At 72.3% G+C, this 55,881-nt stretch carries 50 protein-coding genes (1 of these 50 cut by a window edge); 25 read left to right on the forward strand and 25 right to left on the reverse strand.

Annotated features, from left to right (window positions below; translation table 11 throughout):
- Window positions 1–4: 4 nt before the first annotated feature.
- The 4 genes from fdnG to fdhE all read left to right on the forward strand — a co-directional run bounded on the left by fdnG (window position 5) and on the right by fdhE (window position 6,058).
- Window positions 5–3,085, forward strand: coding sequence for a formate dehydrogenase-N subunit alpha (gene fdnG / locus ACTJK8_RS10750; protein WP_083743678.1), 3,081 nt, complete (start codon window positions 5–7; stop codon window positions 3,083–3,085).
- Between the two features lie 15 nt (window positions 3,086–3,100).
- Entirely contained in the window at window positions 3,101–4,036 is a 936-nt protein-coding gene (gene fdxH / locus ACTJK8_RS10755; protein WP_043073284.1) for a formate dehydrogenase subunit beta, read from the forward strand.
- A gap of 300 nt (window positions 4,037–4,336) precedes the next feature.
- Window positions 4,337–5,059: a formate dehydrogenase subunit gamma gene (locus ACTJK8_RS10760; RefSeq protein WP_012318092.1), complete on the forward strand. Its 723-nt coding sequence runs from the start codon at window positions 4,337–4,339 to the stop codon at window positions 5,057–5,059.
- 3 nt (window positions 5,060–5,062) lie between these two features.
- Entirely contained in the window at window positions 5,063–6,058 is a 996-nt protein-coding gene (gene fdhE / locus ACTJK8_RS10765; RefSeq protein ID WP_012318091.1) for a formate dehydrogenase accessory protein FdhE, read from the forward strand.
- A gap of 18 nt (window positions 6,059–6,076) precedes the next feature.
- On the opposite strand, the gene ACTJK8_RS10770 is transcribed toward fdhE, so the two are convergent.
- On the reverse strand, window positions 6,077–6,862 hold the full coding sequence (locus ACTJK8_RS10770; protein WP_127991404.1) for an NAD(P)H-dependent oxidoreductase: 786 nt from the start codon (window positions 6,860–6,862) through the stop codon (window positions 6,077–6,079).
- A gap of 92 nt (window positions 6,863–6,954) precedes the next feature.
- On the opposite strand from ACTJK8_RS10770, the gene ACTJK8_RS10775 reads away from it, so the two are divergent.
- Window positions 6,955–7,905 (forward strand): LysR family transcriptional regulator, encoded by a 951-nt coding sequence (locus ACTJK8_RS10775; protein ID WP_029359918.1) that lies wholly within the window; start codon window positions 6,955–6,957, stop codon window positions 7,903–7,905.
- On the opposite strand, the gene ACTJK8_RS10780 is transcribed toward ACTJK8_RS10775, so the two are convergent.
- From ACTJK8_RS10780 to ACTJK8_RS10800, 5 genes are all read right to left on the reverse strand, one after another.
- Window positions 7,896–8,240: a hypothetical protein gene (locus ACTJK8_RS10780; RefSeq protein ID WP_063109972.1), complete on the reverse strand. Its 345-nt coding sequence runs from the start codon at window positions 8,238–8,240 to the stop codon at window positions 7,896–7,898. The genes ACTJK8_RS10775 and ACTJK8_RS10780 overlap by 10 nt on opposite strands.
- A gap of 200 nt (window positions 8,241–8,440) precedes the next feature.
- Window positions 8,441–8,926, reverse strand: a complete 486-nt coding sequence (locus ACTJK8_RS10785) for an SRPBCC family protein (RefSeq protein ID WP_012318087.1) — start codon at window positions 8,924–8,926, stop codon at window positions 8,441–8,443.
- Window positions 8,927–9,051: 125 nt separating this feature from the next.
- Window positions 9,052–9,699: a glutathione S-transferase N-terminal domain-containing protein gene (locus ACTJK8_RS10790; RefSeq protein WP_182178878.1), complete on the reverse strand. Its 648-nt coding sequence runs from the start codon at window positions 9,697–9,699 to the stop codon at window positions 9,052–9,054.
- Between the two features lie 8 nt (window positions 9,700–9,707).
- Window positions 9,708–10,346, reverse strand: a complete 639-nt coding sequence (locus tag ACTJK8_RS10795; protein WP_024830796.1) for a L,D-transpeptidase — start codon at window positions 10,344–10,346, stop codon at window positions 9,708–9,710.
- Window positions 10,347–10,480: 134 nt separating this feature from the next.
- Window positions 10,481–11,467, reverse strand: a complete 987-nt coding sequence (locus tag ACTJK8_RS10800; RefSeq protein ID WP_116656516.1) for an NAD(P)H-dependent flavin oxidoreductase — start codon at window positions 11,465–11,467, stop codon at window positions 10,481–10,483.
- A gap of 124 nt (window positions 11,468–11,591) precedes the next feature.
- On the opposite strand from ACTJK8_RS10800, the gene ACTJK8_RS10805 reads away from it, so the two are divergent.
- Window positions 11,592–12,494: a LysR family transcriptional regulator gene (locus ACTJK8_RS10805; RefSeq protein ID WP_024830797.1), complete on the forward strand. Its 903-nt coding sequence runs from the start codon at window positions 11,592–11,594 to the stop codon at window positions 12,492–12,494.
- A 99-nt stretch (window positions 12,495–12,593) separates the two neighbouring features.
- Complete coding sequence (locus ACTJK8_RS10810; protein WP_440761914.1) at window positions 12,594–13,886, forward strand: ArgE/DapE family deacylase; 1,293 nt, start codon at window positions 12,594–12,596, stop codon at window positions 13,884–13,886.
- 113 nt (window positions 13,887–13,999) lie between these two features.
- Here the strand turns inward: ACTJK8_RS10810 and ACTJK8_RS10815 are convergent, their stop codons facing one another.
- Both ACTJK8_RS10815 and ACTJK8_RS10820 read right to left on the reverse strand, forming a co-directional pair.
- The gene (locus ACTJK8_RS10815; protein ID WP_440761915.1) at window positions 14,000–15,061 is read right to left on the reverse strand and encodes an SDR family oxidoreductase; all 1,062 of its coding nucleotides are present in this window, start codon (window positions 15,059–15,061) and stop codon (window positions 14,000–14,002) included.
- A 194-nt stretch (window positions 15,062–15,255) separates the two neighbouring features.
- Window positions 15,256–16,590: an aspartate aminotransferase family protein gene (locus ACTJK8_RS10820; RefSeq protein ID WP_053620888.1), complete on the reverse strand. Its 1,335-nt coding sequence runs from the start codon at window positions 16,588–16,590 to the stop codon at window positions 15,256–15,258.
- A gap of 167 nt (window positions 16,591–16,757) precedes the next feature.
- Between ACTJK8_RS10820 and ACTJK8_RS10825 the strand changes: the two genes are divergently transcribed.
- The 4 genes from ACTJK8_RS10825 to ACTJK8_RS10840 all read left to right on the forward strand — a co-directional run bounded on the left by ACTJK8_RS10825 (window position 16,758) and on the right by ACTJK8_RS10840 (window position 19,588).
- A complete protein-coding gene (locus tag ACTJK8_RS10825; protein ID WP_012318079.1) occupies window positions 16,758–17,318 on the forward strand; it encodes a cupin domain-containing protein in 561 nt (186 codons plus the stop codon).
- 13 nt (window positions 17,319–17,331) lie between these two features.
- Entirely contained in the window at window positions 17,332–17,967 is a 636-nt protein-coding gene (locus ACTJK8_RS10830; RefSeq protein WP_440761916.1) for an esterase/lipase family protein, read from the forward strand.
- A 35-nt stretch (window positions 17,968–18,002) separates the two neighbouring features.
- Window positions 18,003–19,322, forward strand: a complete 1,320-nt coding sequence (locus tag ACTJK8_RS10835) for an MFS transporter (RefSeq protein WP_440761917.1) — start codon at window positions 18,003–18,005, stop codon at window positions 19,320–19,322.
- A 68-nt stretch (window positions 19,323–19,390) separates the two neighbouring features.
- Entirely contained in the window at window positions 19,391–19,588 is a 198-nt protein-coding gene (locus tag ACTJK8_RS10840; protein ID WP_012318076.1) for a hypothetical protein, read from the forward strand.
- A gap of 101 nt (window positions 19,589–19,689) precedes the next feature.
- Here the strand turns inward: ACTJK8_RS10840 and ACTJK8_RS10845 are convergent, their stop codons facing one another.
- From ACTJK8_RS10845 to ACTJK8_RS10855, 3 genes are all read right to left on the reverse strand, one after another.
- Complete coding sequence (locus ACTJK8_RS10845; RefSeq protein WP_059408708.1) at window positions 19,690–20,559, reverse strand: amidohydrolase family protein; 870 nt, start codon at window positions 20,557–20,559, stop codon at window positions 19,690–19,692.
- 2 nt (window positions 20,560–20,561) lie between these two features.
- Window positions 20,562–21,866, reverse strand: a complete 1,305-nt coding sequence (locus ACTJK8_RS10850; protein WP_440761918.1) for an MFS transporter — start codon at window positions 21,864–21,866, stop codon at window positions 20,562–20,564.
- Window positions 21,867–22,006: 140 nt separating this feature from the next.
- Window positions 22,007–22,534 (reverse strand): hypothetical protein, encoded by a 528-nt coding sequence (locus ACTJK8_RS10855; RefSeq protein WP_440761919.1) that lies wholly within the window; start codon window positions 22,532–22,534, stop codon window positions 22,007–22,009.
- Between the two features lie 230 nt (window positions 22,535–22,764).
- Here ACTJK8_RS10855 and ACTJK8_RS10860 point away from each other — a divergent pair, with 230 nt between their 5' ends.
- The gene (locus tag ACTJK8_RS10860) at window positions 22,765–23,514 is read left to right on the forward strand and encodes a phosphodiester glycosidase family protein (RefSeq protein ID WP_012318072.1); all 750 of its coding nucleotides are present in this window, start codon (window positions 22,765–22,767) and stop codon (window positions 23,512–23,514) included.
- 195 nt (window positions 23,515–23,709) lie between these two features.
- Here the strand turns inward: ACTJK8_RS10860 and ACTJK8_RS10865 are convergent, their stop codons facing one another.
- Entirely contained in the window at window positions 23,710–24,828 is a 1,119-nt protein-coding gene (locus ACTJK8_RS10865) for an NADH:flavin oxidoreductase/NADH oxidase (RefSeq protein ID WP_029359928.1), read from the reverse strand.
- Between the two features lie 187 nt (window positions 24,829–25,015).
- On the opposite strand from ACTJK8_RS10865, the gene ACTJK8_RS10870 reads away from it, so the two are divergent.
- On the forward strand, window positions 25,016–25,489 hold the full coding sequence (locus ACTJK8_RS10870; RefSeq protein WP_012318070.1) for a hypothetical protein: 474 nt from the start codon (window positions 25,016–25,018) through the stop codon (window positions 25,487–25,489).
- Between the two features lie 44 nt (window positions 25,490–25,533).
- On the opposite strand, the gene ACTJK8_RS10875 is transcribed toward ACTJK8_RS10870, so the two are convergent.
- Window positions 25,534–27,462: a propionyl-CoA synthetase gene (locus ACTJK8_RS10875; RefSeq protein WP_440761920.1), complete on the reverse strand. Its 1,929-nt coding sequence runs from the start codon at window positions 27,460–27,462 to the stop codon at window positions 25,534–25,536.
- A gap of 199 nt (window positions 27,463–27,661) precedes the next feature.
- A complete protein-coding gene (locus ACTJK8_RS10880) occupies window positions 27,662–27,844 on the reverse strand; it encodes a YdcH family protein (RefSeq protein WP_012318068.1) in 183 nt (60 codons plus the stop codon).
- 131 nt (window positions 27,845–27,975) lie between these two features.
- Between ACTJK8_RS10880 and ACTJK8_RS10885 the strand changes: the two genes are divergently transcribed.
- The 4 genes from ACTJK8_RS10885 (at window position 27,976) to ACTJK8_RS10900 (ending at window position 31,131) form a co-directional block, all read left to right on the forward strand.
- Entirely contained in the window at window positions 27,976–28,236 is a 261-nt protein-coding gene (locus ACTJK8_RS10885; RefSeq protein WP_012318067.1) for a YdcH family protein, read from the forward strand.
- Between the two features lie 78 nt (window positions 28,237–28,314).
- Window positions 28,315–28,815: a 5-(carboxyamino)imidazole ribonucleotide mutase gene (gene purE, locus ACTJK8_RS10890; RefSeq protein ID WP_440761921.1), complete on the forward strand. Its 501-nt coding sequence runs from the start codon at window positions 28,315–28,317 to the stop codon at window positions 28,813–28,815.
- A complete protein-coding gene (locus tag ACTJK8_RS10895; protein ID WP_024830809.1) occupies window positions 28,812–29,924 on the forward strand; it encodes a 5-(carboxyamino)imidazole ribonucleotide synthase in 1,113 nt (370 codons plus the stop codon). The genes purE and ACTJK8_RS10895 overlap by 4 nt, the downstream gene beginning before the upstream one ends.
- A 334-nt stretch (window positions 29,925–30,258) precedes the next feature.
- Window positions 30,259–31,131: a tetratricopeptide repeat protein gene (locus ACTJK8_RS10900; protein WP_012318064.1), complete on the forward strand. Its 873-nt coding sequence runs from the start codon at window positions 30,259–30,261 to the stop codon at window positions 31,129–31,131.
- A 69-nt stretch (window positions 31,132–31,200) separates the two neighbouring features.
- Here ACTJK8_RS10900 and ACTJK8_RS10905 read toward each other — a convergent pair whose 3' ends face one another.
- The 4 genes from ACTJK8_RS10905 to ACTJK8_RS10920 all read right to left on the reverse strand — a co-directional run bounded on the left by ACTJK8_RS10905 (window position 31,201) and on the right by ACTJK8_RS10920 (window position 37,016).
- Window positions 31,201–32,355: an acyl-CoA dehydrogenase family protein gene (locus ACTJK8_RS10905; protein WP_440761922.1), complete on the reverse strand. Its 1,155-nt coding sequence runs from the start codon at window positions 32,353–32,355 to the stop codon at window positions 31,201–31,203.
- Window positions 32,356–32,548: 193 nt separating this feature from the next.
- Window positions 32,549–33,745, reverse strand: a complete 1,197-nt coding sequence (locus ACTJK8_RS10910; RefSeq protein ID WP_440761923.1) for an acyl-CoA dehydrogenase family protein — start codon at window positions 33,743–33,745, stop codon at window positions 32,549–32,551.
- Window positions 33,746–33,747: 2 nt separating this feature from the next.
- Complete coding sequence (locus ACTJK8_RS10915) at window positions 33,748–34,932, reverse strand: acetyl-CoA C-acyltransferase (RefSeq protein WP_127991409.1); 1,185 nt, start codon at window positions 34,930–34,932, stop codon at window positions 33,748–33,750.
- Between the two features lie 14 nt (window positions 34,933–34,946).
- Window positions 34,947–37,016, reverse strand: a complete 2,070-nt coding sequence (locus ACTJK8_RS10920) for a 3-hydroxyacyl-CoA dehydrogenase NAD-binding domain-containing protein (RefSeq protein WP_127991410.1) — start codon at window positions 37,014–37,016, stop codon at window positions 34,947–34,949.
- A gap of 337 nt (window positions 37,017–37,353) precedes the next feature.
- Between ACTJK8_RS10920 and ACTJK8_RS10925 the strand changes: the two genes are divergently transcribed.
- From ACTJK8_RS10925 to ACTJK8_RS10935, 3 genes are read left to right on the forward strand one after another with little or no spacing between them, the layout of a single operon-like run.
- Window positions 37,354–38,382, forward strand: a complete 1,029-nt coding sequence (locus ACTJK8_RS10925; RefSeq protein ID WP_206614546.1) for an NAD(P)H-dependent flavin oxidoreductase — start codon at window positions 37,354–37,356, stop codon at window positions 38,380–38,382.
- Window positions 38,379–39,116 carry an enoyl-CoA hydratase-related protein gene (locus ACTJK8_RS10930; RefSeq protein ID WP_127991411.1) on the forward strand — a complete coding sequence of 246 codons (738 nt, stop codon included), beginning with the start codon at window positions 38,379–38,381 and terminating at the stop codon, window positions 39,114–39,116. The genes ACTJK8_RS10925 and ACTJK8_RS10930 overlap by 4 nt, the downstream gene beginning before the upstream one ends.
- An 8-nt stretch (window positions 39,117–39,124) precedes the next feature.
- Window positions 39,125–41,179, forward strand: coding sequence for a CoA transferase (locus ACTJK8_RS10935; RefSeq protein ID WP_440761932.1), 2,055 nt, complete (start codon window positions 39,125–39,127; stop codon window positions 41,177–41,179).
- Window positions 41,180–41,216: 37 nt separating this feature from the next.
- Here ACTJK8_RS10935 and ACTJK8_RS10940 read toward each other — a convergent pair whose 3' ends face one another.
- Window positions 41,217–41,594 carry a PH domain-containing protein gene (locus tag ACTJK8_RS10940; protein ID WP_012318055.1) on the reverse strand — a complete coding sequence of 126 codons (378 nt, stop codon included), beginning with the start codon at window positions 41,592–41,594 and terminating at the stop codon, window positions 41,217–41,219.
- 257 nt (window positions 41,595–41,851) lie between these two features.
- Window positions 41,852–42,307 (reverse strand): Rrf2 family transcriptional regulator, encoded by a 456-nt coding sequence (locus ACTJK8_RS10945; RefSeq protein ID WP_024830817.1) that lies wholly within the window; start codon window positions 42,305–42,307, stop codon window positions 41,852–41,854.
- Between the two features lie 87 nt (window positions 42,308–42,394).
- Here ACTJK8_RS10945 and ACTJK8_RS10950 point away from each other — a divergent pair, with 87 nt between their 5' ends.
- The gene (locus ACTJK8_RS10950) at window positions 42,395–43,174 is read left to right on the forward strand and encodes a class I SAM-dependent methyltransferase (protein WP_127992856.1); all 780 of its coding nucleotides are present in this window, start codon (window positions 42,395–42,397) and stop codon (window positions 43,172–43,174) included.
- Window positions 43,175–43,202: 28 nt separating this feature from the next.
- Here ACTJK8_RS10950 and ACTJK8_RS10955 read toward each other — a convergent pair whose 3' ends face one another.
- Both ACTJK8_RS10955 and ACTJK8_RS10960 read right to left on the reverse strand, forming a co-directional pair.
- Window positions 43,203–44,219, reverse strand: coding sequence for a GDP-mannose 4,6-dehydratase (locus tag ACTJK8_RS10955; protein WP_127991412.1), 1,017 nt, complete (start codon window positions 44,217–44,219; stop codon window positions 43,203–43,205).
- 26 nt (window positions 44,220–44,245) lie between these two features.
- Window positions 44,246–45,484: a complex I NDUFA9 subunit family protein gene (locus ACTJK8_RS10960; protein ID WP_440761924.1), complete on the reverse strand. Its 1,239-nt coding sequence runs from the start codon at window positions 45,482–45,484 to the stop codon at window positions 44,246–44,248.
- Window positions 45,485–45,754: 270 nt separating this feature from the next.
- Between ACTJK8_RS10960 and ACTJK8_RS10965 the strand changes: the two genes are divergently transcribed.
- Window positions 45,755–45,937: a hypothetical protein gene (locus tag ACTJK8_RS10965; protein WP_106427812.1), complete on the forward strand. Its 183-nt coding sequence runs from the start codon at window positions 45,755–45,757 to the stop codon at window positions 45,935–45,937.
- A gap of 9 nt (window positions 45,938–45,946) precedes the next feature.
- On the opposite strand, the gene ACTJK8_RS10970 is transcribed toward ACTJK8_RS10965, so the two are convergent.
- The 3 genes from ACTJK8_RS10970 to ACTJK8_RS10980 form a co-directional block, all read right to left on the reverse strand.
- On the reverse strand, window positions 45,947–46,888 hold the full coding sequence (locus ACTJK8_RS10970) for an MBL fold metallo-hydrolase (RefSeq protein WP_012318049.1): 942 nt from the start codon (window positions 46,886–46,888) through the stop codon (window positions 45,947–45,949).
- 205 nt (window positions 46,889–47,093) lie between these two features.
- On the reverse strand, window positions 47,094–48,287 hold the full coding sequence (locus ACTJK8_RS10975; RefSeq protein WP_127991413.1) for a L,D-transpeptidase family protein: 1,194 nt from the start codon (window positions 48,285–48,287) through the stop codon (window positions 47,094–47,096).
- Between the two features lie 142 nt (window positions 48,288–48,429).
- Window positions 48,430–51,015 (reverse strand): ABC transporter ATP-binding protein, encoded by a 2,586-nt coding sequence (locus ACTJK8_RS10980; RefSeq protein WP_440761925.1) that lies wholly within the window; start codon window positions 51,013–51,015, stop codon window positions 48,430–48,432.
- A 401-nt stretch (window positions 51,016–51,416) separates the two neighbouring features.
- Between ACTJK8_RS10980 and ACTJK8_RS10985 the strand changes: the two genes are divergently transcribed.
- The 3 genes in view from ACTJK8_RS10985 to ACTJK8_RS10995 are tightly spaced (at most 2 nt apart) and all read left to right on the forward strand, a layout consistent with a single transcriptional unit that may run on beyond the window.
- Entirely contained in the window at window positions 51,417–52,076 is a 660-nt protein-coding gene (locus ACTJK8_RS10985; protein WP_012318046.1) for a cytochrome c3 family protein, read from the forward strand.
- Entirely contained in the window at window positions 52,073–55,045 is a 2,973-nt protein-coding gene (locus ACTJK8_RS10990; protein WP_440761926.1) for a TAT-variant-translocated molybdopterin oxidoreductase, read from the forward strand. Before ACTJK8_RS10985 ends, ACTJK8_RS10990 begins: the two co-directional genes overlap by 4 nt.
- A gap of 2 nt (window positions 55,046–55,047) precedes the next feature.
- Window positions 55,048–55,881, forward strand: partial view of a DUF3341 domain-containing protein gene (locus ACTJK8_RS10995; protein ID WP_070998715.1) — the beginning only. 1,191 nt of this gene lie beyond the right edge of the window; the window shows 834 of its 2,025 coding nt (coding positions 1–834); it begins with the start codon at window positions 55,048–55,050; its stop codon lies beyond the right edge, outside the window.

The following is a 55,881-nucleotide window of genomic DNA, read 5'->3' on the forward strand; positions in this document are numbered from 1 at the left end:
GGAGATGACGGTCCAGGTCTCAAGGCGTGGCCTGCTCAAGGGGGCCGGCGCCGGCCTCGCGGGCGGCTCGCTGGGCGCGCTCGGGTTCGGCGGACTCGAGCCCGCGATGGCGGCTGCCGTGCGGCCGTTCAAGCTCGCGCAGATGCGCGAGACCCGCAACACGTGCCCGTACTGCTCGGTCGCGTGCGGCGTGATCCTCTACAGCCTCGGCGACCGTTCGAAGAACGCGCGCTCCTCGGTGATGCACATCGAGGGCGACCCCGACCACCCGATCAACCGCGGGACGCTCTGCCCGAAGGGCTCGGCGCTGCTCGACTTCGTGCACGCTGACACCCGCACCAAGTACCCGCTCCATCGCGCCCCGGGCTCATCGGAGTTCAAGCGCGTCTCCTGGGACTTCGCCCTCGACCGGATCGCGAAGCTCATGAAGGAGGATCGGGACAAGAACTTCGTGGCCAAGAACGGCGACCTCACGGTCAACCGGTGGACCACGATGGGGTTCCTCGGGGCCTCGGCCACCACCAATGAGACGGCCTGGCTGACCTACAAGACAGTCCGAAGCATGGGGGCCCTGGTCTTCGATAATCAGGCCAGAGTTTGACACGGTCCGTCGGTCGCCAGTTTGGCGCCCTCCTTCGGACGCGGTGCGATGACCAACCTCTGGATGGACATCAAGCACGCGGACGTGATCACCGTGATGGGCGGCAATGCCGCCGAGGCGCACCCTTGCGGCTTCAAGTGGGTCGTGGAGGCGAAGGCCCATAACAATGCCAAGCTGATCGTCGTTGATCCGCGCTTCACCCGCACGGCGTCGGTGGCCGATCTCTACTGCCCGATCCGGCAGGGGACCGACATCGCGTTCCTGTCGGGCGTGGCCAAGTACCTGCTCGACAACGACAAGCTGCAGCACCGCTACGTCTCCGCCTACACCAACGCCGGGTACGTGGTCCGCGAGGGCTACGACTTCAGCGAGGGTCTGTTCACGGGCTACGACGCGGACAAGCGCGACTACGACAAGACCACCTGGGACTACGAGATCGGCCCCGACGGCTACGCCGTGGTCGACGAGACGATGCAGCACCCGCGCTGCGTGATGCAGCTCCTGAAGAAGCACGTCTCGCTCTACACCCCGGAGATGGTCGAGAAGATCTGCGGCTCGCCCAAGGAGACCTTCCTGAAGGTCTGCGAGCTGATGGCGACGACGGCTTCCCCCGAGAAGTCGATGGCCTCGCTCTACGCGCTCGGCTGGACCCATCACTCCAAGGGCTCGCAGAACATCCGCTCGATGTGCATCGTGCAGACGCTGCTCGGGAACATCGGCGTGCTCGGCGGCGGCATGCAGGCCCTGCGCGGTCACTCCAACATCCAGGGGCTGACCGATATCGGGCTGATGTCGAACCTCATCCCCGGGTACCTGAACATCCCGGTGGAGAAGGAGCCCGACTACGCCAGCTACATCGCCAAGCGGCAGTTCAAGCCGCTGCGGCCCGGACAGACGAGCTACTGGCAGAACTACAACAAGTTCTTCGTCTCGTTCCAGAAGGCGATGTGGGGCGACAAGGCCACCAAGGAGAACGACTGGGCGTACGACTACCTGCCCAAGCTCGACGTGCCGACCTACGACGTGCTGCGCGGGTTCGAGCTCGCCAAGCAGGGCAAGATGACCGGCTACGTCATCCAGGGCTTCAACCCCCTGCTGTCGTTCCCGAATCGCGCCAAGATGACGGAAGCCTTCTCCAAGATGAAGTTCATCGTGGTGATGGATCCGCTCAAGACTGAGACGGCCCGGTTCTGGGAGAACCACGGCGAGTACAACGACGTCGACCCGACCAAGATCCAGACCGAGGTGTTCGAGCTCCCGACCACCCTGTTCGTGGAGGAGGAAGGCTCGCTGTCGAACTCCAGCCGGTGGCTGCAGTGGCACTGGCAGGCGCAGGACGCGCCGGGCGAGTGCCGCTCGGACATCGAGATCATGTCGGAGATCTTCCTCCGCATGAAGGCAGCCTACAAGAAGGACGGCGGGGCCTTCCCGGACCCGATCGTCAATCTGAAGTGGGACTACGCGATCGCCGAGGCGCCGACGCCGACCGAGCTCGCCCGCGAGCTCAACGGCTACACGCTGGCGCCGACGCCGGACCTCAACGGGACGATCATCCCGGCGGGCAAGCAGGTCGACGGCTTCGCCCAGCTCAAGGACGACGGGACCACCGCCTGCGGCTGCTGGATCTACTCGGGCTGCTACACCGAGAAGGGCAACATGATGGCCCGCCGGGACAACACCGATCCCGGCGACCGCGGCATCGCGCCGAACTGGGCCTTCGCGTGGCCGGCCAACCGGCGCGTGCTCTACAACCGCGCCTCGTGCGACCCCGAGGGTCGCCCGTGGTCGGAGAAGAAGAAGCTCATCGAGTGGAACGGCAAGCAGTGGATCGGCTTCGACGTGCCGGACTACGGCGTCACCGTCGCCCCCGATAAGGGCGTCGGCCCGTTCATCCTGAACCAGGAGGGCGTCGCCCGCCTGTGGACCCGCGGTCTCATGCGCGACGGGCCGTTCCCGGCGCACTACGAGCCCTTCGAGTCGCCGGTGGCCAACCTCGCCTTCCCGAAGATCAAGGGCGCGCCCGCGTCCCGCATCTTCAAGGACGATCTGGCCGATCTCGGCGACGCGAAGGAGTTCCCCTACGCGGCGACGAGCTACCGCCTGACCGAGCATTTCCACGGCTGGACCAAGCACGCCCGGATCAACGCGATCCTCCAGCCGGAGGCCTTCGTGGAGATCTCGGAGGAGCTCGCCAAGGAGAAGGGCATCGCCAAGGGCGGCTGGGTCCGCGTCTGGTCGAAGCGCGGCTCGCTCAAGGCCAAGGCGGTGGTGACGAAGCGGATCAAGCCCCTGATCTGCGACGGCAAGCCCGTCCACGTCGTCGGCATCCCGCAGCACTGGGGCTTCATGGGCCACACCAAGAAAGGATGGCACCCGAACTCGCTGACGCCCGTCGTCGGCGACGCGAACACCGAGACGCCGGAGTTCAAGGCCTGGCTCGTGAACATCGAGCCGACCACGCCTCCGTCGGACGCGGTCGCGTAAGGGGGAGCGGCAGACATGGCTGACTACAGCTCCCTCGACATCCGCCAGCGCTCCGCCTCCACGGAGACGCCGCCGGAGATCCGCCGCCAGGTGGAGGTCGCCAAGCTCATCGACGTGTCGAAGTGCATCGGCTGCAAGGCTTGCCAGTCGGCCTGCGAGGAGTGGAACGACCTGCGCGACGACATCGGCGTCAACACGGGCACCTACCAGAACCCCCACGACCTCACGCCGAAGTCGTGGACGCTGATGCGGTTCACCGAGTACGAGAACCCGGAGACCAACAACCTCGAATGGCTGATCCGCAAGGACGGCTGCATGCACTGCACCGAGCCGGGCTGCCTGAAGGCCTGCCCGTCGCCCGGCGCGATCGTGCAGTACTCCAACGGCATCGTCGACTTCATCGAGGAGAACTGCATCGGCTGCGGCTACTGCGTGAAGGGCTGCCCCTTCAACATCCCGCGCATCAGCCAGACCGACCACAAGGCGTACAAGTGCACCCTGTGCTCGGACCGGGTGGCGGTGGGTCAGGCCCCGGCCTGCGCCAAGGCCTGCCCGACCGGCTCGATCATGTTCGGCACCAAGCAGGCCATGATCGATCAGGCCCACGACCGCGTCGAGGACCTGAAGTCGCGCGGGTTCGACAAGGCGGGTCTCTACGACCCGGCCGGCGTCGGCGGCACGCACGTCATGTACGTGCTGCACCACGCCGACCAGCCGAACCTCTACGCGGGCCTGCCGAACGACCCGAAGATCTCGCCGCTGGTCGCCTTCTGGAAGGGCGGCGCCAAGGTGTTCGGTCTCGCCGCGATGGGCTTCGCGGCGGTCGCGGGCTTCTTCCACTACGTCACGGCCGGCCCGAACGAGGTCGTGCCCGAGGAGGAGGAAGAGGCGGTCGAGTACGACGAGGCCAAGCGCCGGGAGAATGGCGGCGGCGAGATCCGGCCGCACTGACCCAACGGTCTCCCTCCCCCTCTGCAGGGGAGAGAGACCCGCGAAGCGGATAGGACAGGGGAGCGACGGTGCAGAACAGACCTCTGCCCGTCGTGCTGGTCGCGCCCTTCCCTGAACCCGGGTTGCCCTCTCCCGACCCCTGCTGACGCAGGGCCGGCCCTCCCGTACCGCGTGGGAGGGAGGAGCGCAGATCCGAAAGCGACAGGGTGGAGACGGTGCAGCCGCCCCACCCTATCTCGAAGCTCAGAGCCACCTCCGCCGTGATGCGGGGCCGGCACCGCATCAGGCGCGAGAAGGCCGATGACGATCCACAGCGACATCCGGGACGGCGATCCCCGCCCCCTCCACCACGCCAAGTCCGCGGCACCGGAGGTGATGTACGTCCCGCGCTACACCGGCGTGCAGCGGGTGAACCACTGGATCACCGCGATCCTGTTCACCTTGCTGACCCTGTCGGGTCTGGCGATGTTCACGCCCTACCTGTTCTCGCTGACCGGCCTGTTCGGCGGCGGGCAGGCGACCCGGGCGATCCACCCGTGGTTCGGCGTGGCGCTGGCGGTCAGCTTCTTCTTCCTGTTCGTGCGCTTCTGGAAGCTCAACATCCCCAACAAGGACGATGTCGAGTGGACCAAGCACATCGGCGACGTGGTCACCAACCGCGACGACCGGCTGCCGGAGCTCGGCAAGTACAATGCCGGCCAGAAGGGCGTGTTCTGGGGCCAGACCGCGCTGATCGGCGTGATGTTCGTCACCGGCCTCGTGATCTGGAACACCTATTTCGGCGGCCTCACCTCGATCGAGACCCAGCGCTGGGCGCTGCTCGCCCACTCGCTTGCCGCCGTGATCGCCATCGCGATCATCGTGGTGCACATCTACGCCGGCATCTGGGTGCGCGGCACCGGCCGGGCGATGGTCCGCGGGACGGTCACGGGCGGCTGGGCCTACCGGCATCACCGCAAGTGGTTCCGGCAGATCGCGGGCGGCAAGGCGCGCCACGGCTCGGTGGACAAGCGCGGATCCTGAGTCTTGGCCAACTTCTTCAAGCGTAAACCCGCGGTTCCGGCCGCGGACAAGACCCCGACACCCGCCGAGGCGCCGAAGCCCCGCCGCCGGGATTTCAGCGAGCTGAAGCCCGATCCCGACAAGATCGGGATCTCGGGCTCGGTGCCGTTCGTCCGCCTGCCCGATCCCACCGGGCTGTTCGCCGACCGGGCCGCGCGCCTTGTGGAGGCCGCGCCCGGGCACCCGCTGGAGGCCTATCTCCGCTTCGTCGCAGAGATCGCCCGGGCCCAGTCGGTGATCCAGGCGCGGTTCCCGGCCCCGGCGGTGCCGGATGCCGCCGATCAGGCGCTGCGGAGCGAGCACGGCATGCCGCCGCTGTCGCGGCACAGCCTCGAGGCCGATCCGGATCTCGACGCGTCCCTCCTGGCGCTGCTGGCCGAGCTCGATCTCTCGACCGCGCCCGAGGCTTCGGCCGCGGCGCGGGACGCCCTCCGGGCCGCCTCCCGCGAGGATCGCCTCGATCTCGCCGTTCAGGTCTTCGAGGGCGCGCTGCCGGTGGACCGGATCGCGGAATGCGTGTTCGTCTCGGCCGCGCTGCAGGTGCGCCTCGCCGGGCAGGCCGCGCGCCTCGACACGAAGACGCTGAAGCCCGTGGCGGACGGCGTCTGCCCGTGCTGCGGCGGCGCGCCGGTGGCGAGCGTCATCGTCTCCTGGACCCCCGCCGACAAGGCTCGCTATCTCAGCTGCTCGCTCTGCGGCACGTACTGGAACCACGTCCGGATCCGCTGCACCGCCTGCGGTGACGGCGAGGGCGTGAGCTATTACGGGCTCGACGAGGTCTCGAAGGACGTCCAGGTCGAGACCTGCACGACCTGCCACAGCTACATCAAGCACCTCCACCAGCACCGCGCGCCGGCGCTCGACCCGGTGGCGGACGACATCGCGTCCTACGGGCTCGATCTGAAGATCGCCGAGGACGGTTTCCGGCGCGCCGGTCTGAACCTGCTGTTCGTGATCTGAACGCCCCGCCCGCGCCGGTCACGTGCCGTCGCGGTGGAGAGCGAAGCCGCGCGCGCCCGGCGCCTCCAGCCCCGGCCGGAGCTGCATGCCGGGGATCAGGTAGTCGCCGCCATTCTGCCGCCGGAACGGGATCGGAGGCGTCGTCGCGAGCGCGGACAGCCGGTCCCTCAGGCGCTCCGCGACGGCCGCGAAGGCGGCCGCATCGAGTCCGTCGGCCCGGTAGACGACGAAGGGCGGCAGCACCGCGTAGCCGGGATAGTGCAGGATCCCGTGCTGGATCGGGAACAGCAGGTCGTCGATCGGCCCGTTGATCCCGCGCGCGGAATAGTGCTCCTCCCAGCCGCCCGCGGTCACGATCAGCATGGCGCGCCGGCCCGCGAGGCGGCCCTCGCCGTAGCGGTCGCCCCAGCGGCGGTCGCTGTGCTCGCCGACGCCGTAGGCGAAGCCGTGCGCGTAGACCCGGTCGATCCAGCCCTTGAGGATCGCCGGCAGGCCGAACCACCAGAGCGGGAACAGCAGGATCAGCTGATCGGCCCAGAGGAGCTTGGCCTGCTCGGCGACCACGTCCTCGGTCAGGTGGCCGGCCGCGGCGGCCTGCCCCGAGGCGGCCGGCACGCGGAGGCGCACCTCGGGGGCGAGGTCCGGGAAGTCCGCGCGGTCGACCGCCGCGGTCCAGTTCATGGCGTAGAGATCGGACACCGCGACCGCGTGGCCCTGCGCCTCCAGCGCGGCCACGGTCTCGTCCCGGAGCGCGCCGCAGAGGGAGCGCGGCTCCGGATGGGCGAAGACGATCAGGGTGTTCATGGTGCGGGCTCCGTCGTGGCGCGGGAACCCCCTGCTAGCCCAGGGCCGATCGTTCCGGTACGTGAGGTGCCCGGATAGGATTATGCCGCGGAATGGATAGATCCGACGTCACCCTGGAGCGCATGCGCAGCTTCGTCCGGGTGGCCGAGCGCGGCAGCCTGTCGGCGGTGGCGCGCGAGTTCGGGGTCGGGCAATCGACGATCACCCGGCACCTGCGCGAACTCGAGGACGCCCTCGGCGTCGCCCTGATCAGCCGGACGACGCGGCGCCTCGCCCTGACGGCCGAGGGCTTGGCCTATTACGAGAACAGCCTGCGCATCCTGCACCTCGTCGAGCAGGCGGGCGCCGAGGCGCGGGACCGGCGGGACGCCCCGGCGGGCACCGTCCGCCTGTCGTGCACGGCGGCGCTGGGCGTCCTCCACGTCGGCGCCATCGTCTTCGCGTTCCAGGATCGCTACCCCGACATCTCGGTGGATCTGAGCCTCACCGACGAGCGCGTGGATCTCGTCCGCGAGGGCATGGATCTGGCGATCCGCCTGGGTCCCCTGGCCGACAGCGCGCTGAGACTGCGGGCCGTCGGGCGGTCGGAGCGTCGGCTCGTCGCCGCCCCCGCCTACCTGGCGGTGCGCGGCCGGCCCCTGACGCCGGAGGATCTCGTCGGCCACGAGGGGATCCGCATGACGAACGTGGCCGGGAGCGGTACCCTGGTCCTCGAAGGACCGGAGGCCGGGCGCCGCGCGGTGCCCTTCGGCGGCCGCCTCCGGGTCGATCACGGGCTGGCCGCGCGGGCTGCGGTCCTGGCCGGGCGGGGCATCGCGCCCGCGCACCGCTGGCTCGTCGCGGATTGCCTCGCCGACGGCCGGCTCGAGGCGGTCCTGCCGGACTACGCCCTGCCGTCGGTGCCGCTCAGCCTGCTGATCGTGCCCGAGCGGGCCGCGATCGCGCGGGTCCGGCTGCTGGCGGATTTCCTCGCCGCGGAGCTCCGCGCGGTCCCGGGGATCGTGCCGGAGCCCGCCGCGCGTGCGGCGTCGGCTCAGCGATAGCCGTAGCGGTTCTTGGCGGCGGCGAGCAGGTGCAGGGCCTCGCCCGACTTGCCGGCCGAGCACTCGGCGGCGGCGTGGGCGAGGTCGGCGTTGAAGCGGTCGCCTACCGGCTTGTTGAGATTGCCGGTGGCCACGTCGCTGTCGACGATCGCCTTGGTGCGCGCGATCTCCGGGCCGCAGCCGCTGCCGGTGGGCAGGGACAGGGGGGCCGGGATGACCGGCGCGGGTTCCGTGACCGCGGGCGTGGCGCGCTGCTGGCAGGCGCCCAGCGCCGCGACGGCGAGGGCGACGAGGCTGAGGCGCATCGGGAGACGGGACGCGGGCACGGCGATCATCCTGTTGGGGCGCGAGGGGCCGCGCCGCCGAGGTTTTGGGCCGAGCTTGGCAGTGGGTCAATCGCCCCGGCCACATGCCGAAGGGGCTCGAAACGCGGGACCCGGAACGCGGGAAACGCGCGATTCCGCTGTGGTCGGAGGGACTTGGTGCGCGCCGCCGGCATCCTGCACCGGCGGTGCGCTCTGAATCGTGACGGGGCTTACTTGGCCTTGTCGGCGAGGGCCTTCAGGCCGGAATCGTAGATGCCCTGGATCGCGTCGGTGGCGACCGTGTCCGGCGCGCCCTTGGCGTTGAAGGTCCCGGTCCAGGTCACCTTCGAGCCGGAGCCGGCGGGGGCGACCGAGAGGGTCGACTTGTAGTCCGAGACCGGCAGCGGACTCTCCAGGATCGTGTAGGTGTAGCTCATCACCTTGTCGTCGCGGGAGACCTGCTCCTCCTTGATGGTGCCGCCGCCCTTAAGGCTGAGGGTGCGGACCTTCATGCCGTCCTTGTCCGACAGGACGCACTTCTCGATGGCGGGGTGCCAGTCGCCGATGCCGCAGAACTCGCCGATGGTCTGCCACACCTTGGCCGGCGGCGCGGCGATGTCGGCCGAGCGCGTCACCTCCAGGGCGTAGCCGGGCACGGTGGCCGCGGCGAGCGCCAGGGCGGCGAGGGGAAGGGACCGGCAGAAAGCGAAGGGCATCTCGGGGTGTCTCCGTCCGTCTCAGGTCGCGGCAGGGGCCGCGCAGGCTCTGATGGCCGCGCAGGAGCTAGGCCGGGAGGGTACGCTCGGCAATGGGCGGGAGCGACGGCGCATGACTTTCGCGATCAGACGACGCGATCCGTGATCGTCTGCGCGTAGGGCACGGAGTCCGCGAACGACGGACGCGCTTCCAGGCGGTCGCTGAGCCGGGCGAGGTTCGGATGCCGGGCGCGCCAGTCCAGCTCGGGGAACCGGACGGAGAGGTAGCCGGCGACGGTGCCCGCCGCGATGTCGCCCAGCGTGAACCGGTCGCCCACCGTCCAGTCGCGGTCGCCGAGGAGCCGCGCGATCTCGGCCAGCCCGCCCTCGATCTTGCGACGCTGGCGGGCGAGCCAGGGGGCGCTCCGGCCGGCCTCGTCGCGCTGGCGCTCGAAGAACGTGAGCACCACCGCGTCGCAGATCCCGTCGCACAGCACCTCATAGCGGCGCGCAGCCAGGACCCCGTCGGGATCGGGCGGCAGCAGCGGCGGATCCGGATGCTTCAGCTCCAGCCATTGCAGGATGTAGCTCGACTCGTAGACGCTGCCACCGGCCGGCAGGAGCAGCACCGGGAGCTTCTCCAGCGGGTTGTGGCGGGGCACCGTCGTGGCCGAGTCCCAGGGCACTTCGGTGACGAGTTCGAACGGCAATCCCTTCTCGGCCAGCGCGATCCGGACCTTCCGGGCGTAGGGGCTCGGGGTGGCGCTGATCAGCCGATACCGGGTCTCGACCATGCCCCGGCCTACCAGCCGTCCATCTCGTCGGTGTCGGCCGGGTAGCCGTAGACGGTCGCGGGCGCGTAGGCGGGGCGGGCCGCGGGCCGGTAATAGGCCGGCACCGACCGGCGCCCCATCTGGTCGCTGTTCGCCAGCAGATCGTCCGGCTCGTAGGGGCTGCGGTGCCGGGCGACCCGGGAGCCACGCTGGCCGCGGTCCGCCATCGGGACATCCGCCCCCTCGATGACCACCCGCGTCCGGCCCATGCCCTGGCTCTTCACGAGGTTGAACAGGGTCGCGGCGTTGCGCACCGACAGGCGCACGCAGCCGTGCGAGGCCGCGCGCCCCAGGCTGCGGACGTGGTTGGTGCCGTGGATGGCGTGGCCCTGGGTCGTGAAGAACATCGCGAAGGGCATGGGCGCGTCGTCCCACTCCTTCGAGAAGTGCGTACGCTCCATCCGGAACGGCCGGTAGGCGCCGGACGGCGTGTCGTAGCTCGCGACGCCGGTCGAGACCGGCCAGGAATAGCGGGGCTGCCCGTCGACCGAGACCTCCATGCGCTGGGTGGTCTTGTCGACGTTCACGAGCACGTCCGCGCTGGCCGTCGCGGGGATGCCCGCACACAGGAGAAGCCCGGACAGGACGGAGATCAGACCGATACGCATGAGCGACTCCGACACGGGACGCGCCTCGACAAACCGCGACGGTTTGCCGTCACGCTAAAGCCCCGGCAACACCGAGGTTCCGGCCCGTCGTGCCCCTGCGTAGTCACGCTTTGCTGAGCGTCCCCGCGACGCCCTCACGGCGCGGGCGCGGCGATGGCTGAGACCCGGCGGATCGCGGCCTCGGCCTCCTCGGCGATGCGCCCGACCAGGTCGCCGGCGCCCGGCAGGTCGTCGATCAGGCCGACGGCCTCGCCGACCGTGACGTTGGCGACGTCGTAATCGCCCGCCGCGTCGGCATCCTCCACGTCCCGGCGCCGCTCGGCCGAGGCCGCGCGCAACGCGTCCTCGCGGCCGTGCCACGTCTCGATGAACGCGTTGCGCAGGAGCCGGCCGGTATAGGGCGCCGGCCAAGCCCGCTGGCGGGCGATGTCGTAGACCCGCGTGCGGACCGTGTCGTCGCCGGTGGCGGCGAGAACCCGCTGCTTCGCGGCCGGGTGGATCAGCGCCTCCCGCGTCGCCCAGAACCGCGTCCCCATCAGGACACCGTCGGCGCCCAGCGCCAGGGCGGCGGCGAGACCGCGCCCGTCCGCGATGCCGCCCGCCGCGAGGAGCAGCGTCTCGGGGCGCTCGCGGGCGATCAGGTCGGCGACCGCCGGCACGAACGCCGCGGTGCCGCGGGCGGTGAGGCCGTGGCCGCCGGCCTCCGTCCCCTGCGCCACCACCACGGCCGCGCCGACCTCCAGGGCGCGCCGGGCCTGCGCCAGGGTGTGCACCTGGCAGATCAGCCGCACGCCGGCGGCGCGGATCCGGTCCGCGAACGGCGCGGGATCCGCGAAGGAGAGCATCAGGGCCGCGGGCGACCGGGCGAGCGCCGCGTCGAGGAGCGACGGGTCCCGGGCCATGGACCACGTGATGAAGCCGCAGCCGACCCGCTGATTGCCCGTGCGGGCGAATTCCCGGTCGAGGGTCGCGTGGTCGCCGTAGCCGCCGCCGATCAGGCCGAGGCCGCCGGCGGCGCTCACCGCCGCCGCGAGGGCGCCCCCCGAGGCCGGGTCCATGGGGGCCAGCACGATCGGGTGCCGGAGCCCGAAGGCGTCGGTGAGTCTGGTCCTCAAGGCCATGGGTCTCCTCCCCGCGGAGCGTCTCGGTCGCGCGGTTGCGCGCGCCGCCCGTCCGGCCTTAACGATCCGTACGATGCGGAAAAAATGATTCCTTCAGAAGGAAGGCATCGGAAAAGCAGATGGCATGAACAGCACCGACCTGATGTTCTTCGCGGCGGTGGCCGAGACCGGCGGCATCGGGCGGGCGGCGGCACGGCTCAACACCGTCCAGTCCAACGTCACCGGCCGGATCCGCGCCCTGGAGCAGGCCCTGCGCGTGCCGCTGTTCCACCGCGGCAGCCGCGGAGTGACGCTGACCCGGGCCGGGGAGCGGCTCCTGCCCTACGCCCTCCAGGTCGGGCAACTGCTCGCGGAGGCGCGGCACGCCCTGCTGGCCGAGGGCGAACCCCGCGGACCGCTGCGGATCGGCGCCATGGAGACGACCGCGGCCCTGCGCCTGCCCGGCCCGCTCGCCGACTTCGCCGCGCGCCACCCGGACGTGGACATCGAGCTGGAGACCGGCCCGACCGAGCGGCTGATCGCCCGGGTCCTCGACCGGAGCCTGGAGGGGGCCTTCGTGGCCGGCCCGGTCGCGCAGGCCGACCTCGTGGGGATCCCGGTCTTCACGGAGGAGCTGGTGCTGGTGGCGCACCCGGCCGTCGGCGACCTCGCGGCGCTGCTCGACCGGCTGGCCCGGGCGCGCGACGCGAAGGTGCTCGTGTTCCGGGCCGGCTGCTCGTACCGGAGGCGCCTGGAGGATTTTCTGGCCCGCCAGGGCCTCGTGCACGTGCGGCGCATGGAGTTCGGTACCCTCGACGGCATCCTCGGCTGCGTGGCGGCCGGCCTGGGCGTGACCCTGGTTCCGCGGGGCGTGGCGGACCCGGCGCACCGCGCCGGCCGCGTCTCGCTCCACCCCGTGCCCGACGGGGACGGGCACGCCCCGACCCTGCTGGTCCACCGCGCCGACGTCCGGCCGAGCGCGGCCTTCGCGCGGTTCGCCGAGCAGGTCCGGGCGGCCTTCCCGGATTCGCCGTCGGATTCGCCCTAGGGCCTCGGTTCCGGCACGGACCGTGCCCTTGACAACCGCCGGTTGACAGCGGCCCGAGCCCGGGCGCTTCCTCCCGGCCGCAGACGGTTCGGAGTTCCCATGGCCCTCGACCCCACCCTCGCCGCCGAGATCGAAGCCTCCGTGGCGGAGGGCTTCGCCGATCAGGTCGCCCACACGCAGGCGCTCGTCCGGTTCGCCTCCCTGCGCGGGGAGGAGCATGCCTGCCAGGATTACGTGTTCGAGCAGTTCCGCGCCCGCGGCTACGCCACCGAGCGCTTCGCCATGGACCGCGGCGCCATCGCGGCCCATCCGGGCGGCTCGAAGATCGACGACGCGCACCACTCGGACGCGCCGATCGTCGTCTGCCACCACCGGCCGGGCACCGAGACCGGGCGCTCGCTGATCCTGCAGGCCCATGTCGACGTGGTGCCGCCGGGTCCCCTCGACCTCTGGACCCATCGACCCTTCGACCCCGTGATCCAGGGCGACTGGATGTACGGCCGCGGCGCCGGCGACATGAAGGCCGGCCACGCCGCCAACCTGTTCGCCCTCGACGCCCTGGCCCGGCTCGGCCTGCAGCCAGCGGCCTCGGTGACGGTGCAGTCCGTGGTCGAGGAGGAATCCACCGGCAACGGCGCCCTGATGACCCACCTGCGCGGCTACCGGGCCGACGCCGTGCTGATCCCCGAGCCCGAGGACGAGAAGCTCGTGCGCGCCAATACCGGCGTGCTGTGGTTCACCGTCGAGGTCCGGGGCGTGCCGGTCCACGTCCGCGAGATGGGCGCGGGCGCCAACGCCATCGACGCCACCTACCGGGTGATCGGCGCGCTGCGCGAGGTCGAGGCCCGCTGGAACGCCGAGAAGGCCGCGCACCCGCATTTCGAGACCGAGGACCACCCGATCAACCTCAACATCGGCAAGATCGAGGGCGGCGACTGGGCCTCCTCGGTCCCGGCCTGGTGCCGGATCCACTGCCGGGTCGCGCTCTACCCGGGCGTCACCGCCGCGCAGGCCGCCGCCGAGATCGAGGCCGCGGTGGCGTCCTTCTCCCGCACTGACCCGTTCCTGGCCAACAGCCCGCCGTGGGTGGTGTTCAACGGCTTCTTCGCCGAGGGCTACGTGCTGGAGGCGGGCTCGGAGGCCGAGGCGGTGCTCGGCCGGGCCCACGAGCGGGCGATCGGATCGCCGCTCCAGAGCTTCATGACGGCGGGCTACCTCGATACTCGCGTCCACGCCCTCTACGACCGGGTGCCGGCCCTCTGCTACGGCCCGACCTCCCAGAACATCCACGGCTTCGACGAGCGCGTGAGCCTCGCCTCGGTGAAGCGGATCACGACCACCATGGCGCTGTTCGTGGCCGAGTGGTGCGGGACGGAGCGCAAGGTCTCCTGATCCGCCGCCGTCTCTGCGAGCGCAGCGAAGCAATCCACGGCAGCGCTGCGCTCACGGGCGTCGTGCATCCCTGGGTCGCTTCGCTGCGCTCGCGATGACCGTGGTGTTCTCCGTCAGGGGATCAGCCGGTCCGCCCGGAGCTGGGCGAACAGGTCGTAGAATGCGTCGTCGGTCGGCTGGTAGGCCGTGAAGCCAAGGCGGCGGCTCTTGCTCATGTCGGTGACGACCTCGATCGGCCGGCCGAGATCGGCGTCCGTGTGCCAGGGGGAAGCCAGCTTCTCGAGGTTCGGCTCGGCCAGCCCGTAGCGCTGCGCGATCTCCGCCCAGGCCGGGCCGTCCTGCGCCATCCGCGGCTCGAGCGGCCGGTGCGTGCCGTCGAACGGCACCGCCTCGATCCCGAACCAGGCGGCGATCCGGCCCCACATCCAGCTCCAGCGGAAGACGTCGCCGTCGACGACGTTGAACGCCTCGTTGGCGGCCCTCGGCTCCGTGGACGCCCAGAGCAGCTGGCGGGCGAGAAGCCGCGCGTCGGTCATGTCGGTGAGCCCGTTCCACTGCGCGGCCGAGCCCGGGAAGAGGAACGGGCGCCCCAGCTCCCGGCACAGGGTGGCGTAGCAGGCGAGCGTCGTGCCCATGTTCATGGCGTTGCCCACCGCCTTGCCGATGATCGTGTGCGGGCGGTGGACGCTCCAGGCGAAGCCGTCGCGGGCGGCGGCCGCGAAGACGGCATCCTCCTGGGCGTAGTAGAAATTCTCGATGTCGAGGCGGCCCTGGTCCTCGCGGAACGGCGTCTGCGGGAGCTTGCCTTTGCCGTAGGCCTCGAACGGGCCGAGATAGTGCTTGAGCCCGGTGACCAGGGCGACGTGGCGGACGCTCCCCTTCGGGCGGAGCGCGTCCAGCAGGTTCTCGACCATCGCGCGGTTCACGCGGATCATCTCCGCCTCGGTCGGGCGCCGCTGCCAAGTCGCGAGGAACACGTGGGTCGGAGCGAGGTCGGCCAGCGCCTTCTCCAGCGAGGCCGGGTCCTGCAGGTCGCCGGCCACCGGCTCGACGCCCGCCTGGGCCACCGGACGGCGCGCGAGGCCCGCGACCCGCCAGCCCTCCTGCTGGAGCAGCGCCGCGGTGGCGCTGCCGACGATCCCGCTGGCGCCGACGATCAGGGCGGTGTTCGACATGGAAACCCTCGCGCCCGGCCCAAATCCGGGTCCGGGGCAGATGGGCACAGGCGGTGCTGCGACAACCCCGCCGGGCAGCGGGGACGCCTGTGCGCCGCGCAAGGGTTGTGTGCTCGCGAGACCTCTCCCGTCATCGCGAGCGCAGCGACGCGACCCTGGATTGCTTCGCTACGCTCGCGAGGACGGAGGGGGCCTCAGGCGACCCGGTCGATCGCCGCGCCGAGGATCTCGACGATCTCGCCGATCTGGCCGCGCTCGATGATCAGCGGCGGCGACAGCGCGATGATGTCGCCGGTCACGCGGGTGAGCAGGCCGCGCTCGAAGCAGTCTACGAACACCTCGTAGGCGCGCTTGCCCACCGCGTCCGGCCGCGGCGCCAGCTCGATGCCGGCGACGAGCCCGATGGTGCGGATATCGACGACGTTCTTGCGCCCGCGCAGGTCGTGCATCGCCGCCGCCCAGTCGTCGGCGATGTCGGCGACGCGGGTGAGGAGCCCCTCCTCCCGGTAGATGTCGAGCGTCGCGAGGCCAGCCGCGCAGGCGATCGGGTGCCCGGAATAGGTGTAGCCGTGGAACAGCTCGATCCCGTCCGGGCCCTGCATCAGCGCGTCGTGGACCGCGCGGCTCGCGAAGACCGCGCCCATCGGCACCGTGCCGTTGGTCAGGCCCTTGGCGCTGGTCACGAGGTCGGGGACGACGCCGAAGAAGTCGGTCGCGAACGGCGCGCCGAGGCGGCCGAAACCCGAGATGACCTCGTCGAAGATCAGCAGGATGCCGTGCTTCGTGCAGATCTCGCGCAGGCGCTCGAGGTAGCCCTTCGGCGGGATCAGCACGCCCGTGGAGCCCGCCACCGGCTCCACGATGCAGGCCGCGATGGTCTCGGCCCCGTGGAGCGCCACCAGCCGCTCCAGATCCTCGGCGAGCTCCGCGCCGTGCTCGGGCTGGCCCTTCACGAAGGCGTTGCGGGCCGGATCGTGGGTGTGGCGCAGGTGGTCGGTGCCGTTGAGCTGCGGGAAGACCCGCCGGTTCGACACGATGCCGCCGACCGACAGGCCGCCGAAGCCGACGCCGTGGTAGCCGCGCTCGCGGCCGATCAGCCGGGTGCGGGTCCCCTGCCCGATTGCCCGCTGGTAGGCGAGCGCGATCTTGAGGGCGGTGTCGACCGATTCCGAGCCGGAATTGGTGAAGAACACCCGGTCGAGGCGCTTGCCGGGGCCGCCCGGGGCGATCTCGGCCAGCCGCTCGGCAAACTCGAACGCGATGGGGTGGCCCATCTGGAAGGTCGGGGCGAAGTCGAGGGTCGCGAGCTGGCGCTCCACCGCTGCGGCGATGCCCCGCCGCCCGTGGCCGGCGTTGACGCACCAGAGGCCCGCGGAGCCGTCGAGGACCTTGCGGCCGTCGTCGGCGGTGTAGTGCATGCCCTCGGCCGACACGAGCAGGCGCGGCGCCGCCTTGAACTGGCGGTTGGCCGTGAACGGCATCCAGAAGGCGTCCATCGCGGGCGTATTGCGGAGCGGATGGTCGGTCATGGGGCGGTTCTCCGGGGCAGGCGGCGCGGATCGGGCGGCGGGACCAGGGGACACCTTCGCCGATCGGGCAACAAGTCCTTTTCTGGTCGCCGCCAACCCCTTGCAGGATCGGGGCCGCGGGTGGCACCGTTGCGGGATCCGCAACACCTGAAACGGGCCTGAGCCGGATGAGCATCGATGTCGGCGCGCGCCTGCGCTTCGTTCGGGCCCGCCACGGCCTGTCGCAGCGGACGCTCGCCAAGCGCGCCGGGGTGACCAATTCCGCGATCTCGCTGATCGAGGCCAACCGGGTGAACCCGTCGGTGGGCGCCCTGAAGCGGATCCTCGACGGCGTGCCGATCGGCATGGCCGAGTTCTTCGCCCTGGAGCCCGAGCCGGAGCGCAAGGCGTTCTTCGCCGCCGAGGAGCTCACGGAGATCGGCCGCCGGGCCGCCAAGGGGGCGATCTCGTACCGGCAGGTCGGCGACAGCCTGTTCGGGCGCAAGCTCCAGATCCTCAAGGAGCGCTACGAGCCCGGCGCCGATACCGGCCGGGTGCCGCTCTCGCACGAGGGCGAGGAGGGCGGGATCGTGCTCTCCGGGCGCCTGGAGGTGACGGTGGATGCCGAGCGCCGGATCCTCGGCCCCGGCGACGCCTACAGCTTCGACAGCCGCCGCCCGCACCGGTTCCGCTGCGTCGGGCCCAATCCCTGTGAGGTGGTGAGCGCCTGCACGCCGCCGAGCTTCTGACCGCGCCGATCCCATGCCGAGCGACAGCGTCGTCCTCCTGCACGGTCTGGGGCGAAGAGCCGCCTCGCTCGCCCGGATGCGCTCGGCCCTGACGGCGGAGGGCTACCGGGTGTTCGCGCTCGACTATCCCTCGACCCGGCACGACCTGCCCACCCTGACGGCGACGCTCCGCCCGCAGGTCGCCGCGATCGCTGGCGCGACGGCGGGCGCCGTGCATTTCGTCGGGCACTCGATGGGCGGTCTCCTCGCGCGGAGTCTGATCGCGGATGCGCGCCCCGAACGGTTCGGCCGCCTCGTAATGCTCGGACCGCCCAACCGCGGCAGCGAGATCGCGGACCGGCTGCGGCATGTCGGGCTCTATCGCCGCCTGCTCGGGCCGGCCGCGCTGTCGCTCGGGACCGCGACGGTGCCGGTCTGGCCCGATCCGGACTACCCGATCGGCGTCATCGCCGGCACGCGCAGCATCGATCCGGTCGGCTGGCTGATGCTGCCCCGGCCGAACGACGGGCGGGTGAGCGTCGCCCGCACCGGGATCCCGGGCCTGCACGGGCATCTGGTCCTGCCCGTCAGCCACGCCCTGATGATGAACCATCCGACCGTGATCGCGCAGACGGTGCGGTTCCTTGCGACGGGGGCCTTCGCCGCGTAACCGTGAATTCAAAATACCGTTACGCGCGAGGATCGATGGCCGTCACCACAGCCGCCCCGGCCGCCGGGCCCGGACAGAACCAGTCGGCGCGCGCGGCGCTGGCGGCCTTCGTGGGCACCACGATCGAGTGGTACGACTTCTTCATCTACGGCACCGCGGCGGCCCTGGTGTTCGGGCCGCTCTTCTTCACGGCCGAATCGCCCTACATCGCCACGCTCTCGGCCTTCGGCACCTTCGCGGTGGGCTTCCTGGCCCGGCCGCTCGGCGGCCTGATCTTCGGGCATCTCGGCGACCGGTTCGGGCGCAAGCGCGCCCTGGTGGCGACGCTCGTGATGATGGGCATCGCCACCTCGTGCATCGGGCTTCTGCCGACCTACGCCTCGGTCGGCCTGTGGGCGCCGGTGATGCTGGTGGTCCTGCGGCTGATCCAGGGGCTCGCGGTCGGCGGCGAGTGGGGCGGCGCCGTGCTGATGGCCGCCGAGCACGCGCCGGCCGGGCGCAACACCTTCTTCGCCTCCTTCGCGCAGCTCGGCAGCCCGGCCGGGCAGATCCTGTCGCTGCTGGCCTTCCGCCTCGCGGGCCTGCTCGACAAGGAGAGCTTCCTGACCTGGGGCTGGCGGGTGCCGTTCCTGGTGAGCATCCTGCTGCTGTTCGTGGGGCTGGCGATCCGCCTCGGGGTCGCGGAATCGCCGGCCTTCGAGAGGGCCCAGGCCGCGGGCGGACCGCCGCCGGCCCCCGTGCGCGAGGTGCTGACGGCCTACCTCAAGCCAGTCCTGCTGGCGGCCGGCGCCAACACCTTCGCGATCGCCTCGGTCTACCTGTTCAACACCTTCATGATCGCGTTCACCACGCAGTACCTCGGCATCGCGCGGGCGACGATCCTCGACGCCCTGCTGATCGCCGCCGTGGTCCAGCTGGTGATGACCCCGGTGGGCGCCCGGATCGCGGAGGTGATCCGCAACGAGCGGCTGTTCCTCCAGGGGACGCTGGTCTGGGCGATGCTGGCCCCCTACCCGCTGTTCTGGCTGGTCGAGACCAAGTCGGTGCCGCTGATCGTGCTGGGCCTCGCCCTCAACGTCATCGGCAGCGCGACCTTCTACGCGGTGATCGCCGGCTACCTCGCGGGCGCCTTCCCGACGCGGGTGCGCTACACGGCGATCTCCATCGCCTACCAGTTCTGCGGCGCCCTCGCCGGCGGTCTCACCCCGATCGTCGGCACGGTGCTGGCCGAGCGCTTTCAGGGCCACTGGTGGCCGATCGCGGTGTTCGGGACGTGCCTCGCCGGCGTGTCGTTCCTGTGCGTCACGGCGATCAGCGGCTACCGGGCGCGGCAGCGGGGCTTCCTGGACGGGTGAGCGCGACCGGTCGAAGGCGCCGGATCCGGGTAACGCCGGATTCAGATCGGAGGTCTAGGGTCGGCGTCATGGATTCGATCGCCGCAGCCGCCGTCCAGATGCTGGGTTCGTCCCAGAACCAGCAGATCGGCATCGCCGTCGCCAAGCAGCAGCTCTCGGCCGACAAGGCGGTCGCCGGCCTCGTGGCGGACAGCGCCGCCCAGGCGGCGAGCGCCGGCCCGCCGGCCCCCTCCGGACAGGGGCTGAGCGTCGACCGGCGGGTCTGACGGAAACGCCGCCCCCGCTTTCCGGGCCTCGCGCGACCCTGGATCGCTTCGCTGCGCTCGCGAGGACAGCGGGCTCTGCGGAGCTTCTCGAACGCCCGCCCCTACGCGAAGCCGTAAAGCCGCCGCGGGTTGTCGACGAACACCATCCGGCGCCTGTCCGCGTCCGGCACCCAGTCCGCCATCAGGTCGAGGAGCGCCGTCGTCCGCGGCGGCCCGTCCCAGGCGGCCACGTGCGGCCAGTCCGAGCCCCAGAGGCAGCGTTCCGGCGCGGCGTCGTTGAGCGCCCGGGCGAAGGGGATCGTGTCCGCGTAGGGCGGCCCGGTCACGGAATCCCGGAACGCGCCCGAGAGCTTGACCCAGTTCCCGTCGCCGACGAGGCCGAGCAGCGCCCGGAAGCCCGGATGGTCCACCCCCGCCGAGGTCGGCATGTGGCCCATATGGTCGAACACCAGCGGCACCGGCAGCCGCGACAGGCGGCCGGCGATCGGCGGCAGATCGCGGGCATCGAGCAGGAACTGGAGGTGCCAGCCCATCTCGCGGGCGAGCGCCCCGTAGGATTCGACCGCGTCGAGCCCGACCCCGCCGCCGAACAGGACGTTGAGGCGCAGGCCGACGACGCCGGCCTCCTTGAGCGCGGCGAGCTCCGCGTCGGGCAGGCCGAGCGGGATCACCGCGACGCCGCGCAGGCGTTGCCGGTGAGCGCGCAGCGTCTCGACCATCAGCCGGTTGTCGGTGCCGTGCACGCTGACCTGGATCAGCACGCCGTTGGCCATGCCGGTCCCGTCGAGCATCGCGAGGTACTGATCGGCCGGCGCCGCCGGGGGCGTGTAGCTCCGGTCCGCCACCAGCGGGTAGGCCGGCGGCAGGCCGATGACGTGGGCGTGCGTGTCGACCGCGCCGTCCGGCACGGCGTAGCGGGTCGGGCCTTCCGGATGCGGGTCCGGGGCGGGGCAGTCTCGGATCTCGGGCATGATCAGCTATCCGCGTGGAGGACCTTGCCGCGCGTCTCGGGCAGCGCGAAGGCCGCCAGGAAGAAGATCCCGTAGGCCACGGCCGCGAAGATCGCGATGGCGGAGGCGAGGCCGGCGCGCTCCGCGAGGTAGCCGACCAGCGCGGGGAACAGCGCGCCGATGCCGCGGCCGAAATTGTAGCAGAACCCCTGCCCCGAGCCGCGCAGGCGGGTCGGGTACAGTTCGGTCAGGAAGGCGCCCATGCCGGAGAAGTAGCCGGAGGCGAAGAAGCCCAGCGGGAAGCCCAGCACCCACAGCACCCCGTTCGAGAGCGGGATCTGCGTGTAGGCGACGATCACCGCGATGGCGCCCAGCGAGAAGATCAGGAACAGCGGCCGCCGCCCGAGCCGGTCGGCGAGCCACGCGCCCACGAGGTAGCCGGTGAACGAGCCGATGATCAGGGCCGCGAGGTAGCCGGTTGACGACACGATCGACAGGTTGCGCTCGGTGGTGAGGAAGCGCGGCACCCAGGTGGTGATCGCGTAGTAGCCGCCCTGGCAGCCCGCCGCCGCCAGCGAGGCGAGCAGCGTCGTCTTGAGGATCGGACCGGAGAAGATCTCCCAGATCTGCGGCCGGTCGCCCGTGGCGGCGGCCCGCGCGCGGGATTCGGCGGCGACCTCCGGCTCCTTCACGTAGCGGCGCAGGTAGAAGACCAGCAGCGCCGGCAGGGCGCCCACCGCGAACATCCAGCGCCACGCGGTCTCGGGCGGCAGGACCGAGAACAGCACCGCCTGCGACAGGACCGCGAGGCCCCAGCCGATCGCCCAGCCGGACTGGACGGAGCCCACCGCACGGCCGCGATACTCGGCCCGGATCGTCTCGCCGATCAGCACCGCGCCGGCCGCCCACTCGCCGCCGAAGCCGAGGCCGAGCAGCGCCCGCGCGATGAGCAACTGCTCGAAGTTCTGCACGAAGGCGCAGAGCAGGGAGAACAGCGAGAACCAGAGGATCGTGATCTGCAGGGTCAGCACCCGGCCGATCCGGTCGGCGACGAAGCCCGCGAGCCAGCCGCCGAGCGCCGAGGCCAGCAGCGTCACCGTGGCGGCGAGCCCGGCCGTGCCGGCATCGACGTGCCACAGCGCCATGATCGTCCCGATCACCAGCGGGTAGATCATGAAGTCCATGCCGTCGAGGCACCAGCCGGCGGCGCAGGCCCAGAAGGTGTGCCGCTCCGGCGGCGTCATCGATCGGTAGAAGGCGGAGAGGCTGGCGTCGCGGATCTCGACCGCGTCCACGCCCGTGCGCCCCTGTCCGGTTGCTGAACTCATCACCGCCTCCCGCCGCCCGATACCAGTATCAGCGTCCCAGGCAGAGCTGTCCAACGATGCGGCGGGTCACGCAAGGAACAGGAAAGGAAAAGGCCGCCCGGAGGCGGCCTGTCCCGTTCTTTTTGGCGGTCGATCGACGCTCAGTAGCAGCGCTCGACCAGCACCCGGCGGTAGCCGTAGGGCGTCCAGCGCACCCGCGGGACCGTGTAGCAGCCGCCGCCGTAGCCGTAGCCGTAATCGTAGGCCGCCGGGGCGTAGTAGCCACCGTAACCGTAGCCCGGGTAGCCGTATCCGTAGCCGCCGTAGAGGCTGCCGGCCGCGAGGCCGAGCCCGACGCCGAGGCCCAGGCCGCCGAGTCCGTAGCCGTAGCCGCCGCGATAGCCGTAGCCGCCGCGCCAGCCGTAACCCCGCCCGTAGAAGCCGCGGCCGTAGCCGAAGCCGCCCGGACGGAAACCGACACCGCGGAAGCCGCCGCCGAAGCCGCCGTTGCGGAATCCCCCGAACCCGCCGCCCCGGAAGCCGCCGCCGAAACCGCCACCGTGGAAGCCGCCGCCGAAGCCGCCGCCGTGGAAGCCGCCGCCGCCGAAACCGCGCGCGTCCGCGCTGGCCGGCGCCAAGGCCAGAGCACCCGCCGCCAGCAGGGCCGAGCCGAGCACTGCACCCTTCATCACGTCATCTCCGTGGAAACACGCCCTCTGCGGCTAAGAACGCCCGAATCGGGAAAACGGTCCAGCCCCGCCCGCGGCGCGGCCGCGAGACGCATCCGGACCCATTCGGACCCATCCAGCTTCATCCCGGCGCCCTCGGGCACGAAATTCGCCGCTTTCCGGAGCGAAGGGCGCGCCGATCGAGCTTCGCCGTCCCCGAATCGCGTCTTCCGATCGGCATGGAACGAATGATGATGCTGCGCCCGGCTCACGCCTTGTTGATCGTGCTGCTCGCCCTCGCGGCCCCGGCCCGGGCGGCCTCTCCGGCCGCCGCCGAGCCCTGCCGGGCGGTCGAGGCCCAGGGTGAGACCTTCACGGTCTGCACCATCGACCTTCGGAAGCAGCGGCTGCGGCTGTTCTGGCTCCAGGACGACGGCAAGCCCTACGGCGCCCTCGGCACCCTCGCCGAGAAGCAGGGCGGCCGCCTCGCCTTCGCGATGAACGCCGGGATGTACGACAAGGACCAGGCGCCGGTCGGCCTCTACGTCGAGGACGGGCACGAGCTGAAGCGCGTCTCCACGACCGACGGGCCGGGCAACTTCCACCTGAAGCCCAACGGCATCTTCTGGGTGAAGGGTGAGCGCGCCGGGGTGGTCGACACGGCCCGCTATCTGCGGGCGAAGATCCGGCCGGATTTCGCCACGCAGTCCGGGCCGATGCTGGTGATCGACGGCCAGATCCACCCGAAGATCGCCGCCGACGGGCCGAGCCAGAAGATCCGCAACGGCGTCGGCGTGCCCGGCGACGGGCATGTGGCGATCTTCGCGATCTCCGAGCGCCCGGTGACCTTCGGGGCCTTCGCGCGGCTGTTCCGCGACGATCTCGGCTGCCGCAACGCCCTGTTCCTCGACGGCTCGGTCTCCAGCCTCTACGCGCCGAATCTCGGCCGCTCGGACATCAGCCGGCCGCTCGGGCCTCTGGTCGGGGCTCTGCCGCGCTGAGGGGCGGTTCCGGGCTTGCGTGACTGCGGCGGGTTGGCCCTCGATCCCGATCCCGCGATCAGGCTGGCTCAGACGACGCCCGCACCGCCATCGCGGGCTCGCCCGCGGCGCTCGGAACGACGGTGCGGTCGGCCGGCGACGGAGCACCCGCCGCGGCTCGTCCGCCGCCGGCCGTTCCAGGCGCGGCGGCCGCCCTCAGCGCTGGCCGAAGGCCGTGTCCTTGAACAGGTCCTTGTACTCCCGCGGCTGCGAGCGCCAGTACTGCCTGGGCGCGCGCACCCGGGCGCCGAGCTCGGCCGCCGCGTGCCAGGGCCAGCGCGGATCGTACAGCATGGCGCGGGCGAGCGAGATCGCGTCCGCCTTGCCCTCCTGCAGGATCGTCTCCGCTTGGTGCGCCTCGGTGATCAGCCCCACCGCGATCGTGGTGAGGCCGGTCTCCGCCTTGATCCGCTCGGCGTAGGGCACTTGGTAGCCCGGCCCGAGCTTGATCGCCTGCTTCGGCGAGACGCCGCCCGTGGAGACGTGGAGCGCCGGCGACCCGGCCCGCTTGAGCGCCTGGGCCAGCTCGATGGTCTCGTCCAGGTCCCAGCCGTCCTCGACCCAGTCGGTGGCCGAGACCCGCAGCCAGACCGGGCTGCCGGCGGGCACGACATCGCGCACCGCGTCGTAGACCTCGAGGGGGAAGCGCATGCGGTTCGCGAGGCTGCCGCCGTACGCGTCCGTCCGCTTGTTGGCGATCGGCGACAGGAACTGGTGCAGCAGATAGCCGTGGGCGCCGTGCAGCTCCACCGCCTCGATGCCGAGGCGCACGGCCCGCTTGGCGGTGGCCACGAACGCGTCGCGGACGCGCTTCAGGTCGGCGGCGTCGAGGGCGTGGGGCGGGACCTCGCCCTCGCCGTGGGCGACCGCCGAGGGCGCCTCGGTGCGCCAGCCGTAGGCGTGCTCCGGCGGAATCTGCTGGCCGCCGGCCCAGGGCGCCTCGCTCGAGGCCTTGCGCCCGGCATGGGCGATCTGGATGCAGACCGGGATCGGCGCGTACTCGCGCACGGCGTCGAGCACCCGACCCAGCGCCCGCTCGCAGCCGTCGTTGTAGAGGCCGAGATCCCAGGCGGTGATCCGCGCCTCCGGAGAGACCGCGGTGGCCTCCAGGGTCAGCAGGCCCGCCCCCGACATGGCGAGCTGACCGAGGTGCATCATGTGCCAGTCGGTCGCCTCGCCGTCCCGCGCCGAGTACTGGCACATCGGCGCGACGAGGATACGGTTCTCGAGCGTGAGCGCGTCGAGCGTCAGCGGTTCGAACAGGCGAGCGGTCATCGGCAACTCCTGGTGGAAGGGCCACTCTGGCCCAGGACGGGCGCGGCGGCCAGTGCGGTGCGGCAGAGCACCTCTGCGGGCAGGCGATGCGGGAACTTGCGGATGTGACCGCCCGTTTCCTGGCCTGTCGCCGCATCGCGGCAATCGACGCGAACCGCCTGAGGGGGCGAGATCGCCCGAGGTCCAGATGATGCTCACCAAACTCGCCGTCCCGCTCGTCCTGGCCGCCGGCTGCGCCGCCCTCGCGGGCGCGGCGCAGGCCCAGCCGGCCGCCTTCGGCGGACCCAAGATGCTGATCCACGGCAATTACTGCGGGCCGGGCAACAACGCGCCCCTCCCGCCGATCGACGCCCTCGACGCGGCCTGCGCGCGTCACGACGCCTGCACGCCGGAGGGGGGATTGCCCTCGCAGGCCTGCAACCTGCGCCTCAAGCAGGAGGCGACGCTGATCTCGCGCGATCCAAGTCAGCCGGACGACGTCCGGTCCCTCGCCGGCCTCGTGGCCGCCACCGCGACTCTGATCCCGTCCGAGCCGAACGCGCGGCGCGTGCCGGCCTCGGTCACCACCGGTCCCGCCTCGGGTGCCTACGTGCCCGCCGTGACGCGGCCGGCGCCGACGGTCGATGTCGACCCCGACGACGACGGCGCCGACGCGGACTGAGGCGAGCCGCAGCCCTCGACGCTCCGTCGGCGCGGCCCGGCGGCCTACCGGGCCGCGCCGATCCCCCGGTCCTTCAGACTGTCTCCGATCTCGTCGAGGGCGGCCGCGTCGTCGATCGTCGCCGGCATCGTCCAGGGCTCGTGGTCCGCGATGCGCTTCATGGTCGCCCGCAGGATCTTGCCCGACCGGGTCTTGGGCAGCCGCGGCACGGTGAGCGCCAGCTTGAACGCCGCTACCGGGCCGATCTCGTCCCGCACCTTCGCGACGAGTTCCCGCTCGATCGTCTCGGTCGGCCGGGCGACGCCGGCCTTGAGCACCACGAACCCGCAAGGGACCTCGCCCTTCAGCGCGTCGCGGATGCCGATGACCGCGCACTCCGCCACGTCCGGGTGGCTCGCCAGCACCGCCTCCATGCCGCCGGTGGACAGGCGGTGGCCCGCGACGTTGATGATGTCGTCGGTCCGTCCCAGGACCGTGATGTAGCCGTCCCCGTCGATCACCCCGGCATCCGACGTGTCGTAGTAGCCCGGGAAGGTGGCGAGGTAGCTCGACCGCATCCGGTCGTCCGAGCCCCACAGGGTCGGGAGGCAGCCGGGCGGGAGCGGCAGGCGGATCGCGATGGTGCCCATGGTCCCCGCCGGAACCGGCCTGCCGCCCTCGTCCAGGACTTCGACCCGGTAGCCCGGCATCGGCACGCAGGTGCTGCCGTGCTTCACCGGCAGGAGGCCGAGGCCCATCGGGTTGCCGGCGATCGGCCAGCCGGTCTCGGTCTGCCACCAATGGTCGACGACCGGCCGGTCCAGCACGCGCTCGGCCCAGGCGACCGAGTCGGGATCGGCGCGCTCGCCCGCCAGGAACAGGCTGCGGAAGGCCGAGAGGTCGTACGCGGCGATCCGGGCGCCCTTCGAGTCCTCCTTCTTGATCGCCCGCAGCGCCGTCGGCGCGGTGAACAGGCAGACCACCCCGTACTCGGCGACCACCCGCCAGAAGGCGCCGGCATCGGGCGTGCCGACGGGTTTTCCCTCATACAGCACCGTGGTGCAGCCGTGCAGGAGCGGCGCGTAGACGATGTAGGAGTGGCCCACCACCCAGCCGATGTCGGAGGCGCAGAAGTAGGTCTCACCGGGCTGGACGCCGTAGAGGTTCGGCATCGACCAAGCCAGGGCGACGAGGTAGCCGCCGGTGTCGCGGACGACGCCCTTCGGCTTCCCGGTCGTGCCGGAGGTGTAGAGGATGTAGAGCGGGTCGGTGGCGGCGACCGGCACGCAGTCCGCACGCCGCTCCGCCGCCCGGGCCGCCGCGACGGTCTCGGCCCAGTCGCGATCCCGTCCCGCGACGAGGGTCGCGGGCCCCTGAGGGCGCTGGAGGATCAGGCAGGCCTCCGGCTTGTGCCGCGAGGCCGCGATCGCCGCGTCGAGGAGCGGCTTGTAGGCGACCACGCGGTTCGGCTCGATCCCGCAGGAGGCGGCGAGCACCACCTTCGGCGCCGCGTCCTCGATCCGCACCGCCAGCTCGTTGGCGGCGAAGCCGCCGAACACCACCGAGTGGACCGCGCCGAGCCGCGCGCAGGCCAGCATGCCGAACAGCGCCTCGGGCACCATCGGCATGTACAGGATCACCCGGTCGCCCTTGCCGACGCCGAGATCGGCGAGCACGGCGGCCAGCACCGCCACCTCGTCGCGCAGGACCCGGTAGGTGATGCTGCGCTTGGTCCCGGTGACGGGCGAGTCGTAGCGGATCGCCACCTGATCCGCCCGGGCGCCGTCGGCGTGACGGTCCACCGCGTTGTGGCAGGCGTTCAGGGTGCCGTCCGGGAACCATCGGCCGTAGGGGCCGGAATCCGGCGCGAAGGCCCGCTCCGGCGACCGCGCCCAGTCGAGGGCCCGCGCGGCGCCGAGCCAGAACGCCTCGGGGTCGCGGCGGGCCGATTCGTAGATCTCCGGGTAGCGGCCCGGCAGGCTGGCTCTCGTCATCGGTTCGGCGTTTCCTCACGGGCCGCTCTCCGGCGGCGGCCCGCAGAGTAGCCCATTCTCGGGCGCGCGGGAGTGGTCCCGGGCGAGAAGGCCGCGTCCGGCTGCGGCGCGAGACCCGCCATGAGAAAACCGCCGCACCGGGGCGCCCGGTGCGGCGGTTGTCAGCTCGGATTCGCTATCGGATTGGACGTGTCAGGCGTCAGTGCAACGTGTCGTTGCCCGCCTGGAGCTTGTTGATCTCGTCCTTGAGGAGGAGTTTCCGTCGCTTCAGCTCGGCAATGTGGAGGTCGTTCGCCGAAGGTCTGTGGATCGCTTCCTGAATCTCGCGCTCGAGGGCTTCGTGCTTCCGGGCGAGTTGGTTCAGATGCGTCTGCAGCGACATGAGTCGAATCTCCTGTCATCGTTTCGACATACCGAGATTGGCACAGGATGTCGGACCTGTCGAAGCGTTTTCTGCTGCTAAGTCTGATGATTGCTTACCGCGCCGCCTTGTCCGGCGCCGGAGCGTGACGCATGCTCTCGGGCGACGAACGGTCTTCGGGTTCTCAGGTGACGATGGCGGACGAGGCGGGTGAGGGTGCGCAGTCGGATCTCCTGGGCGAGCTGGCGCGGCTGCGCGAGGAGCACCGGGATCTGGATAGCGCCATCGAGGCGCTGGAGCGCAGCGTCGCCGGGGACCAGCTCCAGATCCAGCGCCTGAAGAAGCGCAAGCTCACGCTGCGCGACCGCATCTTCCACATCGAGGACGCGCTCACGCCGGACATCATCGCCTGATGCCGGTGGACGCCCTCGGGCCCCGCCTTGCCGCCGGCCCGCACCGCCTGTAAGCGCCCTCTTTTGCCGGGATCAACGATGGCGTCGCCTCCTCCGGTCGCGATCATCATGGGCAGTCAGTCCGACTGGGCGACCATGCGTCATGCCGCCGAGACGCTCGACGCGCTCGGCGTGCCGTACGACGCGCGCATCGTGTCGGCCCACCGCACGCCGGACCGGCTCGTGGCCTTCGCCAAGGGCGCGGTCGCGGCCGGTCTCAAAATCGTGATCGCGGGCGCGGGCGGCGCCGCGCACCTGCCCGGCATGGCGGCCGCGATGACCCGCCTGCCGGTCTTCGGCGTGCCGGTCGAATCGAAGGCCCTGTCCGGCCAGGACAGCCTGCTCTCCATCGTCCAGATGCCGGCTGGCATCCCGGTGGGGACCCTGGCGATCGGCCGGGCCGGGGCCGTCAACGCGGCCCTGCTCGCCGCTGCGGTCCTGGCGCTGACCGACCCGGGCCTGGCGGAGCGCCTGGAGGCGTGGCGCGCGGCCCAGAGCGCCTCGGTGGCCGAACGGCCGGTGACGGAAGAGAACGCGTGACGGACAAGATCCTCGGCCCCGGCTCTACCCTCGGCATCGTCGGTGGGGGCCAGCTCGGGCGCATGATCGCGCTCGCGGCGGCCGATTACGGCCTCAAGGCGCATGTCTACGCGCCCGACGCGGACAGCCCCGCCTTCGACGTGGCCGCCCGGACCACCTGCGCGGCCTACGACGACGCCGCGGCGCTGGCGGATTTCGCCCGCAGCGTCGACGTCGTGACCTACGAGTTCGAGAACATCCCGCACGCCACCGCCGACGTGCTGGCCCGGCACGCCGCCCTGCACCCGAACGCGCGGGCGCTCTCGACCACGCAGGACCGCCTCTCCGAGAAGGAGTTCATCAACGGCCTGGGCATCCCGACGGCGCCGTTCCGGGCGGTGGACACCCCCGACGACCTCGACCGGGCGATCGAGGTGATCGGCCTGCCGGCCGTGCTCAAGACCCGCCGCTTCGGCTACGACGGCAAGGGGCAGCGCATGCTCCGCGAGCGGGCCGAGGGCGACCGCAACGCCCTGTTCGCCGAGTTCGGCGGCGCGCCGCTGATCCTGGAGGGCTTCGTGCCGTTCGAGCGCGAGGTCTCGGTGGTCGGCGCGCGCGGGCGCGACGGCAGCTTCGCGGCCTACGACCTCTGCGAGAACGAACACCGCGACCACATCCTGGCGCTGACCCGGGTGCCGGCGCCCGGCGTGTCCGCCGAGACGGGCCGCGCCGCCGTCGAGATCGCCCGGCGGATCGCTGACGCCCTTGACTACGTCGGCGTGCTGGCCGTCGAGATGTTCCTCGTCCGCGAGGACGGGGCTGAGCGGCTCGTGGTCAACGAGATCGCGCCCCGGGTCCACAATTCCGGCCACTGGACCAGCGAGGGGGCGCTGACCTCGCAGTTCGCCCAGCACGTCCGGGCCGTCTGCGGCTGGCCGCTGGGCGATCCGGGCCGGGTCGGCGGCCTCCCCGTCGAGATGCGCAACCTGATCGGCGCCCAGGCCGACGACTGGCACGCCCTGCTGGCCGAGCCCGGCGCCCACCTGCACCTCTACGGCAAGGGCGAAGCGCGCCCCGGCCGCAAGATGGGTCACGTCACCCGCCTCGGGGCCGGCCCGACCGGTTCCTGAGGCTTCGAAGGCACACAAGCGCCGCCGCATGACCGCCGGAGGGCCGTCCGCGGCCCCGCGCGACGGTCGAGCCATACCTTCGCCACATCCCGCCGCTTCCACGGAACCGTGGTCGGTTCCGAATGCTGTCGATCGCGTCCGCCCGCACTGCCTCGGTCCCGCCGGGACCGGGCGGGGGCCGGGGCACGACGCGGCGCTTCTTAAGCCGGCCTTCACCGTGATGCGCGACGGTGCCCCGACTTCGGGTGTGCCCGGCGCAGGGCGCGGGCTCTTGGACTGTGAGGGGCGGGGCGGGCACGCGCGGAGCGGGCGACGCCTCGGGGAGAGTGGGGCGATGAACGTACGCATCCGGCTGGGACGGAAGACGGCACTGATCGGCGCGGCCTTGGTCTCGGCCGCCGGCCTCGCGGGCTGCGAGACCGTCGGCAGCGCGGCCGGCCCGCGGCAATACGCGGTCCTGGAGAAGGACACGACCGGCGCCACGAACGTCAACATCGCGTCCCTGACCGAGGTGGTGCAGCGCAACCCGAACGACGCGGCGGCCTACAACACCCGCGGCGCCGCCTACGCCCGCGCCGGCCAGTTCAACGACGCCATCGCCGACTTCACCAAGGCGATCCAGCTCGATCCGAACTCCGCCTCCGCCTACAACAACCGCGCCCTCGCGAACCGCCAGATCGGCCGCGACGGCCCGGCACTGCAGGACTTCTCCAAGGCGATCGGGATCGATCCGAATTACGGGCCGGCCTATATCGGCCGCGCCAACGTCGAGCGCGCCCAGGGCAACCTCGACCAGGCCCTGAACGACCTCAACGTCGCGATCCGCCTGAGCCCCGAATCCGCGCAGGCCTATCACGCCCGCGGCCTCGTGAAGCAGAAGCAGGGCCAGGACACACAGGCGATCGCCGATTTCGACGCCGCCATCGACCGCGACCCGTTCGTGGCCGCGCCCTATGCGGCCCGCGGCCAGAGCCTGATCGCGACCAACCAGTACGCGAAGGCGATCGAAGACTACAACGCCGCGCTGAACGTGAACGCCAAGGACGCCACGTCCTGGGCCTATCGGGGCCTCGCCTACGAGAAGCAGGGCCAGCGCAAGGAGGCGATGGAGAACTACCAGCGCGCCTCGACGATCGACCCCAACAACACCGTCGCGCGGGCCGGCCTCGGCCGCGTGCAGGGCGGGGTCGGCTCGCTGTTCAACTGATCCCGGTCATCCCGGCGCCCTCGTCCCGGGGCGCCGGAAGTCTCCTTCGCCGAGGCCGCGTCGCGATCCTCAGGCCGCCAGCAGCCCGTTCTCGTCCTGCGTGATCCGGCGCAGGTGGTGGGCGGTGTCGCCGAGCTGGTACTCGATCATGGCGAGCCGCTTGAAGTGGTGGGCGCCGACATACTCGAGCGTCATGCCGATGCCGCCGTGGAGCTGGACCCCCTCCTGGCCGACGTAGCGGCAGGCCTTGTTGATCTGCACCTTCACGGCCGACAGGGCCGCGGCCCGCGCCCGCGCGTCCGGCGTGTCCACCATCATGGCGGCGTAGAGCGCCATCGAGCGCGCCTGTTCCAGCTGGATCAGCATGTCCACGGCCCGGTGCTGCAGGGCCTGGAACGAGCCGACGCTGACGCCGAACTGCTTGCGGGTTTTGAGGTACTCGACCGTGAGATTGTGGAGCGCGTCCATGGAGCCGACCGCCTCGGCGGCGAGCGCCGCGATGCCGTGCTCCACCACCCGCTCCAGGAGCGGCAGGCCGTCCTCCGGATCGCCGAGCGCCGCGTCGGCGGGGATCTGCACTTCCGAGAAGGACACCTCCGCGGCCCGGCCGCCGTCCTGGGTCGGGTAGGCCTCGACGGCGACGCCGGCGGCGTCCGTCGGGACCAGGAACAGGCCGAGTCCGCGGGGATCGCGCCGCTCGCCCGAGACGCGGGCGGAGACCACCATCAGGCCGGCCGCGTCGGCGTTGGGCACGACGCTCTTGGCCCCGCTCAGCACGAACCCGTCGCCGCTGCGCCGGGCCGCGGTGGCCACGTCGGCGAGGTCGTAGCGGGACTGGCGCTCGGTGTGGGCGAGGGTCAGGCGCAGGTCACCGGCGACGAGGCCTGGGACGAGGCGCGCCTTCTGCGCGGCGCTGCCGCCGAGCCGCAGGGCCGTCGAGCCCAGCACGAGGCTCGCGAGCAGGGGTTCGACCACGAGGTTGCGGCCGACCGCCTCCATGACCAGCATGGTCTCGACCGGGCCGCCGCCGAGGCCGCCCTCCTCCTCGGAGAAGGGCAGGCCGGCGACGCCGAGCTCGGCGAAGGCCGTCCAGCCCTCCTCGGGGAAGCCGAGGGGCGCCTTGAGCCGCGCCTGCCGGCTCTCCAGCGAGGGGTAGAGGTCGGCGGCGAGCCGCTCGACGCTATCGCGCAGGAGCGACTGGTCCTCGTTCAGGTCGAAATCCATGGTGTTCCCTCGCGGATATCGTAGGGGGCGCCCGGCACTGGTCCGTCCCACCAGATCCCCTCATCCTGATGTGCCGGAGCGTAGCGAAGGCCTCGAAGGAGGCCTCCGGAAGTCGCCGCGATCCCTGGAGCCCTCCTGCGAGGCTGCCGCTCAGCCCCGCAGGACGAGGGAGAGGTTGGAACGAGGCGATGGCTCACAAACCCAGAATGCCCTTGGCGATGACGTTGTGCTGGATCTCGTTCGAGCCGCCGTAGATCGAGACCTTGCGGTTGTTGAAGTAGCTCGGCGCGGCGGCGTCGACCCAGTCGAAGCCGCCGGGCAGGTTGTTGGCCCCTGCCCCGCGCGCGGGCGCCGCGAGGGCGAAGGGCCCGGCGAGCTCGACGAGCAGCTCGGTCGCCGCCTGCTGGAGCTGCGAGCCGCGGATCTTGAGGAGCGACGAAGCGGGGTCCGGCTCCACCGAATCCGCCCGGCCCTGCTTGGCCGCCACCCGCATCTGGGTGATCTCCAGGGCCTTCAGCTCGACCTCGACCTCCGCGACGCGACCGCGGAAGGCGGGATCGTCCCACATCGTCCCGGACCCGGCCGGCATCTCGCGGGCCAGCCGCTTGATCCGGGCGATCCGTTCCTTGGTGAGCCCGATCCGGGCGATGCCGGTGCGCTCGTTGGCGAGCAGGAATTTCGCGTAGTCCCAGCCCCTGTTCTCCTCGCCCACGAGGTTCTCGACGGGCACGCGCACGGCGTCGAAGAAGACCTCGTTGACCTCGTGCCGGCCCTCCAACGTCAGGATCGGCCGCACGGTGATCCCGGGCGTCTTCATGTCGATGAGGAGGAAGGAGATGCCGCGCTGCTTCTTGGCCTCGAAGTCGGTGCGCACCAGGCAGAAGATCCAGTCGGCGTGCTGGCCGAGTGTGGTCCAGGTCTTCTGGCCATCGACGACGTAGTGGTCGCCGTCGCGCACCGCCTTGGTCTTGAGCGAGGCGAGGTCCGAGCCGGCGCCGGGCTCCGAGAAGCCCTGGCACCACCAATCGTCGAGATTGGCGGCGCGCGGCAGGAAGCGTTCCTTCTGGTCCTGCCGGCCGAAGGTCGCCAGCACCGGGCCGAACATGTAGCAGTTGAACTGCTGCGGCAGCGGCACGGCCGCCTGGAACAGCTCCTCGGTGTAGATGTAGCGCTGGATCGGGGTCCAATCCCGGCCGCCCCATTCCTGCGGCCAGTGCGGCACCGCCCAGCCCTTGGCGTTGAGGATCTGCTGGCTCGTGACGTAATCGTCCTTGGTGAGGCTGCGCCCCTCCGAGACCTTCCTGCGGATCTCGGAGGGGATCTCCGTCCGGCAGAAGGTGCGGACCTCGTCGCGGAACGCGATCTCTTCGGATGTGAAGCGGAGATCCATCGTCAGCCTCCGATCTCGAACAGGCCGGCGCAGCCCTGGCCGCCGGCGACGCACATGGTCACCACGGCGTAGCGCGCGCCGCGGCGGCGGCCCTCCAGCAGCGCGTGGCCCACGAGCCGGGCCCCCGACATGCCGAACGGGTGGCCGACCGCGATGGCGCCGCCGTTGACGTTGACCTTCGAAGGGTCGATCCCGAGCCTGTCGCAGCAGTAGACCGACTGGGACGCGAAGGCCTCGTTCAGCTCCCACAGGTCGATGTCGGAGACGCGCAGGCCCTGCCGCTCCAAGAGCCGCGGCACCGCGAAGACCGGGCCGATGCCCATCTCGTCCGGGCCGCAGCCCGCCGAGGCGAAGCCCCGGAAGGTGCCGAGCGGCGTCAGGCCCCGCCGCGCAGCCTCGTCGGCCGACATCAGCACGCTGGCCGAGGCTCCGTCCGAGAGCTGGCTGGCATTGCCCGCCGTGATGAAGGCCCCCTCCCCGCGCACGGGTTTGAGCTTCGCGAGCCCTTCGAGGGTGGTGTCCGGCCGGTTGCCCTCGTCCTTGGCGAGCCGGGTCTCGACCTCCCGGGTCTCGCCGGTGGCCTTGTCGGTCACCGCCATCACGGCGCTCATCGGGACGATCTCGTCGTCGAAGAGGCCGCGCGCCTGCGCGTCTGCCGTGCGGCGCTGGCTCTCCAGGGCGAATTGGTCCTGCGCCTCGCGGGAGATCCGATAGCGCTCCGCCACGATGTCGGCGGTCTCGATCATCGGCATGTAGATCGCCGGCAGGTGGGCCTCCAGCCACGCGTTGCGGGTCAGCTCCCGCTGGACCTTCGGCTGGACGAGGCTGATCGACTCGACGCCGCCCGCCACCGCCGCCGGCACGCCGTCGAGGATGATCCGCCGCGCCGCGCTGGCGATCGCCTCCAGGCCCGAGGCGCAGAAGCGCGAGATCGTGACGCCGGCCGACTCCACCGGGATCCCCGCCACCAGGGCGGCGTGGCGGGCGACGTTGCCGCCCGTGGCGTTCTCCGGATAGCCGCAGCCGAGCACCACCTCCTCGACCGCCTCGGGCTCCAGGCGCGCCCGGTCCAGGGCGCCGCGGATCGCGTGGGCGGCGAGGTCGGCGCCGCGGGTGAGGTTCAGGGCGCCGCGATGGGCCTTGCCGATGGGCGTACGGGCGGTCGCGACGATCACCGCGTCGGTCATGATCTCCCTCCCGCTCAGGCGTTCTTCAGGCCGGCGAAGCTGCCGCCCTCGGCGGCGAGGCGCTTCAGGAGCGGCGCCGGCTCCTGGCTGTCGTCGCCGGTCTCGGCCGCGAAGCGGGTCAGCGCTTCGGCGATCGTCTTGAGACCCACCGTGTCGGCCCAGTGCATCGGGCCGCCGCGCCAAGCCGGCCAGTTGTAGCCGTTGATCCAGATCGTATCGATGTCGCCGGGCCGGGCCGCGATGCCCTCATCCAGGATCCGCGCGCCCTCGTTGACCATCGGGTACATCAGCCGCGCGACGATCGCGTCGGCCGTGAAGCTGCGGCGGGCAACGCCGTGCTCGGCGGCGACTCGCGCGATCAGCGCCTCGACCTCGGGATCGCGCGTGCCGGTGCGGGCACCGTCCGGGTACAGGTAGAAGCCGCGGCCGGTCTTCTGGCCGAACCGGCCCTGCTCGGCGAGCGAGTCGGCGACGGGGGCCCGCCCGCCGAAATCCTTGCGCGAGCGCCAGCCGATATCGAGCCCCGCGAGATCGCCCATGGCGAAGGGCCCCATCCGGAAGCCGAAGCCGGTGACCGCCGCATCGACCTCGTGGGGCAGCGCGCCCTCGAGCAGCAGGCGCTCGCCGGCCCGGCTGCGACGCTCCAGCATGCGGTTGCCCACGAAGCCGAAGCAGACCCCCACCGCGACCGGAAGCTTGTTGAGGCGCTTGCCCAGGTCGAGGGCGGTGGCGAGCACCTCCGGCGCGGTCTTCTCGGCCCGGACCACCTCGACGAGGCGCATGACGTTGGCCGGGCTGAAGAAGTGCAGGCCGAGCACGTCCTGCGGCCGGTTCGTGACCGCCGCGATGGCGTTCACGTCGAGATAGGAGGTGTTGGTGGCCAGGATCGCGCCGGGCTTGGCGATCTGATCGAGCTCGGAAAAGATCCCGCGCTTGACGCCCATATCTTCGAAGGCCGCCTCGACGACGATGTCGGCCTCCCTGGCGTGCTCCAGACCGATCGCGCCGGTGATCCGGCCGACCCGCTCCTCGCGCTGGGCCTCGGTGATCGAGCCCCGCTTCGCCGAGCCGGCGTAGAGCGCCTTCACCCGGTCGAGGCCGCGCGTCAGGGCACCCTCCTCAGTCTCGATCACCGTCACCGGGATGCCGGCATTGGCGAAGCACATGGCGATGCCGCCCCCCATCGTGCCGGCGCCGATCACCGCGGCCGTGCGGATGGGGCGGCGCGGCGTGTCCTTCGGCAGGCCTGGCACCCGGGCGGCCTCGCGCTCGGCGAAGAAGGCGTAGCGCAGGGCCTTCGAGCGCGGATCCTCCACCAGGGCGCGGAACTCGGCCCGCTCCACCGCCAATGCGGCGTCGAAGTCCTGCTCCAGGCCGGCGCGCACCGCCCGCGCCAGGGCGTGGACGTTGGTGGCGTCGGGATCGCGCTTCACCGCCTCGGCGGCCTGCGCCTCGAACCGCTCCCGGTTCTGGGGCGTGAGCTTGCCGGAGCGGTCGCGCGCCCGCGGCAGCGTCCCCGCATCGGCGAGTTCCAGGGCGCGGGTCCGGGCCTCCGCCACGAGGTCGCCGAGCACCACGGCGTCCACGATGCCGAGCGCCGCCGCCTTCTCGGCGGAAAGCGGCTCGCCGGTGAGCATCATCGGGAAGGCGGCGTCGGGCCCGATCAGGCGCGGCAGGCGCTGCGTGCCCCCGGCGCCCGGGATGATCCCGAGCTTGATCTCCGGCAGGCCGATCCTGGCCGACGGGGCCGCGACGCGGCCGTGGCAGGCCATCGCCAGCTCCAGGCCGCCGCCGAGGGCCGCGCCGCCGATCGCCGCCACCACGGGCTTCGGGCTGGCATCGAGCCGGTCCAGGATGTCGGGAAGGCTCGGCGGGCGCTGCGGCTTGCCGAACTCGCCGATGTCGGCGCCGCCGACGAACACCTTGCCCTCGGCGGCCAGCACGACGGCGCGGACCGACACGTCCGCGATGACCTGCGTCAGGGCCTCGTCGAGGGCCGCCCGCAGCGCGGCGCCCAGCGCGTTGACCGGCGGGTTGGCGAGCGTGAGCACCGCCACCCCGCCATCGACCTCCTGACGAACCACCCGATGCTCCCTGATGTTCTGCAATGCAGAATGAACGTTCGCAATTCGGCGGGATGTTGGTCCGAGTGATCGAAAGCGTCAAGGACGGGCGGCACCGGTTCTCTCCGGGTCGCCGACCGTTCCGCAGTGCAGAAACTTTGCGGCTCGGCCGTTTGACCCAGGGCCCGGGGCCGTGGCATCACAACGGCCCTGGACGAGACTCGGTTGCGGACGCCGCCCGGCGCGCGAAGGCCGGGCTGCCGGGAGGCAGGGGGAGGATCGCGGTGCGCGGCAAGGATCGGGACGAGCGGCCCGGGGGCGCCTGCCCGGCGCCGGTTCTGGCGGCCGGGAGCGGGCGGTGAGCGACGGTCCCGAGCGAGACCCGGGCGGGCGCCTGCCCGAGATCCTGCGCGGCCGGCTCGCCCTGCCGGTGATCTGCGCCCCGATGTTCATCGTGTCCGGCCCGGAGCTGGTCATCGCCCAGTGCCTGTCCGGCGTGGTCGGTTCCTTCCCCGCGCTGAACGCCCGACCGGCCGAGCTCCTCGACGAGTGGCTCTCGCGGATCACGCAGACGCTCGCGCAGGCCCGCGCCGCGGACCCGTCGCGGCGGATCGCGCCGTTCGCGGTGAACCAGATCGTCCACGCCTCCAACGACCGGCTGGCCCAGGATGTCGAGGCTTGCGTCCGGCACCGGGTGCCGATCATCATCACGTCGCTGCGGGCGCCGGACGCCGTGATCCGCCCGGTCCACGCCTATGGCGGGGTGGTGTTCCACGACGTCACCACCGTGCGTCACGCCGAGAAGGCCCTGGAGGCCGGCGTCGACGGGCTGATCCTGGTCTGCGCCGGGGCCGGGGGCCACGCCGGCACGCTGAGCCCCTTCGCCCTCGTCGGCGAGATCCGGCGGTTCTACGACGGTCCGCTGATCCTGTCGGGGGCGATCACCTCGGGCTCGGCGATCCTGGCGGCCCAGGCCATGGGCGCCGACCTCGCCTACATGGGCACCCGCTTCATCGCCACCCGGGAGGCGAACGCGGCGGCGGCCTACAAGGACATGATCGCCGGCAGCGCGGCCGCCGACATCCTCTACACCCCCTACTTCACGGGCGTGCCGGGCAACTACCTCACGCCGAGCATCCGCGCCGCCGGGCTCGATCCCGAGGCGCTGCCGGCGCGCGACAAGACCGCGATGAATTTCGGCAGCGGCAGCGTGAAGGCGTGGCGGGACGTCTGGGGCGCCGGCCAGGGCGTCGGCACCATCGCGGACGCGCCGGCGACCGCCGACCTCGTCGCCCGCCTCGCCCGGGAATACGCGGCGGCGCGGGCGCGGACGGCCGGCAGCGCCGCGGACTACGCGACGGACCGCGCCGGCGGGGTCGCCCCGTGAGCGTCCGCGTCGCCGATCCGGAGCCCGGGATCCGGCTCGTCACGATGGACCAGCCGGAGCGGCGCAACGCCCTCGACCGGGCGACCTACGCGGGCCTGACCGACGCCCTGGACACGGCGGGAAGGGACGCGGAGGTGCGCGCCCTCGTCCTCACCGGCGCGGGCGGCTGCTTCACCGCCGGCAACGATCTCAAGGATTTCCAGGACGTCGAGACCGCGGGCGCCAGCCCCGGCCTGACCTTCCTCAAGGCCCTGCGCGCCTGCCCGCTCCCGGTCGTGGCCGCCGTGGAGGGCCACGCGGTCGGCATCGGCACGACGCTGCTGCTCCACTGCGACCTCGCCTACGCGGGGGACGGGGCGCGGTTCCGCCTGCCGTTCACGGCCCTGGGCCTCAGTCCGGAGGGCGGGTCGAGTTACCTGCTGCCCCTGGTGGCGGGATCGAAGCGCGCCGCCGAGCTGCTGATGCTCGGCGAGCCCTTCACGGCCGCGGACGCCGCCGCGGCCGGCCTGATCAACGCCGCCGTCCCGGCCGGGACGGCCCTGGATACCGCTCTGACCAAGGCGCGCGCGCTCGCCGCCCTGCCCCGGGTCTCGATCGCCGCCACCAAGCAGGCTCTGCGCCGCGGCCACGACGACAGCGTCGCACGCGCCCTCGACGCGGAGGCGGAGGTCTTCCACGCCCTCCGCCGCGGTCCGGCGGCGCAGGCGGCCTTCGCGGCGTTCCTGCGCCGATGAGCGGGCCGATGGAGGCGGATGCGGGCCTGCGCGCCGGATCCGACGGCGCCGAGCCCGACGCTGGCGGGTCCGACTCTGGCGGGTCCGGCGCGAAGGAGGACCGGCACTTCGTCACGGCGCTCGCCCGGGGGCTGTCGGTGCTCGCCTGCTTCGGCCCGGGGCGCACGAGCCTCGCCAACCACGACATCGCGGAGGCCTGCGGGCTGCCGCGCTCCACCGTGTCGCGGCTGACCTACACGCTGACCAAGCTCGGCTACCTGCAGCACATGCCCGAGCTCGGCCGGTACCGCCTCGGCACCGCCACCATCGCGCTGAGCTCGGCCGCCCTGGGCGGCCTCGACGTCCGCGCCATCGCCCGGCCGGTGCTGCGCGCGGTCGCGGAGGCGGCCAACGCCTCGGTGGGGCTCGGGGTGCGCGACCGGCTCAGCATGCGCTACGTCGATTGCCAGCGAGGCCCAGCGGCGATCTCGCTCAACCTCGACACCGGCTCGCGCATCTCGCTCGCCCGCAGCGCCATGGGCCGCGCCTACGTGGCGGTCTGCCCGGACCGGGAGCGCGCGGGCATCTACGAGGACCTGAAGGCGCTCGATCCCGTGGCCTGGCCGGCGCTGCGCGNCCGGCCTCGACCGGGCAGTGGAGGAGCACCGGGACCTCGGCTGCTGCACCTCGTTCGGCGAGTGGCAGGAGACGGTCTGCGCCATCGCGGTGGGGTTCCATCCCGGCGGCGGCCTGCCGCCCATGGCGGTCAATTGTGGTGCCCCCACCGTCATCACCGACGCGCGCTTCCTCTTGGACGTCGCGCGCCCGAAACTGATCGACGCCGTGCGCAGTCTCGACGGCGTCATGGGAGCCTGAGGACTTTCGCGATGGATGCCGTTGCCGACCTGCCGCTCGCCGGAATCCGCGTCCTCGACCTGTCCCGGGTCCTGGCCGGACCCTGGTGCGCGCAGGTGCTGGGCGATCTCGGCGCCGACGTGATCAAGGTCGAGCACCCGGAGCGCGGCGACGACACCCGCGACTGGGGCGTGCCGACGAGCCCCGGTAACACCTCGTATTTCGACAGCGTGAACCGCAACAAGCGCTCGATCGGCGTCGACCTCGCCACGCCGGACGGCCTGGCGATCGTGAAGGCTCTGGCCCGCGACAGCGACGTGCTGGTCCAGAACTTCAAGACCGGCGGGGCCGAGAAGCTCGGCCTCGGCTACGCGGCGCTCGCGGCGGAGAATCCCGGCCTGATCTACTGCTCGATCGCCGGCTACAGCTCCGACGGCTCGGAGGCCGGCCGGCCCGGCTACGACCTCGTGGTCCAGGGCGAATCCGGCGTGATGGCGCTCAACGGCGAGGCCGGGGGACCGCCGCTCAAGTTCGGGGTCGCGGCGGTCGACCTGTTCACCGGCCAGTTCGCCGCCCAGGCCGTGCTGGCGGCCCTGTACCAGCGGGAGCGGACCGGGCGCGGGCGGACCGTTGACCTCGCCCTGTTCGACTGCGGCGTGGCGCTGACCTCCTATTACGGCCTCGAGGCGCTCGCCCGCGGGATCGATCCGCCCCGCTACGGCAACGCCCACCCGTCGATCGTACCCTACGGGGTGTTCGAGGCCGGCGACGGGCCGGTGGTGATCACGGTCGGCAACAACGGGCAGTACCGCCGCTTCTGCGAGCAGGTGCTGGAGCGCCCGGACTGGGTCGCCGACCCGCGCTTCGCCACCAATCTCGACCGGTCGCGCAACCGCGCCGCCTTCATCCCGGTGCTGGAGGCCGAGCTCGCCAAGTGGGAGCGCGCGCCGCTGATCGCGCGGCTCAGGGCCGCGGGCATCCCCTGCGGCGAGGTGATGGGCCTGCGCGAGGCGCTCACCTGCGACCGCGCCCGGGAGGCCGGGCTGGTGGTCGCGGCGTCGGAGAACGCCCACGTCATCGCCCCGCCCTACCGGCTCGACGGGCGCCGGCTGCCGGTGCGGCGGATGCCGCCGGGCCTCGGGGATTCGAGCGCCGAGATCCTGGCGGAGCAGCTGGAGTATCCAGAGGACGCGCGCGACGCGCTGCGGGCCAGGGGCGTGGTCCGGTAGGCGGGCCGTCGCCTGCCGGCGCGTGCCGTGTCCCGGGCTAGCGCAGCACGCCCTCGGCGAGCGCCCGCTGGATACCCCGGACATCCGCGCCCTTCTTCAAGGTCCGCTGGATCGGCTCCGCCGCCCCCGAGACCCAGATCTTCAACTCGGCGTCGAGGTCGAACGTGCCGGCGGTCTCGACCGAGAAGCGCACGATCGCGCGGTACGGCACCGACAGGAACTCGACCTTGCTGCCGGTCACGCCCTGGACGTCGATCAGGATGACGCGGCGCTCGGTGAACACGAACACGTCCCGGATGATCTTGAAGGCGAGCCGCGCCGTCTCGCCCTCGATCAGGATGCCGGCGAGCCGGCGCTCCAGGGAGGCCGCGTCGACGGCCGAGCCGTGTCCGAGCAATCCGTCCAGAAGGCCCATGGCCGATCATCTCGTGCTGGTCCGCGTCGACGCGGAGCATGGCGTCTGGCCGTCGGCGCGGCAACCGCCCGGCGCGATCCGGTCCCCGATCCGGACCGCGATCCCGGTCGCGCGGCGTGCCTCGGGCATCGTCCGGGCGCCGACCAGTGGGCACGGATCATGGATGAGCGGCCGGAGAGTCGGGGCATAGCGTCGACGAAGCAGTTTCATGAGGCTGCCTATCGGGCGCGACGCCGGGCCCGGCGTCGCGCCCGGCGTCACGCGCAGCTCGAGGCGTCCGACGGCCCCCCGGGCCTACACCGGGCGTCGAAGCTCCGCGCGAGTTCGGCGAGGCTGACGGAACCGAGCCGCGCGACCAGGAGGGCCTCGGCCTCGCGCAGCGTGTCTTCGACCGCCTCGTTGACGACCTTCTCGACGGCGCAGGCCGGGTTCGCGCGATCGCTGCCGATCGCGAAGATGCGCGGACCGCCGACCGCGCGGTGGACGTCGAGCAGCGAGACCGCGCTCAGGTCCGCCGCGATGGTCCATCCGCCGCCGTGCCCCTTCTCCGATTTCACGTAGCCCGCGTTCCGGAGCCCGGCCATCGTGCGGCGGACGACCACGGGGTTCGTCCCGAGCATCCGCCCGATCGCCTCGGACGTCATCGGTCCGTCGTGGCGCGCCATGTGAAGCAGCACATGGAGCGTTCGGGAGAGGCGGCTGTCGGTGCGCACCCGTCGATCCACCACACCGAACTCGGGATTGGCAACCGCGCGCCATCACGATACTTATCAAGTTGCGTGATGGCGAGGGTCGTGGCGATGCGCGAGTTCGAGAACCCGGATCGGTGGGACAAGGTCGCCGAGCACTACGCGACGACCGCCCACCCGTTCACGGCGCGCTTCGCCGAGGCGGCGCTCGCGCGAGTGCCGCTGACCGAAAGCAGCCGCGTCCTCGACGTCGCGGCCGGCACCGGCGCCCTCGCGCTGGCCGCGGCGCGGACGGGGGCGCAGGTCCTGGCGGTCGACTTCTCGCCGGGCATGGTCGCGCGCGTCGCCGGGGCGGGCTCGGCCAATGTCGAGGCGCGGGTCATGGACGGCCAGGCGCTCGCCCTCCCCGACGGCGGCTTCGACGCGGTGTTCTCGATCTTCGGGGTGATCATGTTCCCCGACTGGCGGAAGGGGCTCGCCGAGATGGCGCGCGTGACGCGGCCCGGGGGCTGGGGCATCGTCGCGACGTGGCAGGATCAGGGCGCGGCGACGTTCCTGCTGCTCGGCGAGATCCGCCGCCGGCTGTTCCCCGAGCGCGAGAGCCGGGCGATGCCCGAAGGGGTGCGGGTGCTCGGCGATCCGGCCGGGTTCACCCGGGAGATGGTCGCGGCCGGGTATGGACCGCCCCGGATCGAATGCGTGACCTTCGACTACGCCCTCGACGTCGCCCTGCTGGACGACCCCGACACGGTGTTCGGCCTGTCGCCGGACTGGGTCGACCTGAGTGCGGACGACCGGGCCGCGGTGACCGCGGAGGCGCGGCGCGTGGCGGGCGGCCGGCCCGTCCTGCCGATCCCCTCCACCGCGCTGATCGCCGTCGCGGAGCGGTGAGCGCCGCTTCGGTGCGAGACCTCCCGCCTCAACTAGACCCCTGCGCGTCCGCCAAGCGCGCCCGCGCGTCGTCCAGAACCCGGGTCAGGGCCGCGTCCCACGAGACCCGCGGCTGCCAGCCGGTGGCGGTGTGGAGGCGGCCGGCATCGCCCGCGGCCAGGGGAATCTCGGTCGGCCGCACCCGCTCCGGGGCGACGCGGATCTCGAACGGGACCCGGGCGCGGGCGCGCAGATCCTCGAGGACGCTGGCGATCGTCCGCGGCTGGCCCGAGCTGATATTGAAGACGCTCCCGTCCGCCAGGGAGTCCGCCCGGCCGATCAGGTCGGCATAGGCGTTCGCCACGTCGGCGACGTCGAGGAAGTCGCGGTAGGAGGAGAGATTGCCGACCTCCAGGCACGGCGGCACGAGGCCGGCCTCGATCCGGGCGATCTGGCCCGCGAAGGAGGCCACGACGAAGCGCTCGTCCTGGCCGGGGCCGATATGGTTGAACGGCCGCAGCACGACGAGCTTCACGCCGATCCGGGGCAGCAGGTCGCGGAGCAGCTGCTCGCCCACCCATTTCGACCGCGCGTAGGTGTTGCGCGGCAGCGGCTCGACCGCCTCGCTCAGGGCGTGGCCCGCCAGGAAGGCGCTGCCGTAGACTTCGCCGGAGCTGACGAAGAAGAAGGTGCAGCCCGGCACCGCCTCCACCGCGGCCACGAGGTTCATCAGGCCGTTGACGTTGACCCGCCACGTCTGGCCCGGACCGCTCGCGGAATCCGCCACCGAGGCGAGGCCCGCCAGGTGGAGGATCGCGGTCGGCCGGAACCGCGCCACGAAGCCGCCGAGCGCGGCCTCGTCGAGGAGGTCGATCGCCGCGTAGGTGACCCCCTCCGGCAGGCGCGGCGACCGCCCCCGCCCGATCCCGGCCACGCAGTCGCCCGTCCGCGCCGTCGACCCCGCCAGGAGCGGCAGCACGTGGCCGCCCACGAAGCCCGCCGCCCCGGTGACGAGGATGCGCCGCGCGGCGGGGCCGCCGGCCCCGTGGGGAGTGGGCGCGCTCACGGCGCGATCCGGGCGCGGGCCGTCACCTAGCCCGGGTTCCGGGTTCCCCAGCGCACGCCCATGCTGCCCTGTCCGGCGCCCGGCGAACTGCCGGCATCGGCGCCGATCGCCGGGCCGGAGGCGGTCTTCGGTCGGTGCTGCGAGCCGGCCGCCAGGGGCTGCGACGCCATCGTGTCGGGCACCTCCGACAGGTACTCCTCGTCCCGATCGGTGGCGAACTGGCCAGCCTTGCGGAAGGTCCAGAGATAGCCCGGCACCACTGCCTCGGCGGCGGTCGGCGTGATCCCGATCCCCTCGAAGGTCCTGCCCTCGGCCTTGGCGGCCTCCGAGACGACGTTGTCGTTCTGGAGCAGGGTGACCTGATCGCGGGTCAGCTTCAGCGAGTCCGGCAGGAGGCCGAAGGTCAGGGTGTCGGCGATCTCCAGCATGCGGGCCTGGAGCTTGGCCGCCGGCACGGGCAGGTCCACGACCACCCGCTTCCGCCGGATCGTCTTCAGCATGTAGCGTACGAAGTGCTCGAGCGTGCCCACCTCCGGGCCGCCGAGTTCGTAGACCTTGCCGGGCGCGACGGTGCCGTCGACCGCGCGGGCAATCGCCTCGGCGACGTCGCCCACGAAGGCCGGCTGGAAGCGCGACTGGCCGCCGGCCAGCGGCAGGACCGGGAGCGCCCGGGCGAGGCCGGCGAAGCGGTTGAAGAAGCTATCGCCGGGCCCGAAGATCAGCGAGGGCCGGAACACGACGGCGTCCGGGCAGGCGGCGAAGACCCGCGCCTCGCCCTCCGCCTTGGTGCGCGCGTAGAGCGACGGCGAGGCCGGATCGGCGCCGATCGCCGAGACCTGGATCATCCGGGCGCCCTGGCGCGCCGCGGCGCGGGCGATCGCCTCGGCCCCGTCGACCTGCAGCCGCGCGAAGCTCTGGGAGCCGGTCTCCTGCAGGATGCCGACGAGGTTGATCAGCACGTCCGACCGCTCGGCGGCCCGGGCGACCGAATCCGGGTAGCGCAGGTTCGCCTGGACGGCGACGATCTGGTTGACCTTCCCCAGCGGCTGCAGGAACAGCGCGAGGTCCGGCCGGCGCACCGCGACGCGGATCCGGTAGCCGCGCTTCGCCAGCGCCCGCACCACGTGCCGGCCCAGGAAGCCGGAACCGCCGTAGATCGTCACGAGCTGGTCCTGCGGGCGCAGGGGACCCGGCGCGGCGACGGAACGCGTCTGCAGACTGGTGTGCGCCGTCGCAGACGCCGTCGTGTTGTCTTGGCCGCTCATCGCCGTGGTCTCGAGCTCCTCGCGCGCCCCGGGGCGCCGTCAGGCGGCCTACTTAGCCTAACTTCGGCGCGATGGGAGCCGCCGAATGCACCGCCGCGCCATTCCGGTGAACAGCGCGGCGCGGATGACCGCTGCCGGAGGCCCGAGCGCCGCCGGCGCGACGCTGGTCACAGCGCTGGAACGGGTGCGGCCGCCGCGCATTCTTCCCCACCATACGGCCCTGCCGAATCGCGCGGATGGGACGCGCCGGGGACTTCGATGATTGTAGGGATGCTCGTTTCCGCGGCGATCGCGGTGTTCGGTCTGCTGGTGGCGCTCGGGTATGTCGGCCACCCGATCGACGCGCAGCTCGTCAGCAACTACGGCTGGAGCATCCTGATCATCGGCGTCGCGCTGTTCGTTCTGTTCACCTGGGCCCGGTACAGCCGGACCCGCAGGCGGCGCTCCGCCTGACTCCGCGCCTCAGGCAACCTTGATCCGGCGGCGCATCTCCCGCGCCACGGCCGGGCGTCCGCTCGGCCGGCCGCTCACCGCCCGCGGCGCGCCCACGATCAGGCTCTGCCGCTCGCGCGCGATGAACGCCGTCGGCATCTCGGCCTGGAGGTCGGCCTCCATGTCGCGCAGCGCCGTGTCGGAATGGGCCGGGTGCAGGTGGATGATCCCGAGCGCCTTGACGCCCGCGTTCCGGGCGAGCTCCACGCCCTTCTGCCAGGTCGAGTGGCCCCAGCCCCGGCAGGTCGGATACTCCCCGTCGGTGAACATGCCGTCGTAGACCATCAGGTCGGCGTCGGCGACGAAGGCGGCGAGCTCCGGATCCGGCCACGGGTCGCTGTGCTCGATGTCGCTGATCAGGCACAGGCGCCGGCCGCCGTGCTCGAACCGGTACCCGACCGAGCCCTGCGGATGGTTCAGCATGATCGTGGCGACCCGCGTCCCGTCCGGGAAAGCCAGGGTCTGGCCCGCCTCGAAGCCGTGGTGGTGAAAGGTGCAGCACAGCTTGTCGAGCGTAACCGGGAAGAGCGGCGGCGCGAACAGGCGGTCGAGGGTCGGCCCGGCCGATTCGCCGCCGAGGTTGCCGCAGTAGGTGTTGATGACCCGGTCGGGATCGAGGACCGCCGGCTTGAAGAAGGGCAGACCCGCGGTGTGGTCGAGATGCAGATGGCTGAACAGCAGGTCGACTTCCTGGGGCAGATCGGTCCGGTGACCCTGCCCGAGGTTGTAGATGCCCGAGCCCGCGTCGACGATGAACATGCGCTGGCCGCACCGCACCTCGATGCAGGGCGTGCTGCCGCCGAACTCGGCGTATTGCGGGCCGCTGACGGGCGTCGAGCCGCGGACGCCCCAGAAGCGGAGTGCGAGGTCCTGGTCGGCCGCCAGGATGGTCGGCTCGGAACTGTTCGACATGGCGATCACGAATCCGCGGACAGTCAGTCCCGATCACTTATGATCGAAACCCCGTCGCCGTTCCGGGAAGGTAGCTTTGAATACGGCAGGCCGACGGAGCAGGTGTACCGCTCATCCCCTGCCGTATCATGAATTGGTGTGCCGCACGCGGCCGTGATGTGCGTCCGCGCACACGCACGGGCCGCCGCGACGGGCCTTCGCATGCTCAGAGGGGCTCCGCGGCGGCCATGAGACCGGCCGCCGACCCGGCCAGGAACGGGCGTCCGGCCGCCGATCCGGCGAGTCCCGCGGCCAGCCAGGACGGGAGTGCGTCGCTGTACCGCGTCGGGAGTGGCGCGACCAGCGCCCCGAACGGATCGGGTGCGCGCTCGTAGACCGGCACGAAGCCCGCCATCTGCCGCGGCGACAGGCCCGACTCGGGCGCGGCCCAGCCGGCCCAGACCATGTCGGGCACCGGGCGATGGGCGCGGTGGCCCGGAACGACCACCACCTCCTGGCCGGCGAAGGCCAGGGCCTCCGGCCGGCTGATGTCCCCCACCGCCCCGCCCCGGGCCGTGTAGGCCGCCCAGAAGGCGTTCTGGCCGCCGTCGGAATAGGTGGTGCGGACGGCGGGCTCGCCCGCCTCGGCGAGCGCGGTCATCCGTGCCTCCTCGACCGCCCGGCGGGTGGTGACGGCCGCCTCGACGGCGGGATCCCGCGCGGGCGCGAAGGCGTAGCGGCTGGCGACCACCGAGACCTGCAGCTCCTCCCGGCTGACCTCGAACCGGTCGGAGCCGGCCTTGAGGTCCCGCCAGAAGGCGATGTTGGGGTCGGTCCGGTGGCGGGCCATGTTCTCGGCCGTCATCCGGAACGGGTAGGACTGGAACTGGAAGGCCGCCTGCCCGCCGTTCAGCGCGTCCCGGGCGATGGCGTAGATCTCGCCGACCGTGCCGTTGGTCATGGCGAAGCAGCCCATGGACGAGCAGATCCCGTGCACCATCACGGCGGAGCCGGTGCCGCCATGGGCCCGGTCGTAGGCGTTGGGATAGCCGACGTCGAAGGACAGGTAGTAGTGTGAGTTCGGGTTCATCTGGCGCCGGGGCACCGAGTAGAACCCCTCCGGGGTCTGCCGATCGCCGCTCCTGCGCTTCGGCCCGAGCTGGCCGGACCAGCGGCAGATCGGGAAGGTCTTGATGTAGACATAGCCCGCCGCGCCCTTCTTCCAGACCTCGATCTCCGATTCCTTCTTGTAGGCCCGGAACAGGACCGGCGAGGCGGCCGTCACGCCCTTCTGCGCCATCAGGGCGAGGGTCGCGGCCGGAATCGGCGCCTCGGCCTTGCCCGCCTGCGCGGCGGCCGGGCCTGCGAGGGCCAGCAGAACGAGGCCGGCGGCGAGAGGAAGCGAGGTCGACAGGGGCATGAACCGTCCGCGCTGGATCGGCCGGGATGGCTGCCGGACGGGCGCGGCCTCGCGACCTGACGGATTATTGCGGCGGCCGTGAGGCTGCGCGTCCGGTCCGTCCGGCGCCGCGACGGCGCGGCCGGACAACCGACGGTCACCCTCAGGCCGTCGGCGCCGGCTCCCGCTCGGGATCCGCCGGCACGGGCGCGACGACGGCGCTGTTCTCCACGGCGATCACCGCGTCGAACGGCGCGGCGCTCTCCGCGAGGCCCGTCTCGGGCAGGCAGACGATGAGGCCGCGCCCGGCCCGCGCCTGCCGCAGCTGGGCGAGCCGCTCGCGCGCGCCCTCGGCCTTGCGCTCGTCCATCGCGACCGCCACCACGAGGATGTCGGGGTCGCGGGCGAGGCACCGGCTCAGCTCGATCGCCACCCGCTCGCGGGCGTTGATCGCGCCGTCCGCCAGCGCCCCGGTGCTGGGCTGGATCTCGACCTTGCTGTCGAGGCCGAGGCCGTAGACTGAGGCCTCGAGGCCCTCGTCGGCCAGCACCCGGCGCACCAGCTCGCGCACCCGCGGCTCGGCATTGGCCTCGCCGAGACTGATCCGGCCGAACAGCAGGTTCTCCTCCAGGCTCGCGGCCGGATTGACCCGCGAGGGGTCGTGGAACACCACCGCGCCGGCGAGGTGGGGCGGCAGCATCCGGGCGAAGGACCGACGCGCCTGTACGAGGCGGTCCTCGAACAGGCCGTCGATCAGGCCGAAGCGGTGGCGGGACTCGTTGTAGCGCAGCGCGAGGCCGATCAGCCGCGTGCGGTCGCGCTGGCCCGCCGGCCCCCGGCGCAGGCTCGCCGCGCTGGGCAGGCGCACCACGAGATCCTCGAAATAGCCCCGCTCGGCCGCCTGGAACAGCGAGTAGGCGTCGAACAGGGGGTGGTCGTTGGGCAGGTCGGCGAAGATCTCCACCGTGCTGCGGGCGACCGACAGGCCGATCTCGGTGAGCGGGCGGACCAGCCCCTCGGCCTCCAGGACCGCCCGCAGGTAGGGGTGGCGGGCGAAGCGCAGGGGCGCGAAGGTGCCGCCCACCGGCTCGCCGAACAGGATGTTCTCGCCGATGCTCGCCTGGTTGTTGTAGCGGTCGGGATCGAACGGCTCGACGAGGCGCTCGGCGCCCTTGGCGGCTAGCGCCACCCGCATGGTCCGGCGGGCGGTGACGATCGCGGCGGCGAGCCGCGGCTGGGCGGCCGGATCGAGCCGCCCGGTCAGACCGCGGGCGTACACGAAGCCGTCGAGGCCGGTGAGCCGGCTGATGCCGATCAGCGCGATGTCGTCGGGGGCGGTCGCCGGATCGGTTCCGTAGAGCAGGTTCTGGCGGAGGGAGCCCTCCATCAGGATCGCCTCGCCCGACGTGAAGGCGATCCGCCGGGCGCGCTCGGCGGCGTCGAAGTCGCGCAGGTCCGTGCCCGCGTAGGTGACGGCCCCGGCCGTCGGCTCGACTTGCCCGGCCAGCACCGCCGCCAGCGCGCGGGCGCCGCTGCCGCGGCTGCCCGTGATCGCCACGTGGCCCGGCATCGACACGGCGACGTCGACGCCGGTCAGGCGCTCGCCCGTGGCCGGGTCGAAGGCACCGACGCCCTCGGTGGCCAGGATCCCGGACCGGGGCAGCGGCAGGGCGGTGGACCCGGTCCGGGCGGCCCGTGCCCGCCGGCCCTCCAGGGCCGCGATGGTGCGGGCGAGGTCGCGCAGGCGCGGGCGCACCGACCTGCGGACCATCCAGAGCCGCGCGCAGATCGCGGCGAGCCAGCCGGCGAGGCCGAAGGCGCCCACCGCCGCCACGAGGGCGGCCGGATCCACCGGCGCCGCGGGCGGCTGGCCCGGCCCCGAGCGCCAGAGCGCGGTGCCGGCGGCGATCGCCGGCAGGATCACCGCCAGGGCCAGGGCGGGCGCCCGGGCATAGGCCAGCCGCGCCTCGGCCCGCCCGACATTGGTCCGCATCGCGGCGACGCGGGCGGCGATGCGCCGGCGCTCGATGGCCGCCGCCCCGTGGTTGCGCACGGCGGGCAGCCGCCGGACGAGGTCGTTCAGGCTCTCCTCCGCGCGCGCGCTCGAGCGCAGGCGCAGCTCCTGCCGGTCGCGCGCGCGCTCGAGCACCAGCCCGTAGGCGAGGCCGATCGCCGCGAGGCCGATCACCGCCGCGGGGACCAGCCGGGGCGCGGCGAGCGCCGCGAAGCCGAGGGCCAGGATCAGCGCCGCGAGGGTCATCGCCGGCAGGACGATGCCGGCCGCGAGCAGGCGGTCGGCCCGGGCCAGCACCTCGCCGACGATCCGGGTGAGGCCGCGCGCCTCGTCCCGGGCTCCCGCCGGCGCGTCGAGGATCGCCTGCAGCACGCCCTCGCGGACGGCGTCCCCGGCCTTGTTCTGCGCCTTGAAGCACAGGCGCGCCACGAACCAGCCGACACCCGCCAGCGCCAGGGCGCAGACCGCGATGCACAGGAAGGCCGTGAGTTCGAGCTCGGCGGGGCGCATCGGCATGCCGGGGACGAGCACCAGTTCCCCGCCCGGGAGTTGCGCCGCCACGCGCAGGAACGGGAGCACCGGCGCCTCGTCGCGCGGTAGGACCGCGATCAGGTCGCGCAGGCACAGGAGCGCGAGGGCGCAGAGCGGCGCGCCGATCCCGACCGCGAGGGCCGCCGCGACGGCGTGCTGGGGCCGCGCGGCGCGCCACGTCAGGAGGAGAGGATCGGATTCCATGCGTCTCCGGACAGGATCGGGCGTCGGGACCGTCGCGGGGGAATAGGCTCTCGCGCCGGTCACGGGAAGTGTCGCGGTAGATGTGGCGGGGCCTGTCGCGGGCCTCGGCCAGCCCTGCCGTGGGCCGCTGCGACATGTCGGCCGGCCTGTTTCCGGTCGTGGCCCTGGTTTGGAAGCGCTCCAGCGTTAAAACCATCGGGCACGATGGGGCGCGGCGCCGCCGGGGCTCGGTTCCGCGAGGCTCGGGTCCGCGACGCCGCAGGCGCCCCGGTTCCCTTCGCGCGGGCGTCCGGCGCGCCGCACGATGTCGACCGGGACCAGAGGGTGAGGCGAGGCTTGCGGCGAGGGGCTGAGACGACCGAGCGCCATCTCACGGCCCTCGCCAGGCGCGGGCCGGCCTGATGGCGCAGCTGTTCACTCCCGGGGCCGACGCGCTCTACCGCCTCGCCCTGATGACCGGCGTCGCCTGCCTGGTGGGTCTCCCGGTCCTGGCGGCCGGGATCGTGCGCTCGAACTACGTCACGGGCGTCGGGATCGCGCCGGCGCAGCCGCTGCCGTTCAGCCACAAGCACCATTCCGGCGAGCTCGGCATCCAGTGCCGCTACTGCCACACCACGGTCGACCGGGAGGCCACCGCCGGGATCCCGCCGACCCACACCTGCATGACCTGCCACTCGCAGATCTGGACCGGCTCCGAGATGCTCAAGCCGGTGCGCGACAGCTACGCGCAGGACAAGCCGCTGGAGTGGAAGCGGCTGAACAAGCTGCCGCAATACGTCTACTACAACCACTCGGTCCACGTGACGAAGGGGATCGGCTGCTCGACCTGCCACGGCGACGTCACGTCGATGCAGATGACCTACCGGGCCAACGCCTTCGAGATGCAGTTCTGCCTCGACTGCCACCGGGCCCCGGAGAAATACGTCCGCACGCCGGATCAGGTCTGGAACATGACCTGGAAGCCGCCGTCCGACCAGGCGACCCTGGGCCCGAAGCTCGTGGCCCAGTACCATATCCGCGGCGGGGAGCGGCTGACCGAATGCGGGATCTGCCACCGATGACCGGCGCCCTCGACATCGCGGCCCTGCGCGAGAAACTCGCCGGCGGCGACGGGCCGCGCTTCTGGCGCAGCCTCGACGCCGTGGCCGACAGCCCGGAGTTCCGCGCCTATCTGGCGGCCGAGTTCCCGTCGGCGTCCCGGCTCGCCGCCGCCCCGGAGCGGCGCGGCTTCCTGAAGCTCATGGCCGCGTCCTTCGCGCTGGGCGGCCTCACCGCCTGCGGCGGCGGAGGCGGCCGCGACTACGAGGTGCCCTACGTCAACCAGCCCGAGCGGATCGTGCCGGGCACGGACCTGTCCTACGCCTCCTCGGCCCTGTTCGACGGCTTCGGCAACGGCATCCTGGTCACCACCCGCAACGGCCGCCCCCTGAAGATCGAGGGCAATCCCGAGCATCCCTGGAGCCGCGGCGGCACGGACGTGCTGGCCCAGGCCTCGGTCCTCGGGCTCTACGACCCGTTCCGCTCCCAGGCGGTGCAGCATCTCGGCCGGCCGAGTTCCTGGGCGGCGTTCCGGGCGGACCTGCAGGCGCGGATGCCGGGCTGGCGCGCGGGCCGCGGCGAGGGCCTCGCCCTGCTCACCGGCCCGGTGACGTCGCCGGGCGTGGCGGCCCAGATCGCGCGGCTGCGGGCCGCCTACCCGGCTTCGCGCTGGTACACCGGCGCCGGGGCAGGGCGCGCCGGGATCTACGAGGGCGCCCGCCAGGCCTACGGCCGGCCGCTGGAGACGATCCCGGATTTCGGCCGCGCCCGCACCATCGTGGCGCTGGACGGCGATTTTCTGGACCTCGGGCCCGGCCAGGTCGGCCTGTCGCGGCGCTGGAGCGAGGCGCGGCGCGCGGCCTACGCGGAGGGCCGCCTCCTCACCCTGCACGCGGCGGCGCCGACCCCGACGCTGACCAGCGCCAAGGCGGATCGCGGCCTCGTGGTCCCGGCCGGCCGGCTGGAGGACCTCACCCGGGACCTGCTCGCCCTGGCCGCCGGCGGCGCGGCCCCTGCGGGCGACGATCCCGTCGCGCGCTGGACGCGGAGCGCCGGGACGGCGCTCGCCGGGGCCCGGGGGAGCGGCATCGTCACCGCCGGCCTGACCGCGAGCCCCGAGTTGCACGCGCTGGTCCACCGCCTCAACGGCGCCCTCGGCAACACCGGCGCGACCCTGGTCCACACGGCGCCCGCGGAGGAGACCGGCGCCGGGACCCTGGCGGAGCTCGCGGAGGCGATGGATCGGGGCGCCGTCCAGGTGCTCGTCGTGCTCGGCGCCAATCCGGTCTACGAAGCGCCGGGCGTCCTCGATTTCGCCGCCCGGATGGCGCGCGTGCCGCTCAAGATCCACGCGGGGCTCTACTACGACGAGACCGGCGCGCACGCCGACTGGCACCTGCCCGCCGCCCACCCGCTGGAATCCTGGGGCGACATCCGATCCCTCGATGGGACGGTGGGGCTGATCCAGCCGACCGTCGCGCCCCTGTACAACGGCCGCACGCCGGCGGAGATGCTGGCCTTCCTGGCCGGCGGTGAGGGTGGGGAGAGCGGCCAGGACGCGCTGGGCCTCCTCAAGGCGCAGGCGCGGAATGCCGGCGAGGACGACGCGGCTCTCGAAACCCGCTTCACGGAAGCCCTGCGCCTCGGCTTCTGGGCGGGCAGCGCGCGCCCGGCCGAGACCGTCGCGCTGACGCAGGCCGCGGCCCCCGCGGCCGCTCCATCCCCCGCGCCCGCGGGCGCGGTCGAGGTGCTGTTCCGGCCCGATCCGACGATCTGGGACGGCACCCATGCCGACCTCGCGTGGCTGCAGGAGCTCCCGAAGCCCCTGACCAAGGTGGTCTGGGAGAACGTGGTCGCGGTGAGCCCCCGCCTCGCCGAGCGCGAGGGGATCGCGACGGGCGACATCCTGCGGGTCGAGGCCGGCGGCCGCGCCGTCGAGGGGCCGGCCTGGATCCTGCCCGGCCAGGCCGAAGCCAGCGTCACCCTCACCCTCGGCTACGGCCGCGACGTGCCGGACCACCTCGCCCGCGGCCTCGGCTACGATTCCGCGCCCCTGCGCCCGGCCGGTTCGACCTGGCGGCTCGCCGGCGCCCGGCTGACGAAGACCGGCCGCGCGCGCAAGCCGGTGACCACCCAGCATCTCGGCACGATGGAGGGGCAGGATCTCGTGCGCGTGCAGGTCCTGGGCGCCGCGCCCGCGGGCGATCCCAAGGGCGCGCCGGCCCCCGCCTCGTTCTACCCGCCCCCGGAGAGCCAGGATCGCTGGGTCGCCGCGCAATGGGGCATGGCCATCGACCTCGACGCCTGCATCGGCTGCAACGCCTGCGTCACCGCCTGCCAAGCGGAGAACAACATCCCCGTGGTCGGGCGCGAGGAGGTCGCTCTCGGCCGGTGGATGGGCTGGCTGCGGGTCGACCGCTACTACGCGGGCGCGCTCGACGCGCCGACGACGCATTTCCAGCCGGTGCCCTGCATGCATTGCGAGCAGGCGCCCTGCGAGCTCGGCTGCCCCGTGGAGGCGACGCTCCACGACAGCGAGGGCCTGAACCTGCAGGTCTACAACCGCTGCGTCGGCACCCGGACCTGCCAGAGCTACTGCCCCTACAAGGTCCGCCGCTTCAACTACCGCGACTATGCCGGCGGCATGACCCCGGTGGAGCAGCAGCAGCGCAATCCCGAGGTCACGGTCCGGTCCCGCGGCGTGATGGAGAAGTGCACCTACTGCATCCAGCGGATCACGGCCGCCCGGATCACCTCCGCCAAGGATGCCCACGCGCCGATCCCCGACGGGACCGTCGAGACCGCCTGCCAGGGCGCCTGCCCGACCCGGGCGATCACCTTCGGCAACGTCGCCGACCCGGGGAGCCAGGTCTCGGCCGCCCGCAGGGACACGCGGGAATACGCGCTCCTCGGCCACCTGAACACGCGGCCGCGCACCACCTACCTCGCCGGGCTCGCGCCCGCCGCGGACTCGGACGGACGGGAGGGCTGAGCATGTCCGGCGCCCTCTCCGGCGGCACGCAGCCCGGATCCCTGATCCGGCCCGACGAGACCCTCCAGGGGATCGGCGGCGCCGTCACGGCGATCCCGCTGACCCATCCGGGCAACCGGCGCTGGTGGATCGCCTTCGCAGGGGCGGCCGCGCTCCTCGGTCTGTTCCTCCTCACCCTCGGCTACCTGCTCTACGCCGGCCCCGGCATCTGGGCGAACAACAACGCCGTCGTCTGGGCGCTCGACATCGCGAGCTACGACTGGTGGATCGGCGTCGCGTCCGGCAGCCTGCTGGTCTCGGCGATCCTGCTCCTCCTCGGCGCGGAGTGGCGCGGGGCGGTGAACCGCGTCGCCGAGACCCTGGCGCTGCTGGCCACGGCGGCCGCCGGGCTCTACCCGATCATCCATCTCGGGCGGCCGTGGTTCTTCTTCTGGAACCTGCCCTACCCCAACACCTACGATCTCTGGCCGCAGTTCCGCTCGCCGCTCCTCTGGGACGCGATCGACATCGTGTCCTTCCTGGTGATCTGCGTGAGCCTCTGGTTCATCGGCCTGCTGCCGGACCTCGCGACGCTGCGCGACCGGGCGCACCTGGAGGCGATGCGCCAGCTGGAGACGAAGGCGCCGACCCGGAAGCTCGCCGTCCTGCGCGCGCAGGTCTACGGCATCCTCGCCTCGGGCTGGCGCGGCTCGGCGGCCCACTGGCAGATCTGGGTCCAGGCCTACCGGACGGTGGCGCTGCTCGGCGTGCTGCTGGTTGTCTCGGTCCAGACCGGGGCCTCGGTGATGCTGGCAGGCTCGCTGATGCCCGGCTGGCACAGCACGCTGCTGCCGGTG

It is taken from the genome of Methylobacterium sp. 22177, from assembly GCF_052045615.1.
Classification (GTDB): domain Bacteria; phylum Pseudomonadota; class Alphaproteobacteria; order Rhizobiales; family Beijerinckiaceae; genus Methylobacterium; species Methylobacterium radiotolerans.

Coding starts and splice junctions, on each gene's coding strand:
- fdxH (WP_043073284.1), top strand. CDS start 3,101: ATGGCTGACTACAGCTCCCTCGACATCCGCCAGCGCTCCGCCTCCACG.
- ACTJK8_RS10760 (WP_012318092.1), top strand. CDS start 4,337: ATGACGATCCACAGCGACATCCGGGACGGCGATCCCCGCCCCCTCCAC.
- ACTJK8_RS10770 (WP_127991404.1), bottom strand. CDS start 6,862: ATGAACACCCTGATCGTCTTCGCCCATCCGGAGCCGCGCTCCCTCTGC.
- ACTJK8_RS10775 (WP_029359918.1), top strand. CDS start 6,955: ATGGATAGATCCGACGTCACCCTGGAGCGCATGCGCAGCTTCGTCCGG.
- ACTJK8_RS10780 (WP_063109972.1), bottom strand. CDS start 8,240: ATGATCGCCGTGCCCGCGTCCCGTCTCCCGATGCGCCTCAGCCTCGTC.
- ACTJK8_RS10785 (WP_012318087.1), bottom strand. CDS start 8,926: ATGCCCTTCGCTTTCTGCCGGTCCCTTCCCCTCGCCGCCCTGGCGCTC.
- ACTJK8_RS10790 (WP_182178878.1), bottom strand. CDS start 9,699: ATGGTCGAGACCCGGTATCGGCTGATCAGCGCCACCCCGAGCCCCTAC.
- ACTJK8_RS10795 (WP_024830796.1), bottom strand. CDS start 10,346: ATGCGTATCGGTCTGATCTCCGTCCTGTCCGGGCTTCTCCTGTGTGCG.
- ACTJK8_RS10800 (WP_116656516.1), bottom strand. CDS start 11,467: ATGGCCTTGAGGACCAGACTCACCGACGCCTTCGGGCTCCGGCACCCG.
- ACTJK8_RS10805 (WP_024830797.1), top strand. CDS start 11,592: ATGAACAGCACCGACCTGATGTTCTTCGCGGCGGTGGCCGAGACCGGC.
- ACTJK8_RS10810 (WP_440761914.1), top strand. CDS start 12,594: ATGGCCCTCGACCCCACCCTCGCCGCCGAGATCGAAGCCTCCGTGGCG.
- ACTJK8_RS10815 (WP_440761915.1), bottom strand. CDS start 15,061: ATGTCGAACACCGCCCTGATCGTCGGCGCCAGCGGGATCGTCGGCAGC.
- ACTJK8_RS10820 (WP_053620888.1), bottom strand. CDS start 16,590: ATGACCGACCATCCGCTCCGCAATACGCCCGCGATGGACGCCTTCTGG.
- ACTJK8_RS10825 (WP_012318079.1), top strand. CDS start 16,758: ATGAGCATCGATGTCGGCGCGCGCCTGCGCTTCGTTCGGGCCCGCCAC.
- ACTJK8_RS10830 (WP_440761916.1), top strand. CDS start 17,332: ATGCCGAGCGACAGCGTCGTCCTCCTGCACGGTCTGGGGCGAAGAGCC.
- ACTJK8_RS10835 (WP_440761917.1), top strand. CDS start 18,003: ATGGCCGTCACCACAGCCGCCCCGGCCGCCGGGCCCGGACAGAACCAG.
- ACTJK8_RS10840 (WP_012318076.1), top strand. CDS start 19,391: ATGGATTCGATCGCCGCAGCCGCCGTCCAGATGCTGGGTTCGTCCCAG.
- ACTJK8_RS10845 (WP_059408708.1), bottom strand. CDS start 20,559: ATGCCCGAGATCCGAGACTGCCCCGCCCCGGACCCGCATCCGGAAGGC.
- ACTJK8_RS10850 (WP_440761918.1), bottom strand. CDS start 21,866: ATGAGTTCAGCAACCGGACAGGGGCGCACGGGCGTGGACGCGGTCGAG.
- ACTJK8_RS10855 (WP_440761919.1), bottom strand. CDS start 22,534: ATGAAGGGTGCAGTGCTCGGCTCGGCCCTGCTGGCGGCGGGTGCTCTG.
- ACTJK8_RS10860 (WP_012318072.1), top strand. CDS start 22,765: ATGATGCTGCGCCCGGCTCACGCCTTGTTGATCGTGCTGCTCGCCCTC.
- ACTJK8_RS10865 (WP_029359928.1), bottom strand. CDS start 24,828: ATGACCGCTCGCCTGTTCGAACCGCTGACGCTCGACGCGCTCACGCTC.
- ACTJK8_RS10870 (WP_012318070.1), top strand. CDS start 25,016: ATGATGCTCACCAAACTCGCCGTCCCGCTCGTCCTGGCCGCCGGCTGC.
- ACTJK8_RS10875 (WP_440761920.1), bottom strand. CDS start 27,462: ATGACGAGAGCCAGCCTGCCGGGCCGCTACCCGGAGATCTACGAATCG.
- ACTJK8_RS10880 (WP_012318068.1), bottom strand. CDS start 27,844: ATGTCGCTGCAGACGCATCTGAACCAACTCGCCCGGAAGCACGAAGCC.
- ACTJK8_RS10885 (WP_012318067.1), top strand. CDS start 27,976: ATGCTCTCGGGCGACGAACGGTCTTCGGGTTCTCAGGTGACGATGGCG.
- purE (WP_440761921.1), top strand. CDS start 28,315: ATGGCGTCGCCTCCTCCGGTCGCGATCATCATGGGCAGTCAGTCCGAC.
- ACTJK8_RS10900 (WP_012318064.1), top strand. CDS start 30,259: ATGAACGTACGCATCCGGCTGGGACGGAAGACGGCACTGATCGGCGCG.
- ACTJK8_RS10905 (WP_440761922.1), bottom strand. CDS start 32,355: ATGGATTTCGACCTGAACGAGGACCAGTCGCTCCTGCGCGATAGCGTC.
- ACTJK8_RS10910 (WP_440761923.1), bottom strand. CDS start 33,745: ATGGATCTCCGCTTCACATCCGAAGAGATCGCGTTCCGCGACGAGGTC.
- ACTJK8_RS10915 (WP_127991409.1), bottom strand. CDS start 34,932: ATGACCGACGCGGTGATCGTCGCGACCGCCCGTACGCCCATCGGCAAG.
- ACTJK8_RS10940 (WP_012318055.1), bottom strand. CDS start 41,594: ATGGGCCTTCTGGACGGATTGCTCGGACACGGCTCGGCCGTCGACGCG.
- ACTJK8_RS10950 (WP_127992856.1), top strand. CDS start 42,395: ATGCGCGAGTTCGAGAACCCGGATCGGTGGGACAAGGTCGCCGAGCAC.
- ACTJK8_RS10960 (WP_440761924.1), bottom strand. CDS start 45,484: ATGAGCGGCCAAGACAACACGACGGCGTCTGCGACGGCGCACACCAGT.
- ACTJK8_RS10965 (WP_106427812.1), top strand. CDS start 45,755: ATGCTCGTTTCCGCGGCGATCGCGGTGTTCGGTCTGCTGGTGGCGCTC.
- ACTJK8_RS10970 (WP_012318049.1), bottom strand. CDS start 46,888: ATGTCGAACAGTTCCGAGCCGACCATCCTGGCGGCCGACCAGGACCTC.
- ACTJK8_RS10975 (WP_127991413.1), bottom strand. CDS start 48,287: ATGCCCCTGTCGACCTCGCTTCCTCTCGCCGCCGGCCTCGTTCTGCTG.
- ACTJK8_RS10980 (WP_440761925.1), bottom strand. CDS start 51,015: ATGGAATCCGATCCTCTCCTCCTGACGTGGCGCGCCGCGCGGCCCCAG.
- ACTJK8_RS10985 (WP_012318046.1), top strand. CDS start 51,417: ATGGCGCAGCTGTTCACTCCCGGGGCCGACGCGCTCTACCGCCTCGCC.
- ACTJK8_RS10990 (WP_440761926.1), top strand. CDS start 52,073: ATGACCGGCGCCCTCGACATCGCGGCCCTGCGCGAGAAACTCGCCGGC.